At 72.2% G+C, this 57,671-nt stretch carries 4 protein-coding genes (1 of these 4 cut by a window edge); all 4 read left to right on the top strand.

Annotated elements, in window-relative coordinates; all coding sequences use genetic code 11:
• Positions 1-619 precede the first annotated feature (619 nt).
• A complete protein-coding gene (locus ACFU95_RS12610; protein WP_383825817.1) occupies positions 620-1,990 on the top strand; it encodes a hypothetical protein in 1,371 nt (456 codons plus the stop codon).
• 242 nt (positions 1,991-2,232) lie between these two features.
• Positions 2,233-2,691: a YbaB/EbfC family nucleoid-associated protein gene (locus ACFU95_RS12615; protein WP_383825819.1), complete on the top strand. Its 459-nt coding sequence runs from the start codon at positions 2,233-2,235 to the stop codon at positions 2,689-2,691.
• 36 nt (positions 2,692-2,727) lie between these two features.
• Positions 2,728-3,126: a WXG100 family type VII secretion target gene (locus ACFU95_RS12620; RefSeq protein ID WP_383825822.1), complete on the top strand. Its 399-nt coding sequence runs from the start codon at positions 2,728-2,730 to the stop codon at positions 3,124-3,126.
• A 34-nt stretch (positions 3,127-3,160) separates the two neighbouring features.
• A protein-coding gene (locus tag ACFU95_RS12625; RefSeq protein ID WP_383825825.1) for a hypothetical protein crosses the window boundary here: on the top strand, positions 3,161-57,671 show its 5' portion. Its footprint extends 1,970 nt past the window's final position; 54,511 of the gene's 56,481 nt are visible here — the first part of the coding sequence; it begins with the start codon at positions 3,161-3,163; the stop codon falls past the right edge of the window.

The following is a 57,671-nucleotide window of genomic DNA, read 5'->3' on the forward strand; positions in this document are numbered from 1 at the left end:
TGCCGGGATGCCGTTCATGCCGATGACCCCTGGCGGTGCCGGCGCACCGAAGGACGAGCAGCGCTCGGACTCCTCCGGACTGCTGTCACGTCACGTCGAGCCGTGGACGGGTAACGGTGAACCGCAGCCCACGGGTGAGGTATTGACGACATCGGGTGCGACTGCCGGTGGGCCTGGACTCTTGCAGCCCGGCAGGAACACAGGCGGTGTGAACCTGTCGACGGGCGGAGCCAATACCGGGAACAGCGCCCTCGACCCGAACACACAGGTACGCAGGGTGCCGCCGAACCAACTCAACAACACCGGCGGGGAAACACTCCCGAACAGGAACACCACCGGTCCAGGCGGCGAGAACACCAGGAACAACCCGGTGTCCCTCGACCCGAATTCGCAAGTCCACAGGCTGCCGCCGAACATGCTCAACAACACCGGCGGGGGCACACAGCCCAACACTTCTGCGACACACATGCCACCTGACCTGTTGAACCACGGCGGCACCGGCGGAGCAACACTGCCCGGCACAGGTCAAAGCGCCGGCCAGGTGTCGTTGGCCGGAACTCCGGTCACGGGTTCGACATCACAAGGCACCACTGCCGGCGCGGGTGCCGGGATGCCGTTCATGCCGATGACCCCTGGCGGTGCCGGCGCACCGAAGGACGAGCAGCGCTCGGACTCCTCCGGACTGCTGTCACGTCACGTGGAGCCGTGGACGGAGGCCCATGGCGGTGCACCCGGTGACGGCGAGGTCGTCCCGTCCTCAGGCGCGGCTGCGGGTGGTCCTGGACTGGTGACCCATGGCACGGGTGCCACCGTCTCGCCGACCGCTGGTGTCGTGGGCGTGACGCCTGCGTCCACGGCGGGCGGCCACGCCCCCACTTCGACGCAGACCACGGGGCGCGAGCAGGGCGCAGCGCCGGTTGCGGTGCCCCTGTCTCTTCCCGCCCCGGATACGGGTTCGGTCCAGCCGATGCCGTCCGTTGCGCCCGCAGCACGGACGAACGGCGCTGACCAGGTGGCCCCGGCCCGTCCGGGCGTGCTGCCGACCATGGCGCGGTTGAGCGTCGGCGGAGTGTCGGTTCCCACCGTGGGCTCGACAGCCCCCGGCATGGAGCAGAGGGCCGTGCAGGCCGGTCTCGGCGAGGCGGCAGCGGCCGGAGAAGCGGCCGCTCAGGGAGGCATGATGCCGCCGCTCGGAATGCCCGTCGGCGCGTCCAAAGGCGACGAGCGCTCGGACTCTTCGGGCCTGCTGCTGGAGAGGGAGGCGGGCTGGGCTGATCCCGAACCCGGGGGCCTGCCGAGCGAGACCCAGGGAGCCCCCGTCGGCGGGACGGCTCTGCGCGGCGCGGACCCCGCCGTGCCGGAAGGGCTTCCCGAGGACCGTGTGGCGGTTGTCCCCAGCGTCGCGGCCACGGCGGACACCAGCGCCTGGGAGGCCGCCGACCCGGCGGTGCTGTGGACGCTGGGCGGGCGCCGTGCCGAGGACGAGGAGGAGCAAGAGCTCATGCCCACGCACGTCCTCAGCGACGACGACGGCTGGAGCGACGAGGACGACGCAGTGTCCGAGGCCGGAGCGGGCGGCGACGAGACCGAGAGCTCGCAGGAGGCGGACGACGCTGCCGCCGTGACGGAGGAGCCGGGGTGGAGCGACGAGGACGGCGCGGTCTTCGCCGCCGGGCTCGGCTTCCCTCAGCTCTCCACTTCCTCGGACTACCCCTCCGCCGAGCCGGTCCCCGGCCCGGGCCTGGCCACCTGGCGGCCCGACCGCTCCCAGGGCACGGCCGCCGAGGAGCTGCCGGCGCCGGTCACCGGGTACGCCGGGATGCTGCTCAGCACCGCGGAAGTGCCTGATGACGAGGATGAGGTCGAGGAGGACGGGGGCCCGGAGGAGGACGGTGACGAGGCGAAGAGCAGCCGCGGCGTCGCCCACCTGCTGAGGCAGGGCGCCGACTCCTGGGGGGCTGTGCCCCAGCGGGCCGACGAGATCGGCTGACCTGCCTGAGCCGCGGACGGCGCGGCAAACGGCGCGGCCGAGGTGCCGGGATCTCCCGGTATGTCGGCCGCGCCGGGTCGTTGGGGCAGATGACGGTGCCCTTCGGGCCATGACCCGCCGAATCAGGGTTACGGGAGCCCGCGGCGGCATGTTTGCTGTCCCCCACGAACCTGCGCGACCGGGGCGCGAAAGCGCTTTCCCACTGTTCGGGGAGTCGTCACCGCAGGTGGGAGAGGAGCACCATGTCGAGTCCGTACGACCAGCACATAGAAGAGCTGCTGGGTGCGTATCGCAGGGAGCGCGCGCAGGTCGGCGAACTGCAGCGCAGGATGCGTGAGGTCAAGGCGAGCGCGACGGCTCCCCGGCAGGCTCTGAAGGTCACCGTGAACTCGCAGGGCGAGGTCACCGAGATCGAGTTCCCCACCGGCGCCTACAAGCGCATGGCTCCCGTGGAGCTCTCCCAGATGTTCCTCACGACCATCCAGAAGGCCCGGGCGACGGCCATGGCGGATGTCGCCGAGGTCCTGTCCGGTCACCTTCCCGCGGGAATGTCCGCCGCCGACCTGCTCCAGGGCAAGGCCGATCTGGGCGGACTGCTGCCGGAGACGCCGCCCATGGCGGACGAGGTCCAGGAGTACGTCGCCGGCGGTCGTCCCGGCCGAGGGTCAGGCCCCCGTATCGCGCGACCTCCGGTCGCCTGACAAATCCCCCCGAGCTGATGTGAGAAGGAGGTCGCGGTGTCTTCCAACTATTTCGCAGTGGACCCTGACGCGCTGGCGAAGAACGCTCCCAACGTGCGGGCCTACTCCGACCAGATGAGGCAGCTCGTGACCCGGCTGGAGTCGCGCCTGAACGAGCTCGGCGACTGCTGGGGCGACGACTCCATGGGAAAGGCTTTCGCGGAGCAGTACGTCACCCCTCGGAACGAGATGGTCGACGGGCTCAAGGGGCTCGTCGAGGTGCTGGACAGCACGGCTGACGGACTGGAGACCATGGCGAAGGGCTTCAACGCGACCGAGGACCAGAACACGAAGACCGCCCGCAGCTTCGAGCGCGGTACCACCGACACCCACACGCCTTCCGTCCCGGACACCAACACGTCCGGTGGTTCGCACCGCGGTACCACGCGCGGCTGACGTGCTGCTTCCGGTGGGAGAGGCCTCGTAGCTCATGAGCATCCAGCTGCCACCGGAATTGGGGTTCGTCGCCAAGATCGCCGTCGGGGACGAGTTCCCGAGGGGGAACGAGGACAAGCTCGCCGAACTCGGTGCGGTCTGGAACGCAGCGGCGCAGGAGATCAACCAGCTCCTGGGGGAACTCAATCCGTCGACGGCCGCGACGTTCGAGAGCATGGCCGGGGCTCCGGCGGAGCAGTTCGGGCAGTTCGTCACCCAGCTGAGTTCGACCCTGCCCGTGATGGCGACGTCGGCCGCGCAACTCGGTGTGATGGCCGACAACATCGCGCTGGAGATCGAGTACGCGAAGTACATGATCATCCTGAATCTGGCGTGGATGGCCGCGGAAATCGCGTATCTGACGGCCACGTTGTTCGGGTCGGCGGCGATTCCGGCCGTCGTCACGGCGGGCCGGTTCGCGGTTCAGGCGATCCTGCGGGAGCTTTTCATCGCGGTGCTGTCGAACATCGTGATGCAGGTCGGCATGGATATCGCGGTGCAGGTCATCCAGTTCCTGAAGGGCGACCGCACGCACTGGGACCTGAGCAAGACCAAGGGCGCGGCGGAGATGGGTTCGATCGGCGGGGCCCTCGGCGGCGGGCTGGGCCAGATCATGCGCCACCTGGCCCCGAAGTTCGCCGACTCCTTCCTCGGCAACGTCACCCATGGCGGTCTGACCGGTCTGACCACGACCGCGGTGACCAACATCTTCGCTCCCGGGCAGAGCCTCGGGCTGGGCACGGTCTCCGAAGCGATCGGCGGGGCCCTCGAAGGTGGCGGCCGGCATGGCGGGCACGGCACGGGAGACGGGGTGTCGCCGGAGCACATCAGTGTGCCCAAGTTCGACATCCCGTCCTTGCCCGACCTGCTGAAGAACGCGAATCCGGGCGAGGGCCAGGCGGGCACCCCAACGCTCTCCACGACTCCGACGACCGACACGACCCCGACAACCGCCACGACACCCACGACCGACACGACCCCGACAACCGCCACGACACCCACGACCGACACGACCCCGACAACCGCCACGACACCCACGATCTCCACGACACCCACAACCTCCACGACACCCGCGCGTTCGGGCCAGGTGCCCGAAGGGAACTCGGAACAAGTTCCCGAAGAGAACTCGACCGGTCAGCGTCCCGGCGAGGACGACCTCGATCTGCCGGACGCGCCGAAGCCGTTCGACCCGTCGGAGCTGCCGGACCCGTCGCCCAGCACGCTCGTCACGGACCTTCCCGCCGCGCCGACCGGGACCCTGCCTGCGCTGCGACGCGAGGTGCAGAACCGCGTCACCGAGCTCAGCAGGATCGCGCGGTCGGCCGGGCTGCCCGAGTCGGAGTGGCGGCCGCGTGCCGACTCGGTGCGCGAGTCGGCACGCTCGGGCGACTGGGCCGAGACCAGCCGGCGTCTGCAGGATTTCCGGACCACGGTCGAACAGCGGGTTCTCGACCAACGGCTCGCGGACTTCCGCACCCATGTGGAGACCCAGGTCGCGAACGGCTTCTCCCCGCTGGGCGATCTGGGCGTCGACCAGGACGCCTGGCGTTCCCAGGTGGACGCCGTGGAGCAGGCGCAGCGAACGGGCAACCCGGTCCTGGTCGACAGCCGGCTCAAGGAGTACACCGACTTCGTCGAGCGTCATCTTCCGGTCGAGATGGTGTCGGAGAACGGCCCGAGCTCCTTCAACTCGGGAGTGGAGCAGCTTCGCCGGGAGCTGACCACGGTCAGCGACCCGGCCGCGCGGGAGGCGCTGCAGAAGGACCTGGAGTGGCACCAGCAGGTCCAGCAGCGCATGGACCGCCTGACGCAGTCCGATCCCGAGGACGACATCATGCGGCGCCGGACGATAGCGCAGCAGGAATCGGCCCGGTCGCCGGAGGAGTGGTCCCAGGCCCGTCAGACGCTGCAGGACTTCCAGAACCAGCGCGACATGCAGCGGCAGCTCGACGACCTGCGCCAGGGCACGGCCCAGACAGACCTGGAGCGACGGCTGGACGCGCTGCGCGAACAGGCACTGCCGGATAGGCGCGGGCAGGAGCTGCTGCAGCGGCTGCAGGACGCGACCACGCCTCAGGAGACCGAGCAGGCGCTGCGCGATCTGGTCGCGCACAACCAACTGACGCAGCAGGAGCGGCAGTTGAACGAGCTGCGCGAAGGTCTGCTGCCCGAAGCCGACCCGCAGGGCGAGCAGCTCGTCCAGAACGTGGAGAACGCGAGGACGCCTCAGGAGGCGCGCCAGGCACAGCAGGAGCTCAAGGAGTACACGGATCGTCAGATCGAGGAACAGCAGCAGTCGTTCACCGAGCGCCTGAATTCGCAGGAGGATGCCCGGACGCAGGCGGCGGACGAGGACCTGCTGCGGCGGCTCGACAGTCTGAACGCCGGTACACCGCAGGATCCGCGCGAGGCGGAGCTGCGGCAGCAGCTCGATGCCGCGACGAGCCCGCAGGAGCGGGCCCAGGTCATCCACGAGCTGGGAGTGCACCAGCAGGGCGTGCTGCAGCAGCGAGTCGATGCCGCGACGACGCCGCAGGAGCGCAGGCAGGCGCTCGACGCGCAGGCGAAGTTCAACGGCTGGACGCCGGTGGAGCGGCGGCTGGCCGAGCTGCGCACGGTGCTGAACCCGGGCGGTGCGCCGGAGGCGGACGCCCACCGGGCGGACCTGGTGCGGCAGGTGGAGAACGCCCGGACGCCTCAAGAGGCGCGCCAGGCACAGCAGGAGCTCAAGCAGCACACCGACCGCCAGATCGAGGAGCAGACGCGGCACTTGGAGGAACGGCTGCGTCAGCAGGCCTCCGGTGGCGGCCAGGGGTCGGCTGCCGCGGCGGCCAACGCGGACCTCATGCGGCGGTTCGAGGAGCTGCGCGGCGACGGGTCGCACCAGGACCCGCGCGAGGCCGAGCTGATGCGGCGGATGGAGGCCGCCGGCAGCCCGCAGGAGGCGCGGTCCGCCGAACAGCAGCTCAAGGACTATCTCGCCGACCGGGAGCAGCAGCGCCAGGTCAGCGAGCAGCGGCGACTGGAGCAGGTCCGCAGCCACGAGCAGGACGTCACCCAGTTGCGCGACCAGCTCACCCAGCAGCGCCGGACCGGCTCGCCGCAGGAGGTCGTACAGCAGACGCAGCAGCGGCTGGAGCAGGCGGAGCAGCGCCTGGCCACGGTGCGGACCCATGACGAGAACACCGCCGCGCTGCGCCGCGAACTCCAGCAGGAGATCGAACGGCCGGCGCCGGGCTCGGACCGTCCCGGTGCCGGGTCCGGTCGCGGCGGGGGAACGGACTCGGGCGGTACGGGTTCCGACTCGGGCTCCGGTAGCCGGCTCGACCGACTGGTCCAGGAAGGCATCTCCCGGCAGGCCGAGCAGGACCTCGCGCGCACGCAGGAGGAGCAGCGGTTCCTGCGCCAGGAGCCGGACGAGCCCGCCGCGTTCACCCTGGACGACATCGACGACCTGCCCAGCGCCCCCAGCACCAGGTCGGACGCCCTGCCGAGCGTTCCCACCGACCGGCCGGGCGCCCTGCCCGATGTGGCCACCGGCAGGCCCCAGACCCAGCCGAGCGCCGACACCGCCCAGCCGGCCGCACCGGCCACCCGGCCGGAGCCGTCGACCGCCACGCAGCAGGGACAGCAGTTCCTGCGCCAGGAGTCGGACGAGCCCGCCTCGTTCACCCTGGACGAGCTCGACGACCTGCCCAGCGCCCCCAACGCCAGGCCGGAAACCGTGCCGGGCGCCGACGCCGCCCAGTCCGGCACCCTGCCGGCCGCACCGGCCACCCGGCCGGAGCCGTCGACGGTCGGCCGGCCCGATCCGTTGTCGGTGCTGCCGGGCACCGGTGCCAGGCCCGATGCCACGGTGGCGGCCGAGCAGCGCCCCGTCGGCGACGAGGCGCGCGTGCCGCTGTCCGACGAGGCGGCCGACCGGATCGCCTCCGAGATCGAGGCGCTGCCCAGCGCACCGGTGAGTCCCCTGGCTCGTCCGGGCGATGCCCCGGCCGTCCAGGGGCAGCCGGAGACGTCCCGGCAGCCGCAGCGTGCCGAGCCCTCGGCGTCTCGTCCCGGGTCCGATGTGACGCAGACCCAGCGTTCCCGTCCCGTGGCCGAAACGGAGTTGCCCGCCGCGCCGGCATCCGGTCCACGCGTCGACCGGGCCACCATGCCCTCGCGTGTCCCACGGGTCGAGGACCTGGAGCGGACCCTCGCGGAGATCGAGCGCCAGGACTCCACCCCCACGCCCGCCCAGGACACCTCGGCGACGCCGTCCGAGCGCTCCACAGGGCCGACGGAACCGACCACCGGCGGCCAGGTGGTGGAGGAGCGCGCCCCGTCCTCGGGGAACACCTCCCAGGCACCCCGTGCACAGGAGCCCGGCAGCCCGTCGGCGCCCTCGTCCACAGCGGACCGGCCCGTCACCGACAACGATGCGGGGAGGGTGGGCTCGGCGGACGAGGCCCTCGACGGCAGCCGAGCCCCCCTGGGCGGCGCTGGGGACGTCCTGGCCGGCGGTGCCACCGGCAGCGGCGACGCGGCCCGCACGGCCACCAGCACGGGCACGGGTACGGGCACGGGCGCGGGCGCGGGCACCGGCACCGGCACCGGCACGGACACCAGCGCGGACACGAGTACGGGTACCAGCGCGTACACGGACACCGGCACGGACACCAGCACGGACACGGACACCGGCACCAGCGCGGGCACGGACACGGACACGGACACCGGCGCGGACACCGGCACCGGCACCGGCACCGGCACCGGCACGGACACCAGCGCGGACACGGGTACGGCCACCAGCGTGGGCGCGGGCGCCGGATCACGCACCGGTGTGGGCGCCGGCCGGGCTGCCGATGTGGCCCCGGCGTCCCGCGCGGGCGGGGTGGGCCGGCGGACCCTGGACTCTGCGGGGGCCGCGTCGGCCGTGGAGAGCGGCCGTGGCAAGGGGCAGGGCACGGCGGGGCCGGATACGGCGGGACAGGAGGCGTCGGCGTCGTCCGGTTCCGAGCCGACCCGGGCGCACGAGGCCACCCGGCCGGGCGAGACGGAGCGCCCCCCGGCGCTGTCCACGGAGCGGATCGCGGCCAACACGCCCGACACGGCCGTACTGCCCGCCAGACCGGCGGCGTCGCGGACGGCAGACGCGCCGGGAGCCGGGGAGGCCGGCGGGCTTGCGCCGCACGCCGGTCCCGAGCGGTCGGCCGTAGCCGGGCCGGACGTGGTTGCGGCGCCTTCCGGGGCACCGTCCGTGCAGGCGGATAGCCCGACGGCCGGCGGCGCCGACGCGCCGTCGCGGCGGTCGACGACGAAGTCGACCAGGCCGACCAGGCCGCAGGAGCGGGAGGCGGACGAGGCCACGGCCGTGGCCCCGCGGATGGAGGGCGGCACCGAGGTTCCGGCTCCTGGGCGCGAGCAGGCGCCGCCGTCGCAGGACGTGCGGCCGCAGGACGTGCGGCCGCAGGACGTGCGGCCGCAGGACGTGCAGGGGCGCACGACGGTTGAGGACGTCCAGGGCATCGCGCCCGACCCGTCACTCCGCCGGTTCGCCGAGCAGCAGTTCGGCAAGCTGGCCGAGCCGACGGCACGTCAGCTCTGGGCCGATGCGTCGCGGATCACCGCGGAGCACTCCCCGTTCCGTCTCACGGTCGCCGAGGGCGCCCGAGGACTGCTGGAGCGCGACCCCGAGCAGTTCTGGGCGACAATGCGCGTGGCGCGGGTACTGCACCAGAACGAGAGCGCGCCGGACCGGGACGCGCAGGCCGTCGCGGCGGCCGGGGCCCTGGCCGCCGAACGCGATGCCCGTTCCGTGCACGAGGGCCTGCGGGGTGGGCTCGCCGCCCGCATGGCCGACGTCGCGCAAGCGCGCCCGGCCGAGGAATCCCGGAACGCCGACCTGCCGCAGACGGACTCCCTGAAGGCCTTCCTGGCACGTCTCGACGGCACCGGTACGTCCACCGAGGTGTCGTCGGGGCAGGCCGACGCGGGGGCCCACGCCGTGGCGCCGGTCGCCGATCTGGTGTCGGACAGCGCCCCCGGCCCCGCCACGGAGCGCGGTCGGCGGGCCCTGTACGCGGATCCGGCGTACGCCTCCACGGCCCGGGAGTTCGAGAAGCGGCTGGGCGCGCACGCGTTCCGTCAGCCGAGGGCGCTTCAGGCGGCTCGGCAGGGCGTGGCCCGCCTGTTCGAGGTACTCACCCAGGCGCACCCCGAACGGAGCCGCCAGGAGATCGCGAAGATCTTCTTCACCGGCAACCTGACGTCGGCGGGGCAGATCGGCGCCGACAACGGGCTCGCCCGTCTCGAAGAGCTGCTGAAGCAGGGCAGCGTACGGGAGTTGGCGACCGCCTTCTTCAACGCGGCCATCGAGAACGACGCGCCGCTGACGTTGAGGTCGATGCTCCATGACGTCGCCGCCGCCGGAGACTGGGCGAAGGCGGAGCGTCTCGGCCTGGACATGCAGGCGCTGCGCGAGCAGGTGACCTTCCTCCGGAGCGAGCTGCGCGCCCGGCTGCGTGCCGCGGTCGAGCGGGTCGCGCCGGACCGGGCGAGCATGTTCGACGACGACTTCTTCAGTATCGGGAACATGGCGGCGCAGGCGCCGTCGTGGAAGCGGGAGGCCGCGAAGTACTGGGGCGACGAGTACTTCAGGCACCGCTGGCCGCGTCCGCAGGCGGACCGGCTGCGCGGGGACCTCGCCGCCACGCCGGGCGAGTGGGATCGTCTGGGCGTCGGGCTGAGCGAGCGCGAGGTGGCGTTCCTCGCCGCCAACCAGAGCGCTCTGCGGGTGCTGGGCTTCCGTACGGAGCAGGTGCCGCTGGAGCGGGTGACCTTCGACGAGCAGGGTGCCCCGCTGCTGGACGAGCTGCGTTCGGCTCCCGATGTGCTGGGAATCGAGGTGCACTACAACGCCGCGGAGGGCACCGAGGGCCGGACGGTGACCGGGATCACCAGGATCGTCGAGGAGCCCGCGGCCGTCGAGTGGCCGCGCGCGGGCGATCTGGGTCCGGGCGAGCAAGGGCCGGAGCTGCCGCTGGGTTCTGTCTCGGGCAGGGCCTGGTTCGCGCTGGACGAGGCGTCCGAGTTGTTCCGCGAGATGCACGGCAGGCGGGGCATGCCGCTGACCGCGGGCGTTTCGGGCACCGCCGCACGCATGGGGAGCGCCTTCAAGCTGCTGAATGTCCCCGGTCTCGACGCGGAGGGCCTCGCATTGGCCCTGATCGGGTGGATGCTTCCGCTGCAGGACCATTCGCTGTACGAAATCCTGGCGGGACTGCAGACCGCGGACGTGGTGCCGTCCCTGGCGTCGAACCCGTTGGACGACGCGGTGCGCATGTACCGGTCGGTCCCTGGCGTGCAGTCGGCCCAGCTGCGACGGCTCGCGGTGGACGGCATGCTGCCGCACGAGGCGGTCTACTGGTCCAGGGTCACCGCCCCGGCCGAGGAAGGGGGCTACACGGGGCTCGGCGTGCACGGGCTGTCTCAGGTCGAGGAGCGCAGGAACGCGTTCGAGAGCCTGATCGACAAATCGCTGCCCGCGGACCCGGAAGAGGACGGGCCGGTGGAGAGCTGGCTGCGGCTCAACGGGATGACGGCGCGAGAGGTGATGGAGCGCCTGACCCAGGCGCACATCGCCTCGATCGTGACGTACACCAGTTCGACCTATCAGCTGATCAACCCGCTGCTCAGGCCCGACCCCGACGAGGCCCGTTCGGCACTGCGCCGCCAGGTCACGTGGCTGGTCGAGGAGTACCTCCGCGGCAAAAGTCAACTGCCGCCCGCACTGAGCGGTCACCCGGAGACCCGTCCTTTTACTCTGTCGGCCGTGACAAACCGGGAGACGACGCCCGAGCAACTGGCCCTGCTCCGGGAGCGGTTGTACGAGGTGGTCGAGCAACTGCTGCCCGTCGTCGAGCAGGAGATGACGGCCCACGCCGCGATGCTGGCCGATGCGCTGGAGCAGTTGCCGCCCGCGACCGGTGAGGCCTGGCGCGGCACACGACGGGTGGGCTACGAGGACTCGGAGCTCTCCTTCAGCAAGTTCGCCAGCTTCAGCCGGGACCGTGACCAAGCAGAGCACGGGTTCCTGTTCATCGGTAAGGCCCCGTTGCCGGACTCCCACCGCGTGCTCATCCGCGCCGACCTCACCGGGAATTGGGGCCGGGACATCTCGGCCTTCTCCATGAACGAGGACGAGCAGGAAGTGCTGCTCCTGCCCACGGCCCGTCTGAACATCACCTCTCGTGAGGTCCACAAGCTCCCCACGCACTCGTACGAGCTGATCGACGCTGTCGAGGAGCCGCCCGAGTTCCCGCCCAGCGCGCTGAGGAACGCGCTGCAGCACCTCGCCGAGGCCGGGCCGGTGCTCAACCGCGGCCATCTGCTGCCGCTGGCCAGGCGGATCGGCGCGGCGGACGGCCTGCAGGTCTGGCACCTGGGTGCGCTGGCGAGTGAGGTGTACGGAGGACCGGAGCACCTGACGGTCGAGCGCCTGGCGGCCGTACGTGGTGTGGCTGACCTGGCCCGTGGTGTCCTGAGGCCCGGCCCGGACCGGCAGATCGCCGGGGTGGACCTGGATGCGCTGGTGCGCCGCCTGGACGGCACCGGGACGGTCACCCCGGTCGACGAGGGCGCTCGGTCGCGCCTGGTGGATCTCGCGGCTCGGTTGGAGAGGTCCGGGCAGCGTGTGACGTACCCCCGGGTGGCCACCGAGTGGCGGACGGCAGCGTCCGAGGGGAACCAGGAGGACCGGCCCGGGCAGAACTCGGGCTCCGGTGGTGACATGCCGGTCCCGCCGGACCTCAGGCGGTTCGTGGTGACGCTGGGCAAGTTGGACGAGCGTGCGGCAGGCGAGCTGTGGGATGAGGCCGCACGCATCACGGCGGCGCACAACCCGTTCGACCTGACGGTGGCCGAGGGCGGCGGTTCGCTGCTGGAGCGGGACTCGCGGCGGTTCTGGGCGACGATGCGGGTGGCGCAGGTGCTGCGCGAGTCCGAGGGACAGGCGGACCGGCTCGACCGGGCGGTCCAGGCGGCACGGGAACTGGCCGCGCGGCGGGGTGTCCGCGTGGTGCGGGAAGGGCTGCTGGGCGGCTCCCCGGACGTCGCGGTCGCTGAGTCCGGTGCTTCGGGCGCGAGCGCGACGGCGTCCAGCGCGGCAGGGACGTCCGAGCCGGCACCCGGGAACAAGCCGGACCTGCTCCCGGGGAGTGCCGCCGCTCACGAGGCCGTGCGGCCGGGCCGTACCCCGGTACGCGCCGTGCCCGTCCCCGGAGTGTCCGAGTCGCCGCAGACCACCTCGGAGCCGGCCAAGGGGCCCGGCCTCGGGGCGCTGTACGCGGACCCGGGATACCTGCGCAAGGCGCGGGAGTTCGAGGACCGGCTGGGTGAGTTCGCGTCCAGTCATCCGACGGCGCGGGCGGCTGCTCAAAGGAGCCTGGACCGTCTGTTCAAGGTACTCACCAAGGCCCATCCCGCGGCCCGCCCGGAGGAGATCGCGAAGGTTCTCCTCGGCGGCCTGACACCGGCGGGCGAGGCCCGTGAGGACAGCGCGCCGTCCCGTCTGAAGAGTCTGCTGAAGCAGGGCAGTACGCGGGATCTGATGACCGCTTTCACCAACGGGGTGCTGTTCCATGATTCCCCGCTGACACTGAAGGCGTTGCTCCGTGACATCGCCGAGTCGGGTGACTGGTCGAAGGCCAGGAGACTGGGGATCGACGCGCAGGCGCTGCGTGAGCGGCGAGACGTTCTGGAGGGTGACCAGCTGCCGTTGGGCGTGTTCGCCGGGACGGCCGCCAGGCTCGGGAACGCCTTCCGGCTGCTGAACGTGCCCAAGACGGAAGGGGACGCCTTCGCGCTGGCTGTGATCGGGCGGATGCTCCCGCTGGGAGACCGTTCGCTGTACGAGGTTCTGGCCGGTCTGCAGACGACGGACGTGGTGCCGTCGCTGGCGGAGAACCCGTTGGACGACGCGGCGCTGATCTACCGGTCGATTCCGGGGGTGTCGCTCGCCGAGGTGCGCCAGCAGGTCGGCGAGGCGGGCATGCTGCCGCACGAGGCCCTCTACTGGTCCAAGATCACCACTCCCGTCCAGGAGGGTGGTCTCGCCGAGCCCGGCAGGCGGAAACTGGTCTCCGCGGACGTGAAGAGGGGCAACTTCGAGTATTTCGCCGAAAAGGCGTTGACCGACACGTCATCCGTCTCCCCGTACGAGGAACGGCCCACCGAGCGCTGGTTGCGGGAGAACCGTGTGACGGCGTCGGAGGTGCTGACGAAGCTGAGTCCGGCTCACTTCGCCGTCCTGGTGGCGTACACCAGCACGGCTTCCTCGCTGCTGAACACGACGCTCCAGACCGAGCCCGCCAACGTACGGCCGGCGATGCACAAGCGGATCAAGCAGCTCCTCGACGAGCATTACAACAACCACCACAGGCTCAGCCTCGCGTTCTCCCAGGACCCGGAAGTCGCGAGGCTGCTCGCGCTGCTCCCCATCGACCGCGATGAGCGGCCCGAGGAGACGGCGCGGCTGATGGAGCAGCTCCACGTCGCCACCGAGAAGCTGCTGCCCGCCATCGAGCGGGAGATGGCGATGCACGCAGCGATACTGACGGATGCTCTGGAGCAGCTGCCTGCGGCGTCGGGTGAGGTCTGGCGGGGCACGCGCTCTGTTGCGGACCTCCACGCGGGGATCGGACCGATCGACTCCTTGGACCCCGGCGGCTTCGAGCTGTCGTTCCCGGCGTTCACCAGCTTCAGCCGGAACACGGACGAAGCCCGTCGGTTCATGGAGGTGGAGCGCGGGCGGGCAGAACGTCCCGTCCTGGTCCGTACCGAACTCGCCGGGAACCTGGGCCGGGACATCTCGATCTTCTCGGTCCATGAGTACGAGCGCGAGGTCCTGCTGCTGGCCGGGGCCCGCGTGCAGATCCTCTCCCGCGAGGTGGCCTCGAACGACGGCCATGAGTACGAACTGATCGACACCCGGGAGGTGGCGCCGCCGTCGGCGGAGCTCAAGCGGTTCGTGGTGACGTTCGGCAAGCTGGACGAGCATGCGGCGGGCGAGCTGTGGGGGGAGGCGGCGCGGATCATGGCGGAACACAACTGGTACAACCTGACGGTCGCCGAGGGCGGCGCTTCGCTGCGCGAACGTGATCCGGCGCAGTACTGGGCGACGATGCGGGTGGCGCAGCTGCTGCGCGAGTCCGAGGGACAGGCGGACCGGCTCGACCGGGCGGTCCAGGCGGCACGCGAGCTGGCCGCGCAGCGGGGTCTCAGTGCGGTGCGGGAAGGGCTGCTGGGCGGCTTGCCGGACATCACGGCTGCTGAGTCCAGCAGGACCGGCGCGACGGCCCAGTCCGACGCGCCCCTGGGGCAAGCCGCCCCCGTTTCGGGCGACTCGGAGACGTTCGCCGAGGCCCCGAGGCTGCTGAGCGCGCTGTACACGGACCCGGCATACGTCCCGCTGGCGCTTGACTTCGAGTCCAGGCTCGCCGGGTACGCGGCCAGTCACCTGAGAGCGCTGGAGATGGCGCAGATCGCGGTGGCCGTGCTCTTCCATGTGCTCTCCCACGCGCATCCCGACCTGGGCGAACAGGAGATCGCCCAGGTGTTCCAGCCGGACGACCACATGGCGCTGGATCAGCCGGAACAGCGCCCCTGGCCTGCCGGCGTCGACCAGGGCGTACGGGAGTTGATGGCGGCCTTCCACCATGCGGCGATCTCCAGCGATTCGCCGCTGGCCTTCCCGGCGTTGCAGCGCGGCATCGTCGGCTCGGGGGACTGGGAGAAGGCGGAGGAGCTGGGCCTGGACGTCCAGGCGCTGCGCGCCGGAGCCACGCCCGTGCCGCTGCCCGAGGGTGTGTCGCAGACCGCCGCGCAGCTCGGGAACGTTCTTCGGGTGCTGAACATCATCGAAGCGGACGGGGAAGGGTTCGCGCTCGCCCTGATGGCGTGGCTGATTCCGCAGGAACAGTCGCTCTACGAGGTGCTGGCGGGTCTTCGGACGGCGGACGTGGTCCCGTCGCTGGCCGGGAACACGTTGGAGGACGCCGCGCAAATGTACCGGTCCGTCCCGGGGCTGGAACTGCACGAAATACGCCGGCAGGTCGCCGGCGAGGGCCTGCTGCCGCACGAGGCCGTCTACTGGTCCAGGGTCGAACACGGCGATTTCGCCGAGCCGGGCAAGACGCTGGTGCGCAAGGCCAGGCAGCAGATGGAGAAGTTCTCCGGCCTCGCGGACGAGTCACTGAGCGATCTGTCGCTGTCCGACGTGGAGGACGAGCCGTCGGTCGAGCGCTGGCTGCTCATGCACGACATGACGGCGCAGGAGGTGCTGAACCGGCTGTCCCTCGCTCATTTCGTCGCCCTGATGGCATACACCGGCACGGCTTCCGCGCTGATGAACACCCTGCTCAAGTTCCAGCCCGCCGAGGCCCGGTCGGCGCTGCGCGATCGGGCCAGGCGGATCATCGACGAGCGTTTCGGCCAGTCGCTCGTGAACATCAGCAACGTGCTGACCGCCGACCCGGTCGCCAAGCAGCTCTTCGCCGTTGAGCACTGGCACGTGACGCCGGAGGAGAACGAGCGGAACACGCAGGAGCTCTACGCCATCACCGAGCGGCTGCTGCCCGCCATCGAGCGGGAGCTGACGGCGCACTCCGCGATGCTGCTCGACGCGTTGGAGCAGTTGCCGCCCGCGGAAGGCGAGGTCTGGCGTGGCAAGCGCTCCGCGCAGGAGCTCTTCGCCGGGACCGGCCACGGCGACCCGGCCGCCTCCGGCCGCTCCGAGTTCACCTTCCCGGCGTTCGCCAGCTTCAGCCGCGACGAGACCATGGCCAAGGGATTCATGCGGGACAACCTCCCGCTCAGGGAATACCCCGTGCTGGTCCGCGTGGAGCTGACCGGGCACTGGGGACGGGACATCACGGCGTTCTCGACGCACCCGGAAGAGGAGGAGGTGCTGCTGCTTCCCGGGGCCCGGCTGAAGATCGAGGAGCGACGGCTGGACAGCGACGAGGAAGGCGACTACGAGGAGATCGACGCCCGGGAGCTGGCGCCGCCGTCGGCGGAGCTCCAACGGTTCGACGTCGCGTTCGGCAAGCTGGACGAGCGTACGGCCGGGGAGCTGTGGCGTGAGGCCGTGCGGATCACGGAGGAGCACAACCCGTTCGACCTGACGGTGGCCGAGGGCGGCCGTTCGCTGCTGGAGCGGGATTCGGAGCAGTACTGGGCGACGATGCGTGTGGCCCAGGAACTGCAGCAGAACGCCGGCGCGCCGGACCCCGACGCCCGGGCCGTCACGGTGGCAAAGGCCCTGGCCGAGGAGCGGGGCGTCGATACGTCGCGGCCGCGGATGCGCGGCGGTGCCATCGACACCCTGACCGCGTCGAGGCCGCCACGCGCGGTGACGCAGACCACGCCGTCCCAGATCGCGGGGACGAGTTCCGGGACCAATGAACGGTCGAGGCTGCGCCCGACGCGACTGGAACGCATCGCCGAGCACGAGGACATCGCGCTGCCCGGCACCGGCCACGTCCTCCGCGTCGACGCCGAGTCGGGACGGCTGCTGTCCGTGGTGTCCGGCGGGAACGAGGCCGGCACCGACGTGCGGGTCGAGCCGACCGAGGACGGCGGGTTCGCGGTGCACGTCGAGGGCCTGGCGGAGGGCCCGGTGACGTGGCACTACGACACCGACCAGGTGCTGGAATCGATGGAGCGCCCGCTGGCCGTGTACCGGGGCAACCCGCTCAGCGGTCAGCGCGTGCGGCTCCACTTCGCGCCGGACGGCGCCCTGCGCGAGGTCCGGCTCGTACCGCAGGGCGCCGGTCGGCAGTCGCACGCCGACGTGCTGCGGGGCGATGCGGCCACCCGGTTGCCCGGCGGATTCCGGGTGACCGATCCGCGCACCGAGGTGGAGTACTACTTCGACCACGTGGCACAGCAGACGCGGGCTCCGGAGCCGGTCACCCGGAACATCCTCTTCGGCGGAGGATCGAGCCGGCTGTCCTCGGACGCCCTGCGGGCCATCGACGCGCTCGCCGCGAGCACGGCCCAGGAGGGTGTGGCGGCCTTCGAGCAGCAACGGCCACTGCCTGTCGTGTCGATCAGCGGTCACGGCAACGGCACCGTGCTCGGGCGGCCCCACTACGGCCGGGCCATCCGGCGTGGCGAGGAGCGGGCGGAGGCGGTGGCCAAGGCCTTCACCGAGAGGCTGAGCGTGCATCTGCGGGGGGCGCAGGCGCCTCCCGAGCTGCACGCCGCCGACTTCGCCGGGGGCGTCACGTCACGCGGCCGCGAGTACCCGCTCGGCACGAGCCCCGCCGACGGCCCGGCCGCCCTGCGCCGCGCGGTCATCACGATCAGCCACCCGACGCGGACCCTGGCAGGCCTTTTCGCGGCCTCACCCCAGCGGGAGGCGGCACCGCCGGCCGGGGACGTGACGGTCCCTGAGCAGACGCGTACGGCCGAGGAGGTACGCGGCCCGGAGCAGGTTTCCGCTGCCGCGGAGAAGGTTAGGGCCGCGCAGGAGGAGAGCTCTCCGGAGGAGGCCGGTACGCCGGAACAGGCGTCCGCCGCTGAGGAGATCCGCGTATCCGAGCAGGCGCCCACCACCGAGCACACCCACGCCCACGTACCCGCGCAGGCGGTCGCGTCCTCGTCGGTGGAGCGACAGGCCGGCCCGCAGCAGGTGGCGGAGCAAGCGCCGACCGCCGAGGTGCCGTGGTACGTGGAGCGAGGCGCTCTGGGCGAGGTGACCGTCCACGACGCCAAGACGTTCGAAGAGGACGTGGCACGGCGGTGGGCGGAGCGAGTCGCGTTCGAGGTGACGCGGCCGGGGGACGCCACCGAGCTGATCGAGGGCATCTACGACGCGGTCCGCGGGCTGCTGGCCGGCGCACCCGAGTCGTCGTCGGCGAAGGTGGTCCACGGCGAGGACAAGCACGCCGGCACGCCCGCCGCCGTCTGGGACCGGGCGCTGCAGCGGGGCCTGATGGTGACGGCCGGCGACCACGTGGTGTGGGTGCGGCCGGTACTGAAGGCGCTGGCGCCGGCGCCGGCGGACCCCCGGGCGGACGCGGCGGTGCGCGAGTACAAGGTGTCCTTCGCCGGGCTGTCGTCCACCACCAAGACCGCGACCGACCGTCCGCACGGCGCCGACATCGTCCCGCTCACGGCCCTGTCACTCGCCCAGGGCGCCGGCTCCCTGCTGCCGGTGATCCCGCTCGTCGGCGGCCAGTGGAGCCGCCAGCAGGCCACGGAACTCGAACGCAGCGTGGTCGCCGGCCGCAAGGTCTTCGTGCGGGACATGCTCCGGTTCCTGGCGGGCGGAGCGCACCTGCGTGTCTTCGTGGACGGCGAGCCGCGCCCCTACCTCTCCGGGGACGAGCAGCTGGTCGTACCGGTCCAGGTGACGGTGGACCTGCCCACTGAATTCACCCGGCCGGGCGGGCCACGCCCCGAGGCCGTGGACGGACCCGCCCCACAGGGCACCGGTGTGGCGCGCCCGCACCACGCCCGCGAGGTGATCAACGCCATCGACCTGGTGCCGGTTGCGGCCGGGCTGCAGCAGCGCCTGCGTTCCGCGGGACTGCCCGCCGAGGCGGTGCGGCAGATCGCGGAGACGGTGCTGTCCCGGCTCAACGAGAAGGCGGCCCGTAACCGGAGCAGGCACCTGCTCGGCAACGGCGTACTGACGAACCGCGTGGACGTCCGCGCGGGCCGAGGGCGGTTCCGCGGCCGCGTTGCCGTCAAGGCGACGATCCACGACCTGCAGTACGTGGGTGACACCCCGGAGATCGCCGTGCGCGAGGACTCCGGGGTCGGCATCACCGCCGCCCGTTCGCGGATGGACAAGGCGCGGCTGGCGCTCGGCGTGGCCAGCGGGGGCGGAACCAGCGGCACGGTCCGGTTCATGCCCTCCGCCGCGCTGTCGTACGAGCGCAGCCGCAACGCCGGGCACGGCCTGGCCGAGGTGGCGATGAGCCACACCGTGCTCAACGCCACCAGCGAGCAGGCCCGGTACCGGGCGGGGCTGCGGGTCACGGTGGAGGTGCTGTCGGACACCCACCGCATCGCTCCCGTGGAGCAGGTCGTCGACGCGGAGATCGGCGTCCCCGGCCGGGAGGCGGCCGACTTCGAGAAGCGGCTGCTGGGCGAGGACGCGTCGCCGCTGCGGCAGGCGGCACCCTCCCTGGAGGGCCCCGTCGACGCACAGCCGAACGTGGCACGGTTGCTGACGCTGGCGGCGGACCACGGAGTGGAACTGCCGGACTCCGCCTACCAGAGGCCGGTGCGGCTGGACACCCCGCTGCCGCAGCCGCACCCGCGCGAGCCGCTCGCGCTGGCGTCCCGCCTCGGTCAGGGCTTCGGCATGGGCATCGCCCTGCCCGGCGCCGAGCTCGTACTGCCCCAGATCCGCACCGTGCTGGCCACGCTGCACCGGCAGTTGTCGGGCGGCCGGACGCCGGACTGGTCGGCGGCCGAGGACGACCTGATCGCGTGGTTCGGCCGCCCGGCTCTCGAAGGCGACCTGCCGCGGCTGCTGTCGGGTGTGACGCACGGGATCCCCCTGAACGGCCGGACGTACACCGTGTCGGTGGGGGCGCGCCTGCTGGAGCGGGTCGGCGGCCGCACCGATGTGGACGCCTACCCGATGATCGTCAACGCGCGGGCGCTGGAGAGCGCCTCGGCGACCGGCAACCGGGCCACCTCCTGGGGCGTCGGCTTCCGGCTCGGTGCCCGGCTGAGCGTGCAGCTGAAGAAGATCCTGCGCCTGCAACTGGGCAACTTCGGCTTCTCGGTCGGCGGCGGGCGCAGCGGCACCAGCCAGTTCGCGGGCGCCGCCAAGTCCTACCGGCGTACGGAGACGGTGGGCTCCGTCGACGAGCACGTCTACAACCTGGTCTACGAGCTGTCGGTGCGTTCCTCGGGGCACTCGCCGCAGCGGTGGTGGATCGACCGGACCGACGACGTGGTGGCCCGGGTCGTCGTGCCGCACCAGCACGTCCCCGCGCGGCCGCTCAGCGTCGATGACGCTCGCGCGGCCGGCCAGGTGAGCCCGCTGGCCGCGTTGCCGCAGACGGCGACCGACTTCCGTCACGGCGGCGTCGCCGGCGTCTTCCCGGCCTTCCTCACCCCCCGCGACCTGCCGCGCGCCGCGGCTCGGTTGTTCCAGGAGGCCGACGGGCTGCCCGAGAGCTGGCTGGAGGACTGGGGGAACTGGCCCGCCGAGCTGCACCGGACCTTCTCGTCGACGGACCTGGCGGCCCGCTTCGCGGACCTGGTCGGACCGAGCGGCGTGCTGGTCGACCTGCCCACCACCGACGGCGGCTGGCACCACATGCTGCGCGTCCGGATGGTGGTCACCGAGCCCCGGCACCTCACCGCCCACGCCGCGAAGGGCGAGGAGGTGGAGATCGAGCAGTACTCGCAGGGGCAGGCGCAGTACGAGAGCGGCCGCGCGAAGGAGCGCTCGGCCGGCCTGACCGCCGGTGCCGGGCTGCGGTTCGAGGCCGGTGACGAGAAGGCGAGGTTCGGGCACGCCAAGGTCACCACCCAGGGCAAGGCGGGCTGGGAGTGGGGTCGCAGCAACGAGGAGACCACGAGCGCGGGCCCGGTGGGCATCACCCGTGCCACCTACGGCGGCACCACCCACACCTACCGCGCGGACCCGGTGTTCGAACTCACCGTCTTCCGGTGGAAGAGCCCCGGCGTGCTCGACCGGCTGACCGGCGCCGGCCGCGGCATGACCAGCAGGACACAGGTCGTCCGGGTCGCGGACGGGCTGGAGTTCCTCGTACCCGAGCGGCGGATCCCGGATCTGGGCCTGACGCCACCGCAGGACGCGGTGGTGGCGCCGCACGAGCCGACGGGTCACGTGGATCCCGTACTGCTGCCGGGGGTGAGCCACGCCGAAGTGCTGCACGCCGACGGTGTGCTGGAGCTGATGAAGGGGTGGCTCGGCGAGCAGGGCCTGCTGAAGGACCGCGGCGACGGGTACCGGCCGAACCTGCTGACGCGCGAACTGGAGAGGTCCTTCTCGTCCGAGGCGCTGCTCAGCCAGTACGCGGTCCTGACGGGCGGCGGCGTGTCGCGGTGGCTCGCGGTGCCCTCCGCCTTCGGCACCCGCTACCTGTGGGTGGGGGTCACCGCGGAGGCGGGTCGGCCGCTGGAGCAGCTCGACCGGCCCGACGTGCGGCTGACGCTGCGCAACCAGACGGTGCGGTCGACCGGCGAGTCCCGGGCGACGACCTTCGGATGGCAGGCGGCCTTCGTGGGGCGCGCCCTGTTCGGCGAGGAGACCCATGTCGGCCCGGAGATCGAGGCCGGCTACCACCGGGCGACCGAGGTCGGCCACGAGAAGTCCGAGAAGGAGACGGAGATCTACCGGGCGCAGACCCGGGAGGACTCCGTCGAGTTCGCCCATGAGCTGACGTTCCAGGTCCGGATGGGTCTCGCCCACGAGCTGCCCGACGTGCTGCGCGCTCCGCTCGGCGCGGTACGCGGCGCCGCGCTGGCGGTGGCCGGCTGGACCGGGCACCAGCAGGACGCTTCCGCGTGGTGGCAGGCCCACGAGACGTTCGTCAAGAGCTTCCCGGACCCGGAGAACACCGACTCCGGCACCGTACGCGGTGATGTCCGCCTCCTGGTCCCGCGTCATCTGGTCACCCCCGGCGAGCTGCCGCCCGCTCCGGCCCGCGCCTACGGCACCGACCCGGTGTGGGAGCCGGCCGAGGACCGGCCGCGGCCCTCCGCCAGTGCGACTCCCGCGCCCTTGCTGGAGCGGCTGGCGCAGGACGCCCACCCGTGGGCGCTGCCCGCGCACGCGGCGGTGCACAGGTGGGCGGCACTGGCCGCGGCCCCTTCGCGGGTGCAGCGCGAGAACCTGGAGGCAGTCGCCCCGGACACCTGGAACATCCCCGGGCCGCAGATCGCGGCAGGCGTGTCGTACGCCCACCACACGGGCGAGAACATGCTGCGGGCCGGCTTCGAGAAGCTGTTGAAGCACCAGTACGTGGTGCCGGTCGGCCGGCGCGACGTCACCGTCGGCATCGACGTGCTGAGCGTCACGCGTGTCGGCCCGGCCGACCCCGCCACCTTCAAGGCCCGTCACTACACCCAGGCCCGCGAGTCGGAGAAGGACCCCGTCAAGCAGTCCTCCGGATGGTTCGTCGGGGCCGGCCTGGAGAGCGGCCAGGACCCGGAGCGGGGCCCCCGGTTCATCAACCGCGCCCCGTACAGCTACGGGTGGGAGCACAGCCAGGAGACCTCGGGCGAGGCCGAGGACATCGACGAGACCAACCGGGAGCGGGCGAAGCAGGCGTACCTCTACTACAAGGCAACGCTCAGCCTCGTCCTGACCGGCCGCCACGGACAGCTCCGGGTCACCGTCCCGGACGGCCTGTACTTCATGCTCCCGTCCGACGCGGACCTGGCCGAGTGGCTGCAGCGGACCGATCCGCCCGCGCTCGTCCAGGAGGAGCAGAGCGGGACTTCCACGCTCGCCCCGGTCGAAGAGGAGCCGGCGTCCGAACAGCCGGAGACCGGCCGGGACGAGCCGCACCCGCCCGCGCAGGCGCCCACCGACGAGGTGGCCGTGCCGGGCGGGGCCACGCGGGCGCCGCAGGAGATGGTGCGGCCGGTGGCGGATCCGGTGCTGCCGGAGCAGTGGCGGCACCGGCAGGCCGAGGCGCCGGGCGCGCGGCTGGAGACCGAGCGGTTCGATCCGTTGCGCGGAGCGCCGCTCGCGGGCGGCTGGCTGCCCGGGAACAAGACCAGGATCCGCGCGGTCGTCCGGCGGATCCAGGCCGAGGACAGCCGCTGGGTGCGCGATGTGACGCTGCATCTGCCGGTGCGCTTCGGCGAGGGCTTCACGGCGCAGCGGCTGCCCGAGTTCGAGCGCCGCTGGCGGGCCGCGCTGGACCGCTACTTCAACACCGGCCTGCGACTGCCGCGCTCGGGCGATCAGTTGCACGTCGGTCTGCGGCTGACGCCCGTCACCGACAACCGTGAGGCCGTCGAACTGAGCATGGCGGACGTCCCCGGGCGGTCGGACCAGCTCAACTTCCGCCTGCGGTCGGAGGACCCGGCGCTCGAACCGGCGGAACTGCGGGCACGGCAGCTCCGCAACGACCTGCTGGGCCTGCACGAGCTCGCGCACTTCGCCGGTCTGCCCGACACCTCCTTCGACCCGGAGTCGGTCTTCCGCGACACCCCCGCGAAGTCCACCGACACCGGCATCATGGCCAGCATCGCCACGGCCCCGGGCACGGGTGTGCCCCGGCGCTACCTGGAGATCATCGAGGGCGTCATCGACTCCGGTCCCGTCGTGCGGGACCACCCCCTGCCGGTGTTCGACCCGGTGGACCGGCGTGAGGTGTTCGAGGCGGTCCTCGCCGAGGCGCTGACCGCGGTCGACGGGGTCCGGCCAGGTGACGGTGCCGACCTGTCAGGCGTCCAGGAACTCATGAACCTGATCGAAGAGGACTTCGGGAAGCACTTCCCGAAGGACGACTTCGACGTGCGCCCGGTGGGGCGGATCGAGGAGGTCGCACCCGAGATCGTCCAGACGCTGGAGCGTACGGGCTGGTCCCGGAACCTGATCCAGCCGAACGTCGTGGACGCGATGGCCCGGGGCCGCAAGCAGCTGAAGCTGGAGGCTCAGCGCGCCCTGAACAAGTACCGTCAGATGCCCTTGGCGGAGCGGCTCCAGAGGGCCGTCGACGGGGACCCGGGGCCGTCCGTACGTACGGTGACGATCGGTGCGTACGCCGTCGTCCCCACTGCGCGTGAGGCGATCGGCGGGGGCCTCCACCAGGTCACGCACCTCCCCACGGGGCTGCGCTGGGGCTTCGGCAACCATGCCGAGCAGACCTACCACGAGGTCTTCCTCGGCAGTGTCGCCCACGACATTCCCGCCGAACTGGAGGGAATCAAGGTCGCGTTCACCGGCGGTACGGTCGACTTCGCCGACGCTGCCCAGGTCGCCGACCGTTTCACCCTGACCACGGAGATTCCCGAGGGCGTGGCCGCCGCCTTCGGCCTCGCCGACGGGAACGGGACGACGTGGTACTTCACCGCGGAAGGTGTCCACAACGGCCGCACGGTCCAGCTCTCCGACGGGACCGGATCCCTGCACTTCGAGGTGGGGCTGCCCGGAATCACCGAGCCCAACTTCCTCGACGCCGCGGGCCGGCGGGACGACACCGTGCGTGCCGTCCCGCTCGGGTCCGGGCGGATCGCCGTGCGGCGCGACGCGTCGGACCGCCGGCCGCTGGAGCACCGGGTCTACCAGGAGCACGGCGCCCTTCAGGAGACGACCGTCGCCATTCGCCGGCGAACCGGCGTCGCGACCGGCGAGCACTGGTGGATCGACCACACGACCGGCACTGCGTCCCGCGTCGGCGCTTCCGGTACCCGGGTGGCCGGCCCGCACGGCTTCGCGACGGTCGGTACGTCCCCCACCGGCGCACTGCGGCTGACCAGCCCCGATCAGCCGGATGTCGTCCTCTTCGAGCAGGAGCCGCTGGCCGGTGGTCACGTCCTGCACGTCGACCGGGACGACGCCGGCAAGCTGCGCTGGACCGAGTTCGATCCCGCCGGGAACCGGGTCGCGCACGGCAGGCGCACCCAGAACGCCAGGACGGGGACGTTCCACGACACGCGCACCAGTCGCCTGCCGCGGATGAACCTCCTGGACGTACGGACCTACCGTCCGACGGCCGACGGCGGTGTGGTCCGTGCCCAGCAAGGTGCCGACGGCACCTGGACCTGGACCCGCTTCGACGCGGACGGCGTCGAGCGGCTCTCCGGTACGCGGCGCTGGAACTGGACCCGTTCCGGCTACAAGGACGTCCACATCGATCCGGAGACGGGCCGGGAGGTCGTCGCCGGGCGCAGCGGTGACGCGTGGCCGTTCGTCACAGGGACCGAGGAGCGGGCCGGACAGCCGGAGACGGCGGTGGAGCCCGGGCTCACCGTGCAGCAGCCGGCGAGCGTGCCGGTCGTCGCCGCACCGGCCGCCACGAGCGGGCCGCGTGGTGGGTTCCGCCCGATACTGGACGCGGTCCCCGAGATCTCCGAGGACACGAGCGTAGAGGGGGTCCGGCTCTCCGGCGTCGACCAGGTCGCCGAACTCGCCGGTACCCGCGTCCAGTTGAGGGATTCGCTGCGCCCTGTCCTGGTGGATCGTGAGGGCATTCCGCTGCCCGGCGTGCTCGTCACGCCGCGCACGGAGGGCGGTTTCACGTTCGCGGGGCTCCCGGCGGGCACGCTGCACGTCTCGGCGGCCGGGCAGTTCCAGTTCCGTACGGTGCGGTTGCCGGGCACGGACCGGCTGCTGCGGTTCTCCTCACCGGTCGGCCTGGACGGCGGGGCCCGCCTGGCGGATCCCGACGGCACCCCTGTGACGGACGTACCCGGCGTGGAGACCGCCGCCGGTGCCGACGACGGCCTGACGGTGCGGATGCCCGCGGCCGACGGGCCCGACGGGGCGTCGCTGGCGTGGCACCTCGACGCCAACGCCGAGGTGCGCTCGCTGGAGGTCCCGCTGCGGGGCGACGGGATCGGCGGGCTGTCCGGGCTCCGCCTGCGCACCGATCTCGTGCCGGGCACGGACGGAATCGTCGCGCAGCGCACGCTGCACGGCCCTCTTGGTGCCCTCTTCGACCTCTGGCCGGGGCAGCCCGCGCTCTCGTCGGAGGAGCGACTGGACGCCGGCTTCACCGTGACCGACGCGGGCAGCGACCGCGTCCACCACTTCGACACGCTCGGCATGTCGCGCTCCACGGACGCACCGGCCCCTGACACGCAGGTGGTGCGACCGGCCGACGAGGAGCTGCCGGCTGACGAGGAGGTGTTGTCCGACGACGAGGTGTTGTCCGACGAGGAAGGGGATCTCGTCTCGGAGCTGACGTCGTTCCCCAAGCTGTCACCCATGGCGTCGATGACAGCCTTCTCACCCTTGGGACTCTCGACCGCCGGTGAGACGTCGCATGCCGAGCCGGCGGACGAGGAGACCGCGTCCGACGACGAGATGCTGTCCGACGAGGAGTCGGACGCCGTCACGGAGCTGACGTCGTTCAAGGCGTCCCCTGCCGTGTCGATGAAGAGCCCCGCGCCGGTCGTGGCGGAGCAGCCCACCCCGGCGGCAGAAGCCGTCGCCTCTGCGGTCGGCACCACCGTGACGTCCCCGGCGCCGCCGACGGCCGCTCCGGTGGCCGGTGGGCACCGGTGGATGCGGGTGCTCTACAAGGACGCGCGGTACTTCCCGAAGGCGCAGGCGTTCGAGGCGCGGCTGGGCTCGTTCGCCGCCGAGCACCCCCGGGCGCAAGTCGCGGCACGGCAGGCCGTGGACCGTCTGTACGAGGTGTTGCTCGACGCGCACCGGGACGTCGCCACTGCGGAGGAGATCGCGCGGCTCTTCACGGGCGACGCCGCCACGACCGGACTGCGCGACCTGCTGGAGCAGGGCGGCGTAGACGAGTTGATGACCGCCTTCACCCGTGCCGCCTTCGCCACCGACTCGCCGCTGACGCTGCGTTCGCTGCTGCGGGACATCGCCGACTCCGGCGACTGGACGCGGGCGGAGGATCTGCGCCTGGACGCCGGGGCCCTGCGGGAGCAGACGTCGTTCCTGCGGGAGCGGCCGGGCGGGCTGCGCTCCCGAGTGCGGGAGCTGATGGGCCGGGTGGATCCGGCCAGGGCCACGGCGTCGGCGAGGGACTTCTTCCTCGGCGAGCAGGGCCCGGAACTGCTGCCGAGCCTGGTCACCGGCGAACCCAGGACCGAGGTCGACCCGCGTTCCCCGCTCTACCGCGAGATGCACGACAAGCAGGGCATGCCGCTGGTCTCGGGCGTGTCCGGCACGGCGGCGCGGCTCGGCAACGCCTTCCGGCTGCTGAACCCGCCCGGTGCGGACGTCGACGGCCTGGCGCTGGCGCTCGTGGGCTGGATGCTGCCGGGGCAGGAGCACTCGCTGTACGAGGTTCTGGCGGGCCTGCAGAAGGCGGACGCCGGGCCGTCGACGGCCGGTCTGCAGCTGGACGACGCCGCGCAGATGTACCGGTCGGTCCCGGGCGTGCCGCTCGGGGAGCTGCGCGAGCGGGTGGGTGAGGACGGCATGCTGCCGCACGAGGCGGCCTACTGGGCCAGGGTCAACGCCCTGCCCGTGAACGGCGGCTTCCACTCTCCCGGCGAGGACCTGGTAACGGCGCAGACGCGCCGCAGGGAGTTCCAGGCGCTCGCCGAGCGGCCGCCGGGCAGCCGCGCCTCGCTGCTCCCGTCGGAGGCCGAACGCTGGGTCCGGGACAACGGCATGTCTGCGCCGGAGGTACTGGAGCGGCTGAGCCCGGCGCACTTCGGCGCCCTCATCGCGTACACCGTCGCGGCGTTCCCGCTGATGAACGTGCTGCTCACGCACGGCTCGGGCGTCACGCGCATGGCGCTGCGCGTCCAGGTCAAGGCGATCCTCGACAAGGCGTTCCGCGCGCCCTCCTGGAGCGTGCCGCCCACCCTGGAGTCGTACCGGGAAGTCAGCGACCTGTTCCACACGCATCGCCCGGACATGACGTCCTGGGAGAGGGCACGCCTCAAGGCGCGGATCTACGCCGCTGCCGACCGAGCGGTGCCCGCCATCGAGAACGAGATGGCAGCCCACTCCGCGATGATGCTGGAAGCTCTCGCGCAGCTGCCGCCCGCGACCGGCGAGGCCTGGCGCGGCACGCGTTCCGTTGGCGACCTGAAGTCGGGAATCGGCCGGTTCGTCTCGCCCGGTTTCGGCGGCTCGGAGCTCTCCTTCAGCGCGTTCGCCAGCTTCAGCCGACGGGAAGAACTGGCACTGGACTTCCTGAACAGGCCGACTCGCCTGCCCCTGACGCACCCCGTGCTTGTCCGAGCCGAGCTGAGTGGCAACTGGGCCCGGGACATCTCCGCCTTCTCGGCGACCCCGCACGAGCAGGAGGTGCTCTTCCTCCCCGGGGCCCGGCTGAAGGTCGCCTCCCGGCGGGTCTGGGGCCACGACGGCCTGCCGTACGAGGAGATCAACGTCGTCGAGAGGCAGCCGGATCTCTCTCCGGCCGCGCTCGGCAACCCTGCCGTCTCCGCGGACCAGGCCGCCGAGCTGCGCCACGCCCTTGTTTCGCTGAGCGGCGCCGGTGCGATCGCGACCCACAGCGGCCTGGGGTCACTGGCCAAGCTGACCGGCGCGCCGAACGGACTGCAGGTGTGGCGCCTGGCCGGTCTGGCCGCTCAGGCGTTCGGTGGCCTGGCCCACCTGACCGTCGAGGGACTGACGACCGTGCGCCGTGCGGCGGACGTGACCCGCCGGGCCCTGAAGCTCGGCGCGGACGAGCCGGTGACCGGCGAGCATGTGGACGCCGTGGTGCGCCGGCTGCGGGGCGCCGCCGCCGAGGACCCGGTCACACTGGAGGAGCGGCAGCGGCTGCTCGACCTGGTCGCCCGGCTCAAGACGCCGGGCCGGCCCGTCACGTACGCCCAGCTCGCGCGGGCCTGGCAGACACCCGACGCGGCGGAGCGGCAGGCCGACGGCGTCGCCTCCGGGGACGACGAGCTGAGCGGCGCGCAGGGCACCACGGACGTGGCCGGCCAGGACCACGTCGACACGCCGGAGGTTCCGGAGCAGGCCGCGGACAACGCGAACAGCACGGGTACGACGGACAACGCGGGCACGAGCGAGATCCAGCCGGCCTCGGACGCCGTACAGGAGCAGGCGCCTGACCGGGATCCGCTCGGTCCCGGGCGGTCGGAGACCGGTAGGGCATCGGTGTCCCGGGACGAGCCGGACCCGCTGGAGCCGTTCGCACCCGACCGGAACCGTGCCGTGCGGGCGCTGTACACGGATCCGTCGTACTTCGCCAGGGCAGAGATGTTCGAGAGACGGCTGGGCGCGTACGCGTTCAACCATCCGCGGGCGCTCGAGACGGCGAGGGAGAGCACCAGGCGCCTCGTCGAGGTGCTGACCAAGGCGGCACCGGACCTCGGGCCGGACGAGATCGCCTCGATCTTCCTCAGCGACGACGTGACCTCGGCAGGTCAGCTCGGTGAGCGCATGCCGTCGTCCGCTCTTCAGGACCTGCTGGAGCGGGGCAATGTCCGGGAGCTGATGACGGCGTTCTTCAACGCCGCGTTCTTCAAGGAATCGCCGCACACGTTGAAGTCGCTGCTGCTGCGGATCGCCGACCGTCGTGACTGGGCGGAGGCGGAGCGGCTGGGCCTGGACGTCGAGGCGGTACGGGAACAGGCGTCGTTCCTGCGGGGCGGGCTGCGGTCCCGGATGCACGGCCTGCTGAGCCGGGTCGCGCCGGGCAGGGAAGGGGCGTTCAGCAAGGACTTCTTCGCGATCGCGAACGTGGCCGCGCAGTCGGCGTCGTGGAAGCGCGAGCTGCCCAAGTACCTGGGCGCGTCACGAGCCCTGCGTCCGTGGAACGAGCGGCTGGCGCCAGACATCGCCAGGACACCGCGTGAGTGGGCGCGGTTGGGCGTTCCGCTGAGTGAGCGCGAGGCGGCCTTCCTGGCGGCGAACCCGTTCGCGCTCGGGCTGATGGGTTTCCGTACCGAGCGGGTTCCGCTGGAGAACGTCGTCTTCGACGGGCAGGGCGCGCCGGTGCTGGACGAGCTGCGCACCGCTCCCGGCGTGCTCGGCATCGAGGTGCACCACAGCGCTCCCGAGGGCACCATGGGCCGGACGGTCACCGGCATCACCAGGATCGTCGCGGAACCCACGATGGTCGAGAACCCGCGCGCGGGCGACCTGGCCCCGGGCGAGGAGGGGCCGGAGCTGCCGCTGCCCGTCGTGTCGGGCCGGGCTCAATGGGCGATGCTTCCCGGTTCCTCGTTGTACCGCGGCATGCACGACAAGCGGGGCATGCCTCTGGTCTCGGGCATCTCGGGCACGGCCGCGAAGATCGGCAACGCTTTCAAGCTACTGAACGCGCCGGGAGGGGACCCGGACGGCCTCACACTGTCCCTGCTGGGATGGATGCTGCCGGTCCAGGACCACTCGCTGTACGAGATCCTCTCCGGCCTGCAGACGGCGGACGTGGTGCCGTCGCTGGCCGGGAACCGGCTGGACGACGCCGCGCGGATGTACCGGTCGGTCCCGGGCGTCCGGCTCGCGGATCTGCGGGAGCACGCCGCCGAGGACGGCATGCTCCCCCACGAGGCCGTGTACGTGTCCAAGCTCGGCAGGCCCGCCGGCCAGGGCGGCTTCCACGAGCCCGGCCAGGGCAGGCTCAGGACGGCCGCGAAGCGCCGAGCGGCCTTCGAACACCTCCTCGACCGCGGATTCCACGTGGACCCGGCACGGCGGTCGCACGCCGAATCCTGGCTGCTGCGACACGGGATGACGGCGCGTCAGGTGCTGGACCGGCTGACCCCCGCCCACTTCGCCGCCCTCATGATCTACAGCGGGCCCGTGCACCCGCTGATGAACGTGCTGCTCACCTTCGAGTCCGGTGCCACCCGGACGGCGCTGCGCGTCCAGGCCCGCAGCGGCATCGACGCGCATGTCGACTCCGCAGGCAAGGACCACCCGTTGCCGGTCGTACTGAGCGGCGACCCGACCGTCGGCAGCCTCCTCCAGAGCGTGCGCGAGGACATGTCGTCCACGGAGAAGGCGGCGCTCAAGAAGCAGTTGTACGCGGCCGTGGAGCCGCTGCTGCCCGGCGTCGAGAAGGAACTCGCGATCCACACCGCGATGATGCGGGAGGCCCTCGCGCAGATTCCGCCCACGATCGGCGAGGCATGGCGCGGGACCCGTTTCGTGGGCGACCTCGACTCGCCGACGGGCCGGTTGCTCGCCGGGCTCGGCGGCTCCGAACTCACCTTCCGGGCGTTCACCAGCTTCGCCCGGGCGGACTACATGGCGCACTTCTTCCTCGGCCGGCAGCGCCGCCTGCCCATGACCCGCCCCGTGCTGATCCGTACCGACCTCACCGGGAACTCCGGCCGGGACATCTCGGCCTTCGTGCACAACCCGGACGAGAGCGAGGTGCTGCTGCTGCCCGGGGCCCGGATGACCATCACCTCTCGCCAGGTCGTCGAGGTTCCCGAGCCGGCGGAGGGCGAGGAACACCCGAGGTTCGGTCTCGACGACGGCATCACCAAGTACGAGCTGGTCGAGGCCCGCGAGCACCTGCCGGAGTTCCCGGTCGACGACGTCGAGGATCCGCACGCCGCACAGACCCGGGCCGCGGAGCTGAGGAACGCCCTGCGACGCCTGTCCGGATCCGGCCCCATCACCCGGCGCGCCGACCTCCGACCGCTGGCCGGGCGCATCGGCGCGGACGGCGGCCTGCACACCTGGCGCACGGCCCTCCTGGCCAGCGACGTCCACGGTGGCGCCGAGCACCTGACCGTCGAGGGTCTGGCGACCGTGCGCCGCGTGGCGGACCTGGCCCGCCGGGTCCTGAAGCCGGCTTCCGGCCGGCCGGTCACGGTGGAGCACCTGGACGATCTGGTGCGCCGCCTGGACGACGCCGAGGAGCACACCCCGGTCAGCCAGGCCTCGCGGCTGCGACTGCTCGACCTGGTGGCCCGGCTGAAGACACCGGGTCAACCTGTCGGCTACGCCCGGCTCGTGACCGCGTGGCGGACGCCTGAGGCGACGGAGAACCCGGCCGAGCGGCAGACGGTCGAGCAGCCCGTGGTCCAGCCGGACGACGTCGACTCCGAATCCCGCTCCGAATCCGGTGACGAGGGGCCGCAGTTGGTCGAGGCGGGCCCGGAGCACAGCGAGGGCGAGCAGGTTCTGGAGGAGCCTGACTCCGGCGAGCCGGCGCAGACTCCCGTGGCGGAGCCCGGCACGGTGGAAGGGCCTGGCAGCCAGGCGCCCTCCGAAGCCCTTGCCGCGGAGCCGGGCAGCCCTGCGCTCTCGGACCTCGGATCCGAAGCCGGTCCGAGGCCGGAAGCCTGGGACCTCGGGTCCGATGCGGAGACGGCCGACGTACAGGACCTTCCGGACCCGAACGTCACAGCAGCCGAGCAGACACCCTTGGCCGAGGACTTGTCCGAGGCGCTCGACTCGGGCGCCGACACACGGTCGGCGTGGACGGACGAGCTGGTGGCGGACCCCACCACGGAGGTGCACGGGCCTGCCCCGGAGGGTCACACCACGGCGGACCGCGACGGTGCCGGTGTGCTGCAGACCCTCGCCGGAGGGGCGGCTCTCGGCGCGGCGGGCCTGCTGCACGCCGTCGCGGCCAGGGAGACGCCCGCCGGGGACCGTGCCCTGCGGGTGCTGTACTCGGACGCGTCGTACGCCGGGCGGGCGCGGGAGTTCGAGACGCGGCTGGGTTCGTTCGCGCTGAACGACCCGCGCGCCACGGCGATGGCGCGGCGGAGCGTCGAGCGTCTCCACCACGTGCTGTCCCAGGCGCATCCGGACCGTAGCCGGGAGGAGATCGAGCGGGTCTTCCTCACGGATGGTTCGAGGCTGTCCACGCTGCGGGAACTGCTGGAGCGCGGCAATGTGCGGGAGCTGATGACGGCGTTCGCGGGCGCGGCGTTCGGCAGCGAGTCGCCGTTGACGTTCAGGTCGCTGCTGCGCGGGCTCGCGGACCGCGGGGACCGGGCGCAGGCCGAGGCGGAGGCCGCACGGCTGGGTCTGGACGTCCAGGCGCTGCGGGAACAGGCATCGTTCCTGCGGGGCGGTCTGCGGTCGCGGATGCATGCGGTGCTGAGCCGGGTGGCGCCGGGGAGGGCGGCCGCGTTCGAGAACGACTTCTTCGCTCTCGGCAACGTGGTGGCGCAGTCGTCGTCGTGGCGGCAGGAGGCGGCCCGGTACACCCGCTCGGGCGCCACCCCGAGCGTGCGCGAGGCGCTCCTGGCGTCGGATCCGGCAGCTCTGCACGTGCTGGGCTTCCGCGTCGAGCAGGTTCCGCTGGACGAGGTCGCCTTCGACAACCAGGGCGCGCCGGCACTGGACGACCTGCGCGCCGCTCCCGGCGTGCTCGGCGTCGAGGTGCACCACAGCGCTCCGGAGGGCACCGCGGGCCGGACGGTCACCGGCATCACCAGGATCGTCGAGGAACCCGCGGTCATCGAGAACCCGCGCGCGGGCGACCTGGCCCCGGGTGAGGAAGGTCCGCAACTGCCGCTGGACGCGGCCTTCGACCAGACGCGGCACGAGGCGGACTCGCGCGGCATCCTGCGCGGCGCGGGTGTTTCGGCGACGGCGGCGAAGGTCGGGAACGCGCTCAAACTGCTGAACGTCGCGGAAGCGGACGCGGAGGGCCTGGCGCTGCCTGTGCTGGGCTGGCTGCTCCCGCTCCAGGAGCACTCGCTGCACGAGGTGCTCGCCGGTCTGCGGACGGCGGACGTGGTGCCGTCGCTGGCCGAGCACCCGCTGGACGACGCGGCGGCGATGTACCGGTCGATCCCCGGGGTGGGTCTCGCGGACCTGCGCGAGAGGGTGAGCACGGACGGCATGCTGCCTCACGAGTCCGTCTACTGGTCCCGGCTGACCACCCCGGCCGAGGGCGAACGCCTGCGGGAACCGGGCGAATACGCGGTGCGCGATGCCGAGGGGCGCCGCAGGACCTTCGAGCGTCTGGCCGACGCGTCGCGCGGCGTGAGCCTGATCGAGATGGACATCGAGCAGTGGCTGCACGACAACGGCATGACGGCGCAGCAGGTGCTGGACCGGCTGAGCCCGGCCCACTTCGTCGCCCTGATCACCTACACCGGTCCGGCCTTCCCGCTGATCAACGTGCTGCTCACGTTCAAGTCGGCGGGCACCCGGGTTGCACTGCGCACCCAGGTCAGGCGGATTCTCGACAAACCACTGGACGGGGCCGAACTCCCGGTCGTGCCGCCCTCACTACGGCATGTCCCGGCCATCCGTGAGCTGCTCTCCACCGCGCGCCAGGCCACGGCGCAGCAGAAGGCGGGCCTCAGGAAGCAGCTCTACGCCGCCGCCGAGGCGGTGCTGCCCGTCATCGAGAAGGAGATGGCGGTCCACACCGCGATGGTGCTGGACGCTCTGTCGCAGTTGCCGCCGGCCATCGGTGAGGCGTGGCGTGGTACGCGTTCCGTGGGCGACCTGAACTCGGGGATCGGCCGGTACATCTCGCCCGGTTTCGGTGGCTCGGACGTCTCCTTCGGCTCGTTCGCCAGCTTCAGCCGGGACGAGGACATGGGGCGGATGTTCCTGGGGATCCCGCTCCGCCTGCCGATGACCCACCCGGTGCTGATGCACGTCCGGCTCACCGGCAACCGGGGCCGGGACATCTCGGTCTTCTCGGCCAACCCGATCGAGCAGGAGATCCTGCTGCTCCCCGGGGCCCGCATGAAGATCACCTCTCGTCGTGTCGTCGAGGACCCGAACGCTGCGGAGGACTCGGACGCCCTCGGTTACGAACTGATCGAGGCAGTCGAGGAGTTGCCGGAGCTCCCGCTCCCCGCCCTGGAGAACCCGATCGCGGCGCAGGCGCAGGTCGCGGAGTTGAAGGACGGCCTGCGGAGGTTGTCCGGCGCACCGGTCCGCAAGCGCGGTGATCTCAGGCCGCTCGCCACGAGGATCGGCGCGGGCGACGCCCTGCAGACCTGGTATCTCGCCGGTCTCGCGGGCGAGGTGTACGGGGGCGTCGAGCACCTGACCGTCGAGCGCCTGACGACCGTACGCCGTACGGCGGATCTCGCCCGCAGAGCGCTGAAGCTCGGCTCGTCCGAGCCGGTCACGGTCGAGCACCTGCACGCTCTGACGCGCCGCCTGAACAGTGCCGCGGAGGATGCCCCGGTCGCGCCGGGTGCGGCGTTGCGCCTGCTCGACCTGATGACCGCGCTCAAGACGCCGGGCCGACGGGTCACGTACACCGATCTCTCGGCCGCATGGCGGACGAGCGGCGACGCGGAGAACCAGGCCGCCCAGAACGCGGACGAGTCGGCCGACGGCGACATCGCATCGGTGGATGAGGACAGTTGGCGGCTCACCGACGGCACCGAGGTCCCCGACGCCGCGCCCGAAGTGGAATCGGACGGGACCCGGTCCTGGGACAACGACTCCCAGGCGGGAGTGAGCGACGTCGGGTCCTGGCACACCCAGGACGAGGTGGTGTCGCAGGGCGAACCGGACGAATTCGGTCTGGTTCCGGACGCCTATCTCCAGCCGGACCTGGACGCCGGGGTCGACGAGGACGGGACGGATCTGCTGCCGCCGGTCTCGGGTGCGGCGGCCGTCGGCGGCTCCCCGCGTGCGTTGTACGCGCAGCCGGAGTACTTCCAGCAGGCGCAGCAGTTCGAAGCGCGGCTGGCGACGCTGGCATCCGGCCACCCCCGCGCGCTGGCCGCGGCACGGCAGAGCGTGGACCATCTGCTCACTGTGCTCACGCGCGCCCACCAGGACGGCAGTCAGGAGGAGATCGCCAAGGTCTTCGCCACGGACGACACCCAGGTGCCCGACCTCCGGGAACTGCTGGAGCACGGTGGCGTACCGGAGTTGATGGCGGCGTTCTTCAACGCCGCGGTGCTCAACGACTCGCCGCGGGCGTTGACGTCCCTGTTGCGTGGCATCGCCGACTCCGGTGACTGGACTCGGGCGGAGCGGCTGGGTCTGGACGTGCGGACGCTGCGCGACCAGGGGCCGGAGTTGCCGCAGCGTGCGCTGTCGGCTCTGGACGGAAGGGCGATCGAACCCGGCTCCACCCGGTTCCGGGAGCTGCACGACGAGCGAGGCATGCCGCTGGCCGCGGGTGTCTCGGTGACGGCGGCGCGGATCGGGAACGCGTTCAGGCTGCTCGACGTGCCGGAGGCGGACCCGGACGGTCTGGCGCTGGCCCTGGTCGGCTGGCTGTTGACGACGCGGGACCACTCGCTGTACGAGGTGCTCGCCGGTCTGCGGACGGCGGACGTGGTGCCGTCGCTGGCCGGGAACCCGCTGGACGACGCGGCGGCGATGTACCGGTCGGTTCCCGGGACGCGCCTCTCCGAACTGCGGGAGCAGGCGGGCGAGGACGGCATGCTGCCCCACGAGGCCGCCTACTGGTCGAAGGTCGTCACCCGGGCCGAGAACGGCGGCTTCGCCGTGCCTGACACCTACCGGCTGCGGCTGGCCGAGCATCGCCGGAACGCGTTCCAGGCCGTGGCCGACCGATCGCCGGCCGAGTCGTCCGGCGAAGCACAGGCCCGCCAGTGGCTGATGGAGAACGGCATGACGGCGCGGCAGGTGCTGGACCGGCTGAGCCCGGCCCACTTCGCCGCCCTCATGGCCTACACGGGCATGGCCTACCCGCTGATGAACGTACTGCTCACGTTCGAGTCCGCGGGCAGCCGCCTCGCGTTGCGCGTCCAGATCAAGCGCATGGTCGCCAAGTACCTCGGCCGGCCGGACCTGAGGAACCTGCCACCCGTGCTGGGCTCCTTCCCGGGCATCCCGGAGCTGCTCGAAACCCGGCACGGGAGCATGACCCGCAAGGAGCTGGCCCAGTTCAAGGAGCGGTTCAACGCCGCCGTGGAGCAGCAGCTGCCCGCCATCGAGAGGGAGATGACGGCCCACTCGGCGATGGTGATGGACGCCCTGTCGCTGCTGCCGCCCGCGCGGGGCGTGGTCTGGCGCGGTACGCGTTCGGTGGGCGACCTCACCTCGGGCATCGGGCGGTTCATCTCGCCCGGCTTCGGAGGCTCGGAGCTCTCCCTCAAGGGGTTCTCCAGCTTCAGCCGCTTCAAGGGCGTGGCGGATTCGTTCCTGGACATGCCGGCACGCCTGCCGATGACCCACCGCGTGCTGGTCCGTGCCGAGCTCACCGGGAACTGGGGCCGGGACATCTCGGCCTTCGCGGAGTCGGCGCGCGAGGGAGAGGTGCTGCTGCTGCCCGGGGCCGGGATGAAGATCGGCTCCCGCCAGGTGGTGGGCAGCGGGTCCAAGGCGTACGAGCTGATCGAGGCCGTCGAAAAGCTGCCGGACTTCCCCGTCCTCGCCCCGGAGAACCCGGCCGCGCAGGCCCAGGCCATGGCCCTGAGGGACGTCCTTCAGCGGCTGTCCGGCACCGGGCCCGTGATCAGGCGCGCCGATCTCAAGCCGCTCGTCACCCGGATCGGCGCACGGAACACCTTGCAGGTCTGGCACCTCGCCGGGCTGGCGGCCGAGGTCCACGGCGGTCCGGAACACCTCACCGTCGAGCGGCTCGCGACCGTACGCCGGGCGGCGGACATGGCCCGCCGGGTGCTGAGCCCCGGTTCGGACCGTCCGGTGGCCGTCGAGCAGCTGGAGTCCCTGGTGCGCCGCCTGGACGGTGCCACGGACGACACCCCGGTCCAGGCGGTCGCCACACTACGACTGCTGAGCCTGCTCGCGGCGCTGAAGACGCCGGGACAGCGGGTGACGTACCCCCAGCTCGCCGAGGTGTGGCAGACGACCGCCCCGGCCTCCCACGGGCCCGCGCGGGTTCCGGGCGAGGTGACGGACCCGCCGGCCTCCCTCGACGACTCGTCCGAGCACGGGTCCTCCCCCGCGCCGATCGAGCCGTCTGCCGCCGACCCGGCCGAATCCTCCCGGGCGCCTGCCGAATCGTCCGAGCCGGCGCCGCTGCCGGAGCGGACCGCGCCGCTCCCCGAGGAGACCGCCCCGAACGTTCTGACCGTCGTCCACGGTGACACGGTGGATCTGGTGGAGCCGGTCGCCCTGGGCGGGGACCGGTCGCTGCGGGCGCTGTACGCGAACCCGGAGTACGCCGCGAAGGCACAGGAGTTCGAGGCGCGCCTGGGGTCGTACGTGTTCACTCATCCGCGTGCGGTGGCATCGGCTCGGGAGAGTGTGTCGCGTCTGTTCGACGTGCTGTCCCAGGCACATCCCGGCCGTGGCCGCGCGGAGATCGAGCAGGTCTTCTTCAAGGACGAGGTGACCTCGGCGGGGCAGGTCGGCGAGCGGGCCGGGTCGGCCGGTCTGCGGGTGCTGCTGGAGGACGGGAACGTACGCGAGTTGCTGACCGCGTTCTACAACGCGGCCTGGTACAACGACTCCCCGCTGACGCTCAGGTCGCTGCTGCTGGACATCGCCAAGGACCGGGACTGGGCCCGGGCGGAGCAGCTGGGCCTGAACGTGGAGGCGTTGCGGGAGCAGGCGGCGTTCCTGCGCGGCGGGCTGCGCACCCGGATCAACGGGGTGCTGAACGTGCTGGCGCCGGGGAAGGTCAAGGCCTTCGAGAAGGACTTCTTCGCCGTCGGCAACGTGGTGGCGCAGTCGGCGTCCTGGAAGCGGGAAGCACGCAAGTACCTGGGCGGGGCCCGGCGTTGGCGCCCGGAAGGGGAGCGGCTGGCCCCGCAGGTCGCCAGGACGCCGCGTGACCTGGTGCGCGCGGGAGTTCCGCTGAGCGAGCGGGAGACGGCGTTCCTGGCCGCGCCGGAGAGTCGGGTGGCGCTGCAGGTGCTGGGCTTCCGCACCGAGCAGGTGCCGCCGACGGACGTCGTCTTCGACGCGCAGGGCGCGCCCGTGCTGGACGGGCTGCGCGCCGCTCCCGGCGTGCTGGGTGTCGAGGTGCACTACAGCGCTCCTGAGGGCACCGAGGGCCGGACGGTCACCGGCGTCACCCGGATCGTGGCGGAGCCGGCGACCGTGGAGGATCCGCGTGCGGGTGACCTGCGTGACGGTGAGGAGGGTCCGGAGCTGCCGCTGGCGGTGGTCTCCGGCCGGGTGAACTGGGTGCTGAGGCAGGGCTCCTCGCTGTACCGGGAGATGCACGACGAGCGCGGCATGCCGCTCGTGGCCGGGGTTTCGGCGCACGCGGCGAAGATGGGCAACGCCTTCAAGCTGCTCAACGTGCCCGGCGGGGACGCGGACGGGCTCGCCCTGTCGCTGGTGGCGTGGATGCTGCCGGCCGAGGACCACTCGCTGTACGAGGTCCTGGCGGGCCTGAAGACGGCGGACCTGGTGCCGTCGCTGGCCACCAACCCGCTGGACGACGCGGCGCGGATGTACCGGGCCGTTCCGGGGCTGTCCCTGGCCGAACTGCGGGAGCTGGTCGCCGAGGACGGCATGCTGCCCCACGAGGCCGTCTACTGGGCCAAGGCTGTCAACCCGGTCGAGAACGGAGGCTTCCGCGAGCCCGGCGATGGATCCCTGCGGCTCGCCGGGGAACGCCGCCAGGCCTTCCTGCGCCTGGTCGACGAGCCGCTGGACAGCGACAGCGAGTCGGAGGAGCCGGAGCAGCTGCCGGCCGAACGCTGGCTTCGCGAGAATCGTATGACGGCCCGTCAGGTTCTGGAACGGCTGAGCCCGAGCCATTTCGTCGCGATCATGGCCTACACGGGCCATGCGCACCCGCTGATGAACGTGCTGCTCACGTTCAGGTCCGGTGGCACCCGCCTGGCGCTGGGCATCCAGACCATGCGGCTGCTCGACCGCTACCTCGACGACCCCAGCGATGTCCTCCCGCCGGTGCTGCGGGACGCCCCGGCCATCCGTGAGCTGCTTCCCGCCCTGAACGAGCACCGGGACATGAGCAACGACGAACGCAGTCAGCTCAAGTGGCGGCTGAGGGAGCCGCTTCAAGCGGCCGTGGAACGACTGCTGCCCGACATCCAGCGGGAGATGGCGGTCCACACCGCGATGCTGCTGGACGCCCTGTCGCTGCTGCCGCCCGCGGTCGGCGAGGTGTGGCGCGGTACGCGTTCGGTGGGCGACCTCACCTCGGGCATCGGGCGGTTCATCTCGCCCGGCTTCGGCGGCTCGGAGGTCTCCTTCAAGGCGTTCTCCAGCTTCAGCCGGAACGAGTTCACGGCGCAGTGGTTCATGGGGCTGCAGACCGCCTTCCCGATGACCCATCCTGTGCTGCTCCGCACCGAGCTCACCGGGAACCGGGGCCGGGACATCTCCGCCTTCGCCGACGACCCGGACGAGCGGGAGGTCCTGCTCCTGCCCGGGGCCCGGATGAAGATCACCTCTCGGCTCGTCGACGAGAGCGTCGACGGACGGTACGAGCTGATCGAGGCCGTCGAGGAGCTGCCCGAGTTCCCGGCACAGGCCGAGGGAGCAGCGCTGAGGGACGTCCTGCGGCGGCTGTCCGGCACCGGGCCCGTGCTGAAGCGCGCCGACCTCAAGCCGCTCGCCGCGCGGATCGGCGCGGCGAACGGGCTGGACGTCTGGCGCCTCGCCGGGCTGGCGAGCGACGTGTACGGCGGTGCCGAGCAGCTGACCGTCGAGCGGCTGGCGACCTCGCGGCGGGCCGCGGACCTGACCCGCAGGGCGCTCGGACTGCGCTCCGGCGAGCCGGTGTTCGTGGAGGATCTGGACGCGGTCGTGCGTCGCCTGGACCGTGCCGCGGACGACACCCCGGTCGAGGAGATCGCACGGCTGCGGCTGCTGGATCTGGTCGCGGAGCTCAAGACGCCGGGGCGGCGGGTGACGTACACCCGTCTCTCGGAGGCGTGGCAGACGACGACCTCGGCCGCCCACGAGCCCGCGCACGTCGCGGGCGAGGTGTCGGACGCGCCGGGCCAGGTGTCGGACGCGCCGACCTCCCTCGACGACCAGCCGGCCTCCCTCGACGACACGTCGCCGCACGGTCCTTCGCAGGCGCCTGTCGAATCGCCTGCCGAGGCCGTAGCCGAGCCTTCCGAAACGGCGGTCGAGCCTTCCGAAACGGCGGTCGAGCCTTCCGAGACGCCGGTCGAGCCTTCCGAAATGGCGGTCGGACCGTCCGAGACGCCGGTCGGACCGTCCGAGACGCCGGTCGAGCCCTCCGAAGCGGCGGTCGGACCGTCCGAGGCGGCGCCGGCCCAGGACGCCACGCAGGAGGCGGCGCCCGCCGCGGAACCGGTCACCGAGGCCGTACCCGGTGGTTTCACCGTGGTCGACGGTGATGCGGTGGATCTGGTGGAGCCGGTCGCCGTGGCCGGGGACCGGACGTTGCGAGCGCTGTACGCGGTTCCGGAGTACGCCGAGCACGCGCAGGAGTTCGAGGCGCGACTGGGGTCGTACGCGGCCGGTCATCCGCGTGCGGTGGCGTCGGCTCGGGAGAGTGTGTCGCGTCTGTTCGACGTGCTGTCCCAGGCACATCCGGACCGTGGCCGGGAGGAGATCGAGCGGGTCTTCTTCAAGGGCGAGGTGACGCCGAACGGTCTGCGCTCTCTGCTGGAGCGGGGCACCGTACAGGAGTTGATGACCGCGTTCCACAACGCGGCATGGCTCAGCGACTCCCCGTTGACGCTCCGGTCGTCGCTGCTGGACATCGCGGAGCGCCGGGACTGGGCGGAAGCCAGGCGGCTGGGCCTGGACGAAAAGGCGCTGCGGGAACAGACGGCGTTCCTGCGCGGCGGGCTGCGCACCCGGATCAGTAACGTGCTGGACGCGGTGACGCCGGGGAAGGCGAAGGACTTCGAGAGGGGCTTCTTCGCCTCGGACAGCGACGTGGCGCAGTCGGCGTCGTCGAAGCGGGAGATGCGCGAAGAGCGTGGCATTCCGCTCGGGGTCGGTGTGTCGGCGCGGGCGGCGAAGACGGGCAACGCGTTCAAGTTGCTTAACGTGCCCGGTGGGGACAAGGACGGACTCGCCCTGTCGCTGGTGGGATGGCTGCTGCCGGCCGAGGACCACTCGCTGTACGAGGTCCTGGCGGGCCTGAAGACGGCGGACGTGGTGCCGTCGCTGGCGGCGAATCCGCTGGACGACGCGACCCGGATGTACCGGTCGGTTCCGGGGCTGCGGCTTGCCGAGGTGCGGGAGCAGGTCGGCGAGGACGGCATGCTGCCGCACGAGGCCGCCTACTGGTACAAGCTCAACACCCCGCACGAGCACGGCGGTTTGCGCGAGGGCCGCATGTCGTTCGTGGACAAGGAGCAACAGCGGACGCTGCTGCAAGAGGCCGTACGGCGGCGGAACGACTTCAAGAACCTCGCCGACCCGCGCCCGGACGACTGGCAGAACCCCCACGTGCAGTTGTGGCTGCGGGACAACGACACCACACCGCAACAGGTGTTGGAGAGGCTCAGCCTGGGTCACTTCGCCGCCCTGATGGCCTACACCGGCCCGGCCTTCCGGCTGATGAACGTGCTGCTCATGTTCAAGTCCGCGGGCACCCGGTCGGCGCTGCGCGTCCTGGTCCAGCGTCTGCTCGACAAGCACCTCGACGACAACCGCGTGGTCGTGCCGGGCGTGCTGGTGGGCGACCCCGGCGTCAGCGGACTGCTGGCCGCCGACCGCACCTCCATGACGCCCAAGCAGCTGGCTCGGCTCAAGAAGCAGCTCCACGCCGCCGTCGAGCCGCTGCTGCCCGGTATCGAGAAGGAACTGTCGGTTCACAACGCGATGCTGGTGGACGCTCTCGCGCAGCTGCCGCCGGCCTTCGGCATGGCCTGGCGCGGCACCCGTTCCGTGGGCGACCTCACCTCGGGGATCGGACGCTTCGTCTCCCCCACCTTCGCCGGATCGGAGCTGTCCTTCGCGGCGTTCTCCAGCTTCGCCCGGGGTCGCGATCAGGCCCAGGTGTTCATGGACTTCCAGGCCCGCCTGCCCATGACCCATCCCGTACTGGTCGGTGCCGAACTCAGCGGGGCCTACAGCCGGGACATCACGGCCTTCTCGGCGAAGCCGGCCGAGCGGGAGATCCTGCTGCTGCCCGGGGCCCGGATGAAGATCACCCGCCGCACGATCGCCAAGGGCGAGAGCGGCGCCTACGAGCTGATCGTCGCCAAGGAGGCCCTGCCGGAGTTCCCCACCGCGGACACCCTGAGCCCGGCCGAGGCACGGACCCGCGCCGCCGCACTGCGCGGCGCACTCCAGCGGCTCTCCGGCTCCCGCCCGGTGGTGAAGCGCGCCGATCTCAGGCCGCTCGCGAGGCGGGTGGGCGTGAACGGCGGGCTGAACCTCTGGCAGTTGGCCGATGTGGCGGGCGACGTGTACGGCGGTCCCGAGCACCTGACCGTCGAGCGGCTCACGACCGTGCGCCGCGCCGTGGACCTGGCACGCCGGGTCCTGAAGCTCGGTTCCGAGTGGCCGGTCTCCCTCGGGAATCTCAACGCCCTGGTGCGTCGCCTGGACCGCGTCGGGCCGTACAACGTGGTCGACCCGGCCGCGCGGCTGCGGCTGATGGACCTGGTCGCCGCCCTCAAGACACCGGGCCGGCCGGTGACGTACGCGCAGCTCGCGCAGGCGTGGCGGACGCCGCGCGATGCGGCGCCCTCGCGGGGTGCGGGCGAGGTGCCGGACCCGCCGGCCTCCGTCGACGACCCGTCGCCGCAAGGGATCTCGCAGGCGCCGCTCGAACAGCCCGCCGAGGCCGAGGGTTCGCAAGCGCCGGGCCAGGATCTCCGACCCGCGGAGAGCCGGACGGAGCACGTGGACTCCGCCGCTCAGGACCAGGTGGAACGGGAGCCGGGCAGTCCGGCTGCCTCGGTCAGTTCCCTCTCCAGCATCGGCTCCCTCACCTGGCGGAACGGCTCCGAAGCGGAGGTGGGCGGGTCCGAACGGGGGCTGGACGGATCCGAGTCCTCGCTGACCGACCTCGACGCGGGGCCGCTCGGGGACGAAGCCTCGCAGGCCGGGGACGACATGTGGTCCGTCACCGACGACGCACGGTCGCGTGCCGGGCAGGGAGGGGATGACGGCCTGTGGGAGACGCTGCCGGACGGCCCCACCGAGTCGGAGACGGCCGGTGCCGAGCTGCCGCGGCTGAGTCCGGACGGCACGGCCCGCATGCTGCGGACGCTGTACGCGGACGAGGCGTACGCCGAACGGGCGCGGGAGTTCGAGGCGCGTCTGGGTTCGTTCGCCTCCCACCACCCGTTGGCGGTCGAGACCGCGCGGCAGAGCGTGTCCCGGCTGTTCGACGTGCTGCGCGGGGCGGACGCGGACGTCGACCCGGAGCAGACCGCGAAGGCGTTCTTCACCGACGACGCCTCGGCGGCGGGCCAGGATGCCGCGGGGTCGCGGCTGTCGCGGCTGCAGCAACTGCTGGAGCGCGGCAGTGTGCGCGAGCTGATGACGGCGTTCGTCAACGCGGCGTTCCTGAGCGAGTCGCCGCTGACGCTGAAGTCGCTGCTGCTCAGGATCGCGGACGACGGGGACTGGGCGAAGGCGGCGGAGCTGGGCCTGGACACACCCGCGGTACGTGCCCAGGCGGCGTTCCTGCGGGGCGGTCTGCGGTCACAGGTGCATGCGCTGTTGAGCCGGGTGGCGCCGGGCCGGGCGGCGGCCTTCGAGCGGGACTTCTTCGCCGTCGGCACCGTGGTGGCGCAGTCGCCGTCGTGGCGTCGGGAGGCGGCCAAGTACGTCGGCTCCGGAGCCTCGCCGAGTGAGCGCGGGGCGGCGTTCCTGACGACGGATCGGGCCGCTCTGGAGGTGATGGGCTTCCGTACCGAGCGGATCCCGCTCCATGAGCTCACCTTCGACGAGCAGGGTGAGCCCGTGCTGGACGAGCTGCGCGACGCCGCCGGCGTGCTCGGAATCGAGGTGCACCGCAGCATGTGGCGGAACACCGTGGGCCGTGCGGTCACCGGCGTCACCCGGATCCTCGCGGAGCCCGCGCTCATCGAGGATCCGCGGGCGGGCGACCCGGCCCCCGGCGAAATGGGTCCGGAGCTGCCCCTGAGCGCGGTCTCGGACCGGGCGCACACGGTGGACGCACGGGGAATTCCGCGGAGTACGGGTGTCTCGGCGACGGCGGCGCAGGTGGGGAACGCCTTCAAGCTGCTCAACGTGGAGCAGGCGCAGGCCGACGGTCTGGCGCTGGCTCTGTTGGGCTGGGTGCTTCCCGCGCGGGACCACTCGCTGTACGAGGTCCTCGCGGGTCTGCAGACCGCGGACGTGGTGCCGTCGCTGGCCGGGAACCGGCTGGACGACGCGACGCGGATGTACCGGTCCGTCCCCGGGGTGAGCATGGCGGAGCTGCGCGGCCGGGTGGGCCGGGACGGCATGCTGCCGCACGAGTCCGCGTACTGGTCGAGGATCAACACCCCGGTCGCGGACGGCGGCTACAGCGAACCCGGCGAGCAGGGGCTGCACGAGGCCGCGGAACGCCGGAGGGCCTTCCGGGACCTTGTCGGACGGCCGCTGAGCGACGATGCGGAGCTGGAGCCCGGGGCCGAGCGCTGGCTGCGCGACCACGGAATGACGGCGCGTCAGGTGCTGGAGCGGCTGAGCCCCGCCCACTTCGCCGTGCTGAACACCTATACCGGTTCCGCCTTCGCGCTGATGAACGTGCTGCTCTCGTTCAAGTCCGGCGGCACCCGCGTGGCGCTGCGCACCCAGATCCGCCGGGCCATCGACGACCATCTCGGCAACCGGGTCCCGGTCGCGCTGCCGCCGGTGCTGAGCGAGAACCCGGTCATTCGCGAGGTCGGCGCGACCCGCCCCGCGACCATGACGCCGGACGCTCTGACGCAGTACAAGGCCCGGCTGCGGGCCGCCGCGGACTCGCTGCTGCCCGTCATCGAGAGGGAGATGACGGCGCACGCGGCGATGCTGCTGGACGCCCTGTCACTGCTGCCGCCCGCGTTCGGCGAGGTCTCGCGCGGCACGCGTTCTCTCGGCGATCTCCACTCCGGTGTCGGCCGGTTCATCTCGCCCACCTTCGGCGGCTCGGAGGTCTCCTCCAAGGCGTTCTCCAGCTTCAGCCGGTACGAGGGCATGGCCATGCAGTTCGTCGACCGGCCGATCCGCCTGCCGATGACCCACCCTGTGCTGGTCAAGGCCCAGCTCACCGGGAACTGGGGCCGGGACATCTCGGCCTTCGCCTCGATCGTGGGAGAGGAGGAGGTGCTGCTGCTCCCCGGGGCCAGGCTGAGGATCACTTCCCGTGAGGTCGTCGGCGACCACCACGAAGTCATCCATGTCACCGAGGAGTTGCCGGACTTCCCGGTCCTGGACCCGGAGAACCCGGGCACGGGTCTGGTCCACGCGGCGGCGCTGAGGCAGGCGCTGCAGCGGCTGGCGGGCGTGCCGGTGCGGCAGCGCGGCGACCTCCGGCCGCTCGCCCGGCGCGTCGGCGCGGACGGTGGCCTGGATCTGTGGCGGCTCGGCCTGCTGGCGAGCGAGGTGTACGGGGGGCCGGAGCACCTGACCGTCGAGCGCCTGACGAATGTGCGCCGGGCCATGGACCTCACCCACCGCGCCCCGAGGCTCGGCGGGGACCGACCCGTCACCGGGAACCACCTGGACATGCTGCTGCGGCGGCTGAACGGCACGGCCGGGGACGCCCCGGTGGAGCAGGGCGCGCGGCTGCGGCTCCTCGACCTGATGGGCCGACTGAAGACGCCCGGCCAACGGGTCACCTACCGTCAACTCGCGGCCGCGTGGCAGACGCCGGTCGAGACGGCGAGCCCGGACGGGACGGCGAGCGGGCTCGCGGACCTGGAGGCCTCCGACGTAACGCCCCTGGAGGCACCGACCGCCGAGCCTGACGCGGCATCGGCGACCGCCGACGTGTACACCGCTCAGAGGCAGGCACCGGAGGAGACCGCTGACCCGGACGAGACAGCGAACCCGGACGAGACAGCTGGCCCGGAGGAGACGGCTGACCGGAACGAGACGGCTGACGCGGAGGAGACGGCTGACCGGGACGAGACGGCTGGCGCGGACGCCCGGCGGCACGAGCGGCTGGAGGCCGAGGACGGCCCGTCGGTGCGGGCCGAGACGAGCGAGGCCCCCGAGGGGCAGTCCGTCACCGCGGAGCGTCAGGAGGCCGGGGACCCGGCGACCGCCGGCGCCGACGGCCGCCGCGAGCTGCCGCTGACCGGCGTGTCCGAGGGACTGCCGGACGGGCTGCTGGTACGGCTGCCGCACGCTGCGGACATGGCGCGGCGGCGGCCGGAACTGATCACGCCGCCTCACCTCACCGGTTCGTTCCTGGTCGCCCCGCTGGAGGGCGAACGGGCCGAGCGGTTGCAGGGCGGGTTCTCCCTCACCGATGTGATGACGGGGATCACCCGCTTCTTCGACGCGGACGCGCGGGAGTCCCTGCCGGCGGAGATGCCGCGGGACGACGAGGCGTCAGGGTCGCCGCTCACGCAGGTGTTCGGGCAGATGATGCGGGAAGCCGCCGGGTTCGAGGCCGCCGCGCAGCCGACGACCGAAACCGCGCATCAGGCCGACGCGAACGAGACCGCGCCACGGCCGACGCGGGCGCCCGCGCCACAGGCTGCCGCCGAGGGCGCCCGGCAGACGCTGACCGACCTGTTCGCCAAGGCCGACCTGGCGGACGTGCTCGGCAGGAGCGACCACCCGCTCGACCCCGCCGAGCTGACGCGCCGGGCGCGGGCCGAGCAGCCGAAGGTGACCGGCGACATCGACGGCTCCGACGTGCGCACCGCCGTCGTCCGGATGGTGGGACTCGCCGCCGCCGAGCGCGGCACGTACGCGCTGATCGACAACGCCTTCTCGGACGAGCAGCTCAAGGCGAACTTCCACCGCGCCCTGGACGGCGGTCACATCGTCGACTTCAGTGGCCGGGCGAAGGGTGGGCCACAGGTGGTCGTGGAGGCCGTGGGCCTCGGCACACCGCACGGCGTGACGGACGGCACCGACGACTTCACCTTCGACCGGACCCAGGTGGTGGAGGACCACAGTTCGTCGGCCACCCGCCAGCCGCCGTCCCTCGAACCGGCGGCGGGCCGCGTCCCCCTGCCGTGGGTGCAGGTCTACGCGAAGATCGCGGGGATCTTCAACGCACGGGACTCGAAGCAGTCCGCGACGACGAAGCGCAGCATGAAGACGAATGTCGTCGAGACCGGGGTCCCGGTCACGCGGGCCAGGCACGACGTGACGTACCGCGTCTCGGTGCGCAAGCCCGGCCGGTGGCCCTGGAGCAAGGCCAGGGTCCGGGAGGACATCGTCCACGTACCGGTGCGGCTCACCTGGCCCAAGCCGGCCGAGGACACCGACGCACGGAGCGACGGTCCGCAGGGCACCGAGCGGCTGCGCACCGAGGAAGTGGTGCACGCCGAGTTCACGAGCGTCGACTCCGCTGTCGTCCGCGAGGTGGAGAAGGCGCTGGGCCGTGAGTTCGACGTGAACGACCCCGTGGCGCGCGACCTGCGCACCTGGCTGGACCGGCTGCCCGAGCACGCGACGGAACTGTTCGGCGGTGAGCCGGTCCGCAAGTCCTTCCCGTTCAAGGGCCGTTGGGGGCGGACCCAGGTGATGCTGGCCATCGCCAAGGACGTCGTCGTACAGGACCTCCCGGACGCGGAGGGCACCGTCACCCGCACCCACGAGATCAGCGAGGAGAACACCTCGGGGCAGGGCGTGACCCAGCGCTGGGGTGCCGGCGTCACGGTGGGCGTGGGCAACACGACCCACGCGACCGGCACGGTGGGACCGGTCGTCCTGGGCTACGGACTGACCAAGAACACCACCGACGTCACCGACAAGCGCGAGCGCACCGAAGCCGAGAAGTACAGCGGGGCGATCCACAAGCGCCGGGCGGAGTTCACCCTCGTCGTCCGGGTGGGCGGCCCGGACGGCCGGGCGCAGCGGGTCGACGGCGGTGTGGCGACGCTGTGGACGCGCGAGCGCGACGCGGCTGCGCCGGCGGACGGCGCCCAGGACACGGTGCCCACGGATGCCCCCGCCGAGACGGAGGAGTCCGCCGCGCCGCCGACTGCCGTCGAGGAGCCGGCGGGAGTGAACCGGTTCACGGTGGCGGACCGGCTGGACTCCGTGTACCGGCTCGCGGACGAGACGGTGGAGGACATCGCCGGCCGGGTGCTGCACCGTCTCCACGCGGAGGGCCTGCTGGACGCCACCCGGCTGGACAGGACGAGGACGAGGCTGCGCGCCTTCCTGCGGGAGCACGCGCGGGAGCTGGCGAACGGCGGGGACGGGGTGCGCTTCCCCTTGAGCGCCTGGTTCAGCGGTGCCCCGGATGTGTTCGTCCGCGGTGTGCTGCGCCCCGCGGACGGCCGGTACCTGCCCGGCCGGGCGGCGGACGTGAAGCTGACCGGTTCCACCTCCGCGAGCCTCTCCCAGAGCACCTCGTTCACCAGGCGCCGGGACAGCTCCTTCGGCGTGGCGGCAGCCGGGTACATCGTCGACGGCGACGAGATCGAGTACGCCGGCACCGGGCTGGCGTACAAGTCCAACCAGGTCTACACCCACAAGGTGTTGCAGAAGCTGGGGTCCGAGCGGTCGCTGGGCGGCGGCACGGGCGTCCACCGCTTCGACTTCCCGGTCGACTTCGAGGTCCGGGTGGGTGGCCGCTGGTCGACGCCGGGCGAGGTAGAGCGGTGGCGGGACACCTCGGGCGACGGGTCCCCCAGGATTCACGGCCGGGTCGAGGTGGCGGTGCCCGAGCGTGCCGCGGTGCCGCTGGTGGAGCCGTCGCGGGACACGGCCGAGGCGTCCGCCCCGGTGTGGCAGGCGGGGAACGCGCCGGAGCCGGACCAGCGCGCGGGACACCTGCCCGCCGACTACCGGCTGGACTCGCTGAAGCCCGTGCCGATGCTGCAGAGCAAAATGGCCGAGATGCTGGCCGCCCCGCCCGGAACGAGCTGGCGGGAGTTCTACCGCCGGCCGCTGACGGGCAGCGCCCCGGCCGAGTTCGACCAGCACCAGGGCAAGAACTGGCTGGAGCGGAACCCGGACGAGATCAGCGAGCGCAACGCCGCGCTGGACGTCCTGGAGAGCTTCACCGGTCCGACGGCCAGGATGGCCGGTTTCGAGCGGGCGGTGGGACTCGCGGACACCGTCCCCCTGAAGAGCCACAACCGGGCGGGACTCGCGGGCAACCGCGAACTGTTCGCGCGCGTGGGCCTGTCGGCCCGGCTCGGTGACCCGCGGATCGTGGCGGTCGACGAGGCGCACCGCTTCGGCGGCACGCGACACGGGCAGGTCGAGCGGGCGACGGACGCCCAGCAGGGGTGGGCCGTCAAGGGCAAGCTCGGCGGCGGCATCCTGACGCCGACCCCCAACGCGAACATCTATGTCGGCGGCGACGTCGGCGGCTCGCTGAGCTATGTCAAGACGCAGGGCGCGTCCGCCGGGCGAACCGCGAAGGACGTGTCCACCGACGAGTGGGTCGAGCGCGGCTACCTGGTGAGCTTCGACGCGACCTACCAGGCGCGCACCTCCAAGGACGTGGCCTGGCAGGACCTTGCGAAGCGGCTCCATCGGGACCCGGCCGAGGAACGGGCGTCCTGGGTGCGGGTGCCCGAGGCGGTCACCGTGTGGGTGCCGGCCGGTGATATCCACCGAGTCGGCGAACTGACCGAGGCGGACATCGCCAAGCTGGCGGAGCTCGACGCGGAGCGCTACCGCGCGACGGTGGCCGAGGCCGACGTGGACACCGAAACACGGCAGGATCCGGACACACCTGCGGCCAAGTCCCCGGCGGCGGAATCCCCGGTGGTGGAGTCCCCGGCTCAGGAGTCACCGACGCCGGACGTGCCGGCGGTGCGGGCGCCCTCCAACGTGGGCCAGGGCAGCGGCAGCGTCGATCTGTACCGGCTGGAGGCAGGCGGTGAGCTGGTCCAGCAGATCGCGCGTCGGCTGGACGAGTGGTCCGTGGCGAACGGGCGGCCGACGAGGTTCGAGCGGATCAACGAGCGGCTGGTGCAGGACGTGCTGGGCCCGGTGCTGTCGGGGGCCGCCTCCGGTACGGCGGTCGAGCAGATGCTGAACGGCGGGCGGCCGGTGTTCCTGGAGGGCGACACGGCCTTCGGCAAGGTGGAACAGCTGGTGGTGCTGAAGGCGCAGCTGGGCGAGGGGACGTACCACGCCACGCGCTCCCGCCACATCTCGCGCGGCGGCCTGGACACGACCGATCGCGCGGCCGACACGACGCAGTCCGGCTGGGCCGCTCTGTGGGGCGCGTACCTCGTCGCCAATCTGGGCGCGACGGGCCTGCCGGGAGCGATTTTCATGGCCGGAGTCGGCGGTGCCCACTCCTGGACCACGAAGGACGAGGTGTCGAACGAGCACGCCGACTCGCTGGCCGGCTCCGAGTCCGGGGTGAGTGTGCAGTTCCTCCACGATCTGCGGGTCACGATGGAGGTGCATCCGCACGCGAGTCCGGGCACCTACAGCAAGCATCTGCCGCACTGGATGCCCAAGCCCGGCGGCCGTTCCTACGACGGCTCGTGGACCGAGCAGTTCACGCTGCCCGGCGCGGCCCGCTCCACCGTGCCCGCGCAGGAGGTGCTCCCGGCGGACGAGGCGGGTCCGTCGACCGGGGCGCCGGTCAAGGGTTCGCTGTCGCGGTGGCAGCAGGACGCCGGACTGCCGGTGGGCCTGCCCACGAAGACGCTGGTCCGCCCCTTCGGCGCGCCGAAGCTCCACGAGATGCTGAACGGCCTGGCCTTCGAGGGCCGGGACGGGCGGCCGGTACTGCGTCCGAGCGCGGGCTTCAAGCTCCTGTCGCAGACCGGTTCCGAACTGCTGCGGTCGAGGCTGCCGCAGGCGCTCTCCGAGCAGGGCCATGTGATCGACGTCGCCGGGGACGCCCTGGCACAGGTGACGGTCAAGGCCGACGTGGTGGATCGGGAGGTCGTCCGGGTGATCCAGCGCGGCTCCCTGACGAGGGCCGCCACCGACACCTCGAAGGCGGGGACGACCTATACGAGCGCGGGTGAGCTGGGCCCGGAGTGGATCGCCGACTTCCGGCACCCCGCGATCCAGATCGCGGACGAGACCGCGGCCAACCGGCCCTTCACGCTGCTCGGCGATCCGTACAGCACCTGGCTGACGTACGGCGAACCGAAGTCCGTGGCGGCGGACACGACCCGCGAGGTTCCGAAGCCGGCGGAGGAAGCCGAAGCCGGCCCTCACTACCTGGTGCGGCTGACTCCGAAGTGGACGGTCACGCCCGCCTACCGCGAGAAGAAGATTCCTGCGCGGAGCCGTCCCGCCCTCGCGGAGTGGCAGACGCCGCGCACCACCGAGCCGGACGAGCCCATCCTCGTGCTGGTCGACCAGGAGGGACTGGCCCGACTGGGCCTGCGCGTGCCGGCTGCCGACGACACCCGGACGTCGCTGTCGACGGTGCCGGAGGAGTTCGAAGGGTCCGAAGGGTCCGAGGAACCTGCGGGGCAGTCGCCTCGACCTGCCGCCGATCCGGTGGTGCGGGTGGTGAAGGAGCCCCTGCATGGCATCGCGCCGCTGGCCGGATACCGGATGCGCCGGACCGACACTCCGGCGACCGGGACGTCCCCGGCGACATCGCGCCTGGAGTTGGTGGACGCCGCCGGTGAGGTCGTGCCGGACCGGACGGTGCTGCCGCGGGAGAACGGCGGGTTCGTCGTCCGGGGCGCCGAGGGCAACCTGTACCTGGACTCGGCCAACCGCTTCGAGTACCGCGAGCTCGAGCTGCCGGGCCTCGACCACGTGGTGCGGATGCGGGAGCCGGTGGGCATCGACGGTCCGCTGGAGCTCCTGGACGTCGAGGGCACCTGGGTCGAGGGCGGACGTCTCGCCCGCTTCCCGGACCGCCTCACGGTCACCGTCCCACTGACGGGCCCGTCCGAAGGCACCACAGCCGAGTGGCACTTCAACGACCGGGGCGTACTGGTCCGTCAGGTACTGCCCCGGACCGCCCAGTCGTCCGGCGACACGGTCACCGGCCGCGGGAAGGAACCGCTGTACGCGGTGGAGACACCGCCGGCCGACGCCCCGGCGGAGCCGTCTGCTCGACAGGCCGTGCAGGACGAGCAGGACCAACAGGACCAGCAGCCCGAGCCCCGCGACGTCACCCGGGAGCCTGAGGAACCGGAGGAGGAGCCCGAGCGGACGGTAGGCCGCGGCAGGGAGCGCGGGGCGCGGTGGCGGCCGGGACTGACGACCATCCCCGAAGAGTCGCACGCGACTCCGCGGTTCCGGCTGCAGGAGCCGTCGCCGGAAGCGGTCGCCCGGTACGAGCTGCTGGGCCTGCCGCCGCTCCCGCAGGTCGTGGACGCGGACGGGCCAGCGGTGCCGGGCTGGACGGTGACGTCGCGCACGGACGGCGGGTACACCGTGTCCGACGCGGCGGGGGACAAGCGCTGGCAGTTCGGGGCGGACCGGACGCCGCAGGCGCTGGACGTGCGGTTGGCCGGAACGGAGGACTTCCTGCGGTTCGCCGCCGGTGAGGACGGTCCCGAGCTGTCCGTAGCAGGGGCCGACCAGTACGAGCTGGGCGAGGTCCGCGACGCGGCGGGGACGCTGACCGAGGTGTGGGTCAGCACTCCCGGCGACGACCTGGGGTGGCGTTTCGACGGAACCGGCGTACCCCGCGATGTCGAGGTGCCGCTGACCGGCGCGGGGCTGCCCGGTCACCTGGAAGGCGCGCTGATCCGCAGGCTCCGGGTTCCTGTCTCCGAGACCGCGCCCTCGGGCTGGGTCGCCGAACTCGTCGCCGACGACCCGTGGGTCGTGGCGTCCCACGGCCTGGAGACGACTTCGGACGCCTACGTCCTCACCGACCGGGTGACCGACGAGGCGTTCCGCTTCGGCACGGACGGGGTCCTGGTACCGGTCCGCGCGCACCGTGAGGCGCCCTGGCGGACGTTGCTGGGCCGGCTGAACGAGGGGCTGTTCGCGAAGCGTCCGCCCCGGGTGGAGCCACAGAACCATTTGGGCACCATCGGCCTGGAGTACGACCCCGAGCTGGCCCGGATCTTCGACGAGACGCTGCCCAAGGCGCGGCAGACCGGCGAGACCGGCACGCGCGGTGAGATGCCCCCGCTGCTGACGTCGTTGATCGCCGACGATGCCACGGACTTCCTGCGGCGTGCCGGACTCGACCCGTCGGCGGACCTGGAGGAGCTCACCGAGCTGCGGGCCTCGGTCCATGAGGCGCTGTGGACGGCCGCCGGGCACGCCCTGGACGAGGCCGGGCCCGTCACAGACGCTGCCGGGCGTTCCGTGCACGGATTCACGGTGCTGCCCGCCCAGCCGGACGGTCTGCGCCCGGTGGTCCACGAGGCCACGGGGCTGGAGACCGTGTTCGGGCGCGAGGGCGAAGTGGTCTCGCACGAGGTCTACTTGCACGAGGCCACCGAGGAGCTGGCGGGACGGCGGTTGGTGGTCACCCACGGCCCGCGCGGGGGGCTCGAGTTCGAGTGGGCGGACGTGCCCGAGGGCTCGGAGCACCTCACCGTGGGCTGGGCGGGCGACGAGAACGGGGCGCCCACAGACCCTCTCCGGCAGTTTTTCATCAGGAACGGGCGTACCGGGGCGACGTACTTCTTCAGCGCGGACGGCACGCAGACCGAGGCCGTCGGCGAGCCGGAGGTCTCATCGCCACGGGCGGACGAGACCGAGCAGCCCCAGGGCGGCTCCGAGGCATCCGAGGCGTCCGAGAGCGCCGTGGAATCACCCGGGAACGAGCAGTCCCGAACAGCGGCCGACACCGACACCGACACCGGAGAGCCGCACGAGGAGCCGCACGAGCAGCAGCCGGACACCCCCACGGGCCCTCCCGAGCCACAATCGCAGCCCCCGCACGCCGAAGCCCCCTGGTACATGGGCCAGGACGACATGGACGCGCACGGTGAGCTGAACGTCGTCGCCGTCGACCCCTGGGACGAGGCGCTGATCCGGCAGTGGGCCAACAACATCGCCTACGCGGTGCGCAGCGACGGCGACAGTGCCGAGCTGGCGACCGGCATCCGCGAGGGCCTGCGCACCCTGCTCAGGGACGGGACCGTACCCGAGGCGCTGTCGGCAGGCGGGCACACCACAGCCACGTCAGCGGCGGACAAGGCCAAGGCCAAGGAGCGGCGGCGGGACTTCTGGGAGGCGGCCCTCCAACGCGGGCTGCGTCTCACCGCGGGCGGTCGGGTGGTGTGGCTGCGGCCGGTGCTGCGCGATGTCGAGCCGTTGCCGGCGACCACACCCGCCGTCGAACAGTACGTCCTCAACTGGAACAAGCAGGCCACCACGCACAAGTCGGCGTGGGAGCAGGGCTGGGGCGGCGGGACGTCCGTGCTGACGGCGATCTCCACGGGCGCGAAGGTCGCGTCGTCGGTCACACCGGCGCCGGTCCTCACCCTGGAGGCGCACCGTACCGGCGAGACGCAGACCAACCGCACGGTGGCCTTCGACCGGAAGGTGTTCATGCAGCAGAGCACGCCCTTCGGCGCGGGCCTGAAGCTGCGGGTCTTCGTCGACGGCGAGGAGCGGCACCACGACCTGGTCACGCCTGCCCGCCTCACCGTGCAGCTCCCCAAGTCGCTGACCGCGCCCGGCGCTCTGCGGCACGTCCCCCACGACTCACCGCGCGACGGCGATGCCTCGGATGCCGGTTACCAGCGGGCCCGGACCATCATCAACGCGATCGATCTGATTCCGTCGGCCGCCGAGTTCGAGCGCCGGCTGCACTCGGCGGGGCTGTCGGCCGATGTCGTACGAGCCCTGATGGACCAGACACTCACCCAGTTGAACGAGCGGTCGGCCATCAACCAGAGCAAGAACCTGCTGACCAACGGGCTGGTGACGGGGCGGGTGTCCGGCTCGATGGGCATCGGCAGTTCCTTCAAGGGGCATGTGGCGATCCACGCGACGGTCGAGGGCCTGCGGTATCTGGGCGACACGAGCAAGGTCCCGGTACGCGAGGACGCCGCGAACACCCTGGTCGAGCACCGGAAGCAGGGCGCGCGCACCGCCTTCTCGCTGGGCGGGCGGATCACCGCGGGGCCGGCGGAGTTCTTCTCGCTCACCGGCGAGATCAACCGGGGCACCGGTCACGGTCTGGCCCTGGCGACCGACACCCACACCATCGTCCAGACCTCCGAGGACCACGCGCGCTACCGCGCCTCGCTGAACGTCACCATCGAGGTGCGATCCACCACCCACCGCATCGAGCCGGTCACGTTGACCGTGCCGGCCGAACTCGCCGTCCCCAGCCATGAGGCCGCCGACTTCGAGCAGCGCGTGCTCGGTCCGGACGCCACGCTGCTGCGGCAGCCTGTGCCGACGCCGGACGGCCCGTTGGAGGCCCACCCGTATGTGCGAGCGCTGCTCTCCGAGGCCGCCGAGCTGGGGGTAGGCCTGCCGGAGGCGGCGTTCCGGCGCCCGGAGCGGCTGGACGCGGAGCTGGCCGAGCCGCACGAGCGCGAGCCGCTGGCTCTGGCGGCGCGCAAGGGGCCGGGCTTCGGCATCCTGTTCGGGCTGCCCGGCGCCGAACTGGTCCACGACCAGATCCGGGCCGTCATCGAGCTGACCCACCAGCAGCTGACCGGTCGCCGGCCGAAGCTGACGTTCGAGCCGCCCTTCGTCAAACTGCGCCGCCCCCGGGTGAACTGGGCGGGCGCGGACGCGGACCTGCTCACCTCGTTCGGGCGGGCGTCCCTGGAGACCGACCTGGCGCAGCTGATGTCGGGCATCGAGCACTCGGTGCGGCTGGGCGGCCGGACGTACCACGTGTCGATGGCGGCCCGGCTGCTGGAGCGCGTCGGCGGCGTCACCGGTGACGAGGCGCGACCGATGTCGCTCAACGTCCGCACCAATCAAGGTGCCACCGTCACGGGAGAGCGGAAGAACAGCTGGAGCGTGCGGGGCTTCCTCGGCGCGCGCGGCCGGGTCGCGCTGACCGAGGAGGTGCGACTGCAGCTCGGGCAGGCGGGGGTGACCGGCGGGATCGGGGGCGGGACCAAGCACGCGTTCTCCGGCGGGGCGGCGTCCGGCCAGCGCGCGGACATGAGCGGCAAGGTCGACGAGCACGTCTACAACGTCGTCTACGAGCTGTCCGTACGCACGGACGGTCACCCGGAGCAGAAGTGGTGGATCGACAAGCCGGACCAGGTGGTGGCCCAGGTGGCCGTGCCGCACCTGCATGTGCCGGTGGAGAGGATCTCGCGGGACGTGCTGCGCGAGGCCTACGAGACACGGCCGCTCGACGCGCTGCCTGACGCGGAGCGGCGGGTGGACTTCGTCGGCCAGGGCGCCACCGCCGTGTTCCGGTCGGTCATGGCTCCGCCCGAGGTGGTGCGGGCGGCGGCGGAGATGTACCGGAAGGCCAACGGCCATCCGGACACCTGGCTGGCGGACCCGGCGAACTGGCCCGCGCAGATCAGGGCGCTGTTCTCCCCGAATGAACTGGTGGCGCGTTTCCCGTCGTTGGCCAGTGCCCAGGGACGGCTGATGGAGCTGCCCGACGGCCCCGACGGGTGGCACCAGGCTCTGCGGCTGCGGATCCTCGCCGTCGACCCGCACCATGTGCGGGCCCACGACGGCTCCGACTTCAAGCTGTGGCAGAACAGCAACGCCTCCGCCAAGTACGAGCACGCCGACGACCGCACCCGCGCCCTGGGCCTGGCGGGCCGGCTGGGTCCGGTGCTGCACCTCGGCCACGGTGCGGGTGAGGACGAGGAGTCGGCCCCGGCCGGCGGGGAAGGGTCCTCGGCCCAGCAGCACGATGCTTTGACCGCCCAGTTCGGCGGCACCCTCGGCGGCGGGTTCCAGTGGGGCTGGGAGACCGGCGACAGCACCGCCGTCGGGCCGGTAGGCATCACGCGCGGCACATACGGCGGGCCCAAGCACAGCTACCGGGCCGACGCGGTGTTCCAGATCACCCTCGACCGGTGGCGGGGGCGCCATCTGACCGACGCCGTGACCCGCGGCACCTCCGGCACGACCAGCGACGAGCTGACCCTGGAGGTCAGGCACG

The sequence above is a fragment of the Streptomyces sp. NPDC057623 genome, assembly GCF_042800355.1.
Classification (GTDB): Bacteria; Actinomycetota; Actinomycetes; order Streptomycetales; family Streptomycetaceae; genus Streptomyces.

Excerpts from the sequence above, each read along its gene's own strand:
- ACFU95_RS12610 (WP_383825817.1), top strand. The coding sequence starts at position 620 with ATGCCGATGACCCCTGGCGGTGCCGGCGCACCGAAGGACGAGCAGCGC.
- ACFU95_RS12615 (WP_383825819.1), top strand. The coding sequence starts at position 2,233 with ATGTCGAGTCCGTACGACCAGCACATAGAAGAGCTGCTGGGTGCGTAT.